We start from the raw sequence: 56,699 nt of genomic DNA on the forward strand, positions 1-56,699 counted from the left end.
GGGGGCCGCCCCCCCGGGGGGGCGGGGGCCCGGGGGCGGGGGGGGGGGCCCGGGGGGGCGCCGGGGGGCCGGCCGGGGGGGGCCGCGGGGCGCCCGGACGGGTTCCGTACGGCTCAGTCCTTGATCTCGCAGATGGGTGCGCCGGAGGTGAGGGAGGCGCCGACCTCGGCGGTCAGGCCCTTGACGGTGCCGGACTTGTGGGCGTTGAGGGGCTGTTCCATCTTCATGGCCTCCAGGACGACGACCAGGTCGCCTTCCTTGACCTCCTGGCCCTCCTCGACGGCGATCTTGACGATGGTGCCCTGCATGGGGGAGGTGAGGGTGTCGCCGGAGGCGGCGGGGCCGGATTTGCGGGCGGCGCGGCGCTTGGGCCGGGCGCCGGCGGCCAGGCCGGTGCGGGCCAGGGACATGCCCAGCGAGGCGGGCAGGGAGACCTCCAGGCGCTTGCCGCCGACCTCGACCACGACCGTCTCGCGGCTGGTGTCCTCCTCGGCCCGGGCGGCGTCGGCGGGGGCGGTGAAGGGCGGGATGTCGTTGGTGAACTCGGTCTCGATCCAGCGGGTGTGGACGGTGAAGGGCCCCTCGGATCCGTGCAGCTCGGGGGCGAAGGCGGGATCGGTGACCACCTTGCGGTGGAAGGGCAGGGCGGTGGCCATGCCCTCCACGCGGAACTCCGCCAGCGCGCGGGCGGCGCGCTGCAGGGCCTGCTCGCGGGTGGCGCCGGTGACGATCAGCTTGGCCAGCAGCGAGTCCCAGGCCGGACCGATCACGGACCCGGACTCCACGCCGGCGTCCAGGCGCACGCCGGGGCCGGAGGGCGGCTCGAAGACGGTGACGGTGCCCGGGGCGGGCAGGAAGTTGCGGCCGGGGTCCTCGCCGTTGATGCGGAACTCGAAGGAGTGCCCGCGCAGCACCGGGTCGTCGTAGCCGAGTTCCTCGCCGTCGGCGATGCGGAACATCTCGCGCACCAGGTCGATGCCGGCGACCTCCTCGGTGACCGGGTGCTCGACCTGCAGGCGGGTGTTGACCTCCAGGAAGGAGATGGTGCCGTCGTTGCCGACCAGGAACTCCACCGTGCCGGCGCCGACGTAGCCGGCCTCCTTCAGGATCGCCTTGGAGGCGCGGTACAGCTCCGCGCGCTGCTGCTCGGTCAGGAACGGGGCCGGAGCCTCCTCGACCAGCTTCTGGTGGCGGCGCTGCAGCGAGCAGTCCCGGGTGGAGACCACCACCACGTTGCCGTGGGTGTCGGCCAGGCACTGCGTCTCCACGTGCCGGGGCCGGTCCAGGTAGCGCTCGACGAAGCACTCCCCGCGGCCGAAGGCGGCCACCGCCTCGCGCACCGCCGAGTCGTACAGCTCGGGAACCTCCTCCAGCGTGCGCGCCACCTTCAGACCGCGGCCGCCGCCGCCGAACGCGGCCTTGATCGCGATGGGCAGCCCGTGCTCCTCGGCGAAGGCCACCACCTCCTCCGCGCCCGACACGGGGTCGGAGGTGCCGGCCACCAGCGGGGCGCCGGCCCGCTGGGCGATGTGCCGGGCGGCGACCTTGTCGCCCAGGTCCCGGATGGCCTGCGGGGGCGGACCGATCCAGATCAGCCCCGCGTCCAGCACCGCCTGCGCGAAATCGGCGTTCTCCGACAGAAAGCCGTAACCGGGATGGACCGCGTCCGCGCCCGACTCGCGCGCCGCCCGCAGCACCTTGTCGATGTCCAGGTAGCTGGCCGCCGGAGTGTCACCCCCCAGGGCGAACGCCTCGTCCGCGGCCCGCACATGCACCGCGTCCCGGTCCGGGTCGGCGTAGACGGCCACGCTCGCGATCCCGGCGTCCCGGCACGCCCGGGCCACGCGGACAGCGATTTCGCCACGGTTGGCGATCAGCACCTTGCGCACGATTGAGGCTCCCTCCTTGAAACAAGCCGAGTTTAGGGACTGCCGACACGCCGCTTCGACCCGTCCCCAGTGGTGAGCTTGCCCACACGGAGCGTGATACGAGGCTCGCTCGACCCGCGAAATCCCTTGTCGCACCGCGAAACGCAGAACTCCTCCGGGAAACCCTAGCCGCCTCCTGTGGTCAAGGTCTCTGTCATCACATGCTGCGGGCCACTCGGTTTCTTTGTGGAGTCCCTACGAACGGCCCCATGATTCTTTGCCCCCCGCAGGACTCTTGTCCCTCGGTTTACCCGTTAGTAGCGTCCACGATGACCCGAACGCACTAGGGGGAACAGCAGACTTTCGCGGAAACGGCCGGGAGGGGTGGGGCCCATGGTGCGCGGACCGGTGGCGTGGATCGCGGCGGTCGTCCTCTTCGGCGAGGCGTTCGGAATCGCGGCCCTGACCTGGTTCCCGGGGGACCTCGTCGACCGGCAGGACATGTCCCCGGCCGGCCTGGACCCGCATCCGACGGCGGTGGCGTCGAAGGCCGGCGGCGTGGTCTTCGGCCTCTGCCTCGCCCTGTGCGGCCCGGCGGCACTGCTGGTCGCCCCGCGGGACCGGCCCCCGGCCGGCCTGGCCGCGTCCCGCTGACCGGCGCGGCCCGTGGTGCACGGCCTGCTCGGCGCCCTCGCCTGGGGGCCGGTGGGCCGGTCGGCGTTCCTGCTGACGGTGCCGGTGCTCGCGCTGATCGTGTGGCTGCTGGTGGCCTGCGACCACCCGGCCGGCGCCGCGCCCGGCGGCGCCGGCTCCCCGGTCAGCTCTCCGCAGGCGCCCACAGCTGGGTGATGCCCACGCCCAGTTCGCCGAGCAGCCGCCGGAACAGCGGCAGGCTGAGGCCGATGACGTTGCCGTGGTCGCCGTCGATGCCGTCGATGAACGGGGCCGAGCGGCCGTCGAGGGTGAAGGCGCCGGCGACGTGGAGGGGCTCGCCCGAGGCGACGTAGGCGGCGATCTCCTCGTCGGTGGGCTCGCCGAAGCGGACGACGGTGGAGGCGGTCGCGGAGGCGTACCGGCCGGTCGCGGTGTCGTACACGCAGTGGCCCGTCTGGAGGGTTCCGGCGCGTCCGCGCATGGCCTTCCAGCGGGCCGTCGCCTCCTCGGCGTCGGCGGGCTTGCCGAGGGCCTGGCCGTCCAGGTCGAGCACGGAGTCGCAGCCGATCACGATCGCACCCTTGACCTCGGGTTTCGCGGCCACGACGGAGGCCTTGGCCTCGGCGAGGGCGAGTGCCAGCTCGGCGGGGGTGGGGGCGGTGACGGCGTCCTCGTCGACGCCGCTCACGATCACCTCGGGATCCAGTCCGGCCTGGCGCAGCAGGCCGAGCCGGGCGGGGGACCGGGAGGCGAGGACGAGTCGGCGGCGCGGCTGATCTGTCATGCGATCAGCGTATCGGCGTCCCCCGTCCGCCTCACCTCACACCGATCACGATCATCGCCAGCACCATGGCCGTCGCCAGGAGAACGCTCAGCCGCCGCAACATGTCCTGCGTCTGGCGCAGTTCCTCGGGCGGTTCGTTCTCGGGGTCGGACCACAGCATGCCTTCCATCGTCCGGCGGCGCGCCGGTGCGGCGCCTGAGTACGCGTACTCAACTTCGGTCCGCCCCCGCCGCGCCGGGGAGGACGACGCGGTCGCCGGCCCGCACTCCGGCGACGCGGGGTACGCGGTGCGGGCCGAAGCCGTGGCGGCGGGGCTCCGGGCCTCCTTACGCGCCCGGCCAGTACGTGCGCGCCCACGCCGCCGGCCCCGGCCGGGGCAGCCGGTGCGCGGCGATGCGGGACGGGTCGGACCAGGAGGCGCGGGGGCCGGGCGCGCCGGGCGGCGCGGCGGCCGCCGCCGCGGCGCGGGCCCGGACCACCGCCAGTGCGGCGGCCAGCTCCTCCGGGGTCGGGTTGCCTCGTACGACCTTGATCGTCACAGCCACTCCTGCGGTCGGCGGTCAGAGGGGGATGTTGCCGTGCTTCTTCGGAGGCAGTGATTCCCGTTTGGTGCGCAGCTGACGCAGGCCGCGTACGACGTGGCGGCGGGTGTCCGACGGCATGATCACGGCGTCGACGTAGCCGCGCTCGGCCGCGATGTAGGGGTTGAGCAGGGTGTCCTCGTACTCCTGCAGCAGCCGGGCCCGGGTCTCCTCGGCCTCGCCGGCCTCCTCCGCCTCGGCGAGGGTGCGGCGGTGCAGGATGTTGACCGCGCCCTGGGCGCCCATGACGGCGATCTGGGCGGTGGGCCAGGCCAGGTTGAGGTCGGCGCCCAGGTGCTTGGAGCCCATGACGTCGTACGCCCCGCCGAAGGCCTTGCGGGTGATCACCGTGATCAGCGGGACCGTCGCCTCGGCGTAGGCGTAGATCAGCTTGGCGCCGCGGCGGATGATGCCGTCGTGCTCCTGGTCGACACCGGGCAGGAAGCCGGGGACGTCGACGAAGGTCAGCACCGGGATGTTGAAGGCGTCGCAGGTGCGCACGAAGCGGGCCGCCTTCTCGCTCGCCTTGATGTCCAGGCAGCCGGCGAACTGCATCGGCTGGTTGGCGACGACGCCCACCGGGTGGCCCTCGACCCGGCCGAAGCCGGTGAGGACGTTCGGCGCGTACAGCGGCTGCGTCTCGAGGAACTCGGCGTCGTCCAGGACGTGCTCGATCACCGTGTGCATGTCGTACGGCTGGTTCGCGCTGTCCGGGACGACCGTGTCCAGCTCGCGGTCCTCGTCGGTGACGGCGAGGTCCGCCTCCTCCGGGAACACCGGGGGCTCGGAGAGGTTGTTGGACGGCAGGTAGCTCAGCAGCTGCTTGACGTACTCGATGGCGTCCTTCTCGTCCCCGGCCATGTGGTGGGCCACGCCGGAGGCGGTGTTGTGGGTGCGGGCGCCGCCCAGCTCCTCGAAGCCGACGTCCTCGCCGGTGACCGTCTTGATGACGTCCGGGCCGGTGATGAACATGTGCGAGGTCTGATCGACCATCACGGTGAAGTCGGTGATCGCCGGGGAGTAGACCGCGCCGCCCGCGCAGGGTCCCACGATCAGGCTGATCTGCGGGATCACCCCGGAGGCGTGGGTGTTGCGGCGGAAGATCTCCCCGTACGCCCCGAGCGAGGCCACGCCCTCCTGGATGCGGGCGCCGCCGGAGTCGTTGATGCCGATGACCGGGCAGCCGGTCTTCAGCGCGAAGTCCATCACCTTGACGATCTTCTGGCCGTAGACCTCGCCCAGCGCCCCGCCGAAGACGGTGAAGTCCTGCGAGAAGACGGCCACCGGACGTCCGTCGACGGTGCCGTAGCCGGTGACGACGCCGTCCCCGTACGGGCGGTTGTTCTCCAGCCCGAAGTTGGTGGAGCGGTGCCGGGCGAACTCGTCCAGCTCGACGAAGGACCCCTCGTCCAGCAGCAGATCGACGCGTTCACGGGCCGTCAGCTTGCCCTTGGCATGCTGTTTCTCGACCGCGCGGGCCGAGCCGGCGTGCGTCGCCTCGTGGACGCGGCGCTTCAGGTCCGCGAGCTTCCCCGCGGTGGTGTGGATGTCAACCTCTTGACGCTCTTCCGGCTCGGACATCGGGATGCGGCTCCCTGCCTGCTCAAAAGGGGGGACGGTTACTCATCCGCAGCGTAGTGCGGTGCCCACCGGTCGGCAGTGCGGCGTTTACCACACCTAGGGTGGCTTGCATGACGCCGCGAGACGCATCAGACGACAGCCGCTGGTCCGACCTGGACCGTCCGCCGCTGAACGCCGCCGCCCTGCGCCGGGGACTGGTCCGGGCGGGCGGGCTCTGGTCGGACGTCGAGGTGGTGCAGCGCACCGGTTCCACCAACTCCGACCTCGTCGCCCGCGCCGAGCAGGGCAAGGCGGCCGAGGGCGCGGTCCTGGTCGCCGAGGAGCAGTTCGCGGGCCGCGGGCGGCTGGACCGGCGGTGGACGGCCCCGGCCCGCTCCGGCCTGTTCTTCTCCGTGCTGCTCACCCCGGCCGAGGTGCCGGTGGCCCGCTGGGGCTGGCTGCCGCTGCTCACCGGGGTCGCGGTGGCGACCGGGCTGTCCCGGGCGGCGGGCGTCGACACGGCGCTCAAATGGCCGAACGACCTGCTCGTCACCGTCGGCGGCGAGGAGCGCAAAGCCGGCGGGATCCTGGCCGAGCGGGCCGGGGAGCACGGGGTCGTCGTCGGTGTGGGCATCAACGTCACCCTCCGCGCGGACGAGCTGCCGGTCCCGCAGGCCGGGTCGCTGGCCCTGGCCGGCGCGGTGAGCACGGACCGCGATCCGCTGCTGCGGGCGGTGCTGCGCTCCCTGGCGGACTGGTACGGACGGTGGCGGGCCGCCGGCGGCGACCCCGCGGCCTGCGGGCTCCAGGAGACGTACGCGGCCGGGTGCGCGACCCTCGGGCGGCCGGTCCGGGCTCAGCTGCCGGGGAACCGGTCGATCAGCGGGGAGGCGGTCGCGGTGGACGGGGACGGGCGGCTGGTGCTGGCCACGGAGGACGGCGTGCAGGAGCCGGTGGGGGCGGGGGACATAGTTCACCTGCGCCCGGCGTGAGCCGCCCGGCCCCGGTGTGCGCCGCCCTGCCCCGGCGCACGCCGGGGCGGAGGCCGTACGGGGCGGTCACCGCCCCGGGGACGGGCGGCCGCCGCTCGCGGGAGTGAGCTACCGCACACCTGCCGTAAAGTTGAGGCCGGTCGATACCTGACCGTGGCAGATCGGAAGGGCAGCAGGCGTGACCGTCGACGACACGGGCCCCGGCGCGGACGCGGACCGGGTGGACCCGCAGCCCGCCGACTCCGGCGAGGACCCCCTCGCACTGCGCCTGGAACAGCTCATCCTGGGCGCGGAGCGCCGCTACACCCCCTTCCAGGCGGCCCGCAGTGCGGGCGTCTCCATGGAGCTGGCCTCCCGTTTCTGGCGGGCGATGGGCTTCGCCGACATCGGGCAGGCCAGGGCGCTCACGGAGGCCGACGTGCTCGCGCTGCGCCGGCTCGCCGGCCTGGTGGAGGCGGGACTGCTGAGCGAGGCCATGGCCGTGCAGGTGGCACGGTCCACCGGGCAGACCACGGCCAGGCTCGCCGAGTGGCAGATCGACTCCTTCCTGGAGGGGCTGACCGAGCCGCCCGAGCCGGGCATGACCCGTACCGAGGTCACGTATCCCATCGTCGAACTGCTGCTGCCCGAGCTGGAGGAGTTCCTCGTCTACGTCTGGCGGCGGCAGCTCGCGGCCTCGGCCGGGCGGGTGGTGCAGGCCGCCGACGACGAGGAGATGGTCGACCGGCGCCTCGCCGTCGGCTTCGCCGACCTGGTGGGTTTCACCCGGTTGACCCGCCGGATGGAGGAGGAGGAACTCGGCGAGCTCGTCGAGGCCTTCGAGACCACCGCCGCCGACCTGATCGCCGCGCACGGCGGGCGCCTGGTCAAGACCCTCGGCGACGAGGTCCTGTACGTCGCCGACGACGCGGGCACGGCCGCGGAGATCGCGCTCCGGCTCATCGAGACCATGGCGAACGACGAGACCATGCCGAAGCTGCGGGTCGGCATGGCCTTCGGCACGGTGACCACCCGCATGGGCGATGTCTTCGGCACGACCGTCAACCTGGCCTCCCGGCTCACCTCGATAGCGCCCCGGGACGCCGTCCTGGTCGACAGCGCCTTCGCGGAGGAGCTGATCCGCACCCGGGACGCCCCCGCCTCGGAGGCGGAGGCGGCCGAGGAGGCGGCCGCCGCGGAGAAGGAGGGCGAGGAGCCCCCGGCGTACCGCTTCGGGCTGCAGCCGATGTGGCAGCGCCCGGTGCGCGGCCTGGGCGTCGTCGAACCGTGGCTGCTCACGCGGCGGGGCGGCACGGCGTAGCGGCGCACGCCGCGGCGGCCGGCGTGCCGTGGCCGTCAGCCGCGCCCCAGCGGGGAGTCCACGCACAGGCCGATGATCGGTACGCACAGGGCCGGCCAGTCGGACCGGTCCGGCGGGCCGGGCGGGACCGGCTGCTCGGGCTCCGCGGACGGGGCGGCCGGCGCGTCCCGGCTCGGCGCCGCGGTGGGCGTCGGGCGCGGCGCGGGGCTCGACGGCCCCGGCGGACGGGACGCGGAGGGGGCCGGGACGGCTGCCGCCGCCGGGGCCGACGGGGTGACGGACGCCGCGGACCGGGCGGGCGCGCGGCCCGGGGCCGCGGTCGGCGGCGCGTGCGTACGGCCCAGGAGAGCGGTGGCCGACGGGCTCGCCGCGGGCGTGGCGGCGCCCGCGGTGGCGGCGCCGGACGCCCGGTCCGCCTCCTCCACGAGCGCTTCCGGGCGCGGCTCCGCCCCGGCGGCGTCCACCCTCCCCGCGTCTCCGCCGGACATCAGCCGTACGAGGCCCAGGGCCCCCGCGGCCAGTACGAGGCCCCCCGCGGCGAGCAGCGCCCTGCGGGGGCGCGGCTTGCGGTGGCGGCCCCGGACGCGGGGGCGGCGGGGACCGGTCCCGGTGGCGCCGGCCGGGGGACCGGCCCCCTGCCGCGGCTCGGCCGTCGTGTCCGTCGTCGTCATCCCGATCCCCTCCCCGAGGCGCGAGCGCCCCCGATGCGCCCGGCGGAGCGCACGCTATGCGCTCCCCGGGCGGCGGGGGCCGCAGTCGGCGGGATGTCACTCGAACGGGTAAGCGGGGGGTGAAACGGGAACCGGCCGGGTGCGCCCTTTCCCCGTCCGGAGCCCGCCTGCGATGATCGGGGCGGCGACGGTCGTTAACCCACGTTAACCGGGAGGGTGTCATGAGCGAGGAGCGGTACGGGGAGTTCGTGCTGGTGCGGCGGCACGAGGACGGACACGTCGCGGAGCTCGCCCTCGACCGGCCCGAGGCCATGAACGCCGTCTCGTCCGGGATGGCCCGCTCCATCGCGGCGGCGTGCGCGGCGCTCGGCGAGGACCGGAGCGTGCGGGCGGTGGTGGTGACCTCCACGCACGAGCGGGCCTTCTGCGTCGGAGCCGACCTGAAGGAGCGCAACTCCCTCAGCGACGCCGAGCTGCTGCGGCAGCGGCCGGTGTCGCGCGGGGCCTACACCGGGGTGCTGGAGCTGCCGGTGCCGGCGATCGCGGCGGTGCACGGGTTCGCGCTGGGCGGCGGTTTCGAGCTGGCCCTGTCCTGCGACGTGATCGTGGCCGACCGCACGGCCGTGGTGGGGCTGCCGGAGGTGTCGGTCGGGGTGATCCCGGGCGGCGGCGGGACGCAGCTGCTGCCGCGCCGTGTCGGGGCCGCCCGCGCGGCCGAGCTCATCTTCACGGCGCGGCGGGTGGAGGCCGGGGAGGCGCGGGAGCTGGGCCTGGTGGACGTGCTGGTGGAGGAGGGGCGGGACCGGGAGGAGGCGCTGGCGATGGCGTCCCGGATCGCCGCGAACTCCCCCGTGGGCCTCCGCTCGGCCAAACGGGCCCTGCGCCTCGGCCACGGCCTGGACCTGCGCGCCGGCCTGGAGGTCGAGGACGCGGCCTGGCGGACGGTGGCGTTCTCGGGGGACCGGGCGGAAGGGGTGGCGGCCTTCAACGAGAAGCGCAGGCCCAAGTGGCCGGGGGAGTAGGGGCGGCCCGCCCGGGGACCGGCGGGCCCCGTGGTCCCGCTCCCCGTTCGCTCCGATAATCTCCCCGATTGCCCCGAATGTCCCTAGCCTGGAGTGATGGGTGAGGACCGTCGGCTCGCGGCCGTCGTCGCGCTGGCGCAGGGCATGGCCGCCGCGCACGGCTCCCGCGAGGCCTGGCGCGCCGCGGCGGCCGGCGCCCGCCGCGCGCTGGGCGGCAGCTTCGCCGCGCTGTCGCGGTGGGAGCGGGAGCTGGGGCGGCTGCGCGTCCTGGTGAACGTCGGCGAGCGGGTCGAGGGCGAGGAGGAGTTCCCGGACGACGAGTCCTACCCCGTCCACCGGTTCGCGGAGATCACCGAGTTCCTGCACGAGCGCTGGGCCGGGGGCGGTGAGCCCGGCGCCTGGGTCGAGACCGCCGAGGGGCCCGCGGCCGGCCGGCCCGGCTACTGCCACCAGCGCGTCGTCGCCCTCCGCCGCCGCGGCCGGGGCTGCTGCGTGGTCGCGCCGCTGGTGCTGCACGGCCGCGCCTGGGGCGAGCTGTACGTCGCCCGCCCGGTCGGCGCGCCGGTCTTCGAACGGGCCGATGCCGACTTCGCCACCGTCCTGGCCGCCGTGGTCGCCGCCGGCATCGCCCAGACCGAGCGGCTGGAGGAGGCGCGGCGGCTCGCGTACACCGACCCGCTCACCGGACTCGCCAACCGCCGTGCCGTCGACGCGCGCCTGGACGAGGCCATCGAGCGGCACCACCGGGACGGCGTCGCCGTCAGCCTCGTCGTCTGCGACCTGAACGGGCTCAAGCGGGTCAACGACACCCGCGGGCACGCCGCGGGCGACCGGCTCCTGGAGCGCTTCGGGAGCGTGCTGTCGGTGTGCGGGGCGATGGTGCCGGGCGCGCTCGCGGCCCGTCTCGGCGGGGACGAGTTCTGCCTGCTCGCGGTCGGTCCGCCCGCCGACGACGTGGTCAAGGCGGCCGACGAACTGTGCCGCAGGGCGGCCGAGCTGGAACTCGGCGACGGCGTCGCCTGCGGGGTCGCCTCCACCGAGGACCCCATCGGGCCGGTCGGCGACGCCCGCCGGCTGTTCCGGCTCGCCGACGCCGCCCAGTACCGCGCCAAGGCCGAGCGGGCGGCCCGGCCGGTCGTCGCCGGCCGCGAGGGGCCCGACGACCCCGTGGTACGGCTCGCGGACGAGCCGTCCCGGGAGACGGACGGGGAGCGCCGGCGCTTCCGGGGCCGCCACTCGCCGTGACGCCGACCCGGCCGGTGAGGGACGCCACCCCGGTAGGTAAGGGGTGAACCCGCCCCCCGGTGGTGACACAGTGGAATTCACTGCGTACGCTCCTGAATATGGATATGCATACTGTGGTGGTGGGGACGTCCGGGACGACCGCGTCCGACGTGCTCGCCGTGGCGCGCGGCGGCGCCCGGGTCGAACTCTCCCGGGAGGCGGTGACGGCCCTGGCCGCGGCCCGCGGGACCGTGGACGCGCTGGCGGCCGAGCCCGATCCCGTCTACGGGGTCTCCACCGGCTTCGGCGCCCTGGCCACCCGGCACATCGGCCGGGACCTGCGCACCCGGCTGCAGCGCAACATCGTCCGCTCGCACGCCGCGGGCATGGGACCGCGGGTCGAGCGGGAGGTCGTGCGGGCCCTGATGTTCCTGCGCCTGAAGACCGTCTGCTCGGGGTACACCGGCGTCCGGCCCGAGGTCGCGCAGACCATGGCCGACGTGCTGAACGCCGGGATCACCCCGGTCGTGCACGAGTACGGCTCGCTCGGCTGCTCCGGCGACCTCGCCCCGCTCTCCCACTGCGCCCTCACGCTCATGGGGGAGGGGGAGGCCGAGGGTCCCGACGGAACCGTGCGGCCCGCCGCCGAACTGCTCGCCGCGCACGGCGTCCGGCCGGTCGAGCTGCGCGAGAAGGAGGGCCTGGCCCTCCTCAACGGCACCGACGGCATGCTCGGCATGCTGCTCATGGCCCTCGCCGACCTGGACACGCTCTACAAGTCCGCCGACGTCACGGCCGCCCTCAGCCTCGAAGCCCTCCTGGGCACCGACAGGGTGCTCGCCCCCGAACTGCACGCCGTCCGGCCGCACCCGGGACAGGCCGCCAGCGCCGCCAACATGCTGGCCGTGCTGAAGGGCTCGGGCCTGACCGGGCACCACCAGGACGACGCCCCGCGGGTCCAGGACGCCTACTCGGTGCGCTGCGCCCCGCAGGTCGCCGGCGCCGGCCGGGACACCCTGGCCCACGCCCGCCTGGTCGCCGAGCGGGAACTGGCCTCCGCCGTGGACAATCCGGTGGTCCTGCCGGACGGCCGGGTGGAGTCCAACGGCAACTTCCACGGCGCCCCGGTCGCCTACGTCCTCGACTTCCTCGCCATCGCCGCCGCCGACCTCGGCTCCATCGCCGAACGCCGCACCGACCGGCTGCTCGACAAGAACCGCAGCCACGGCCTGCCGCCGTTCCTGGCGGACGACCCCGGCGTCGACTCGGGGCTGATGATCGCCCAGTACACGCAGGCCGCTCTGGTGAGCGAACTGAAGCGGCTCGCCGTGCCGGCCTCGGCGGACTCCATCCCGTCCTCCGCCATGCAGGAGGACCACGTCTCGATGGGCTGGTCGGCGGCGCGCAAGCTGCGCACGGCCGTGGACAACCTCACACGGGTGATCGCCGTCGAGCTGTACGCCGCCGCGCGCGCGGTCGAACTGCGCGAGGGGCTGACCCCGGCGCCCGCGACGCGGGCGGTCGTCGAGGCCCTGCGGGAGGCGGGCGTCGACGGTCCCGGACCGGACCGGTACCTGGCGCCGGACCTGGCCGCGGCGGAGGCGTTCGTGCGCGAGGGGCGGCTGGTCGCGGCCGTGGAGACGGTCACCGGCCCCCTGCGGTGAGACGGCCGGGGCCCTGCCGGTCCCGGATCCGGAGGTCCGGGAGGCGCCTTCGGGCAGGGCCCCGGTCGGTCACCCGAGCTTGGCGGCCTGGGCCTGCACCACCTCGGCGGGGATGGTGTACGTCGACTTCTCGCCGGCGAGCGCGGCCAGGTTGAGCGAGTAGTACGTGGCGACGGTGGTGCCGTGGCGCACGACCTCGGCGTGCACCGCGGTGGTCCCGCCGCCCTCCACCCGGCCGGTCACCGCGAAGGCCACCGACTCGTCACCGGTGCCGGAGGACTTCTCCTCGGCGACCTTCGTGAACTCCTGGGTGTCCTGGCCCTTCGCCGCGGCCGTGAACCCGCCCGCACAGCCGTCGACCGCGGTGGAGACGGACTTCATGGCCGCCTCGGCGCCGTCGCCCTCGTACGAGGAGAGGGAGACGATCGTCACCGTGGAGCTCAGCGAGTCCTCGACGGCCTCCAGCGCCTCCTCGAACTCCTCGTCGGAGGAGTTCTCGTCCGGGCCCGGGCCCGCCTGCGCGTCGGGCTTCTCGGTGACCGCCTGGTTGACGTAGGCGCTCTCGTCGTCGCCGGGCGCGAACCCGGTGAGCACGTACGCGATCGGCTCGCACGCGGCGTCGGTCACCGTCATGGCGCCCTTGGAGCCGGCGAACGGCTCGGCCGTGTCGGCGGACCGGACCTCGTAGCCCTTCACGTCGCCGTCGGCGATGATCAGTTTCTTCAACTCGGCCGCGCCGAGCGCCTTCGCGGCGGGCGCCGCCGACGCGGCACCGGAGTTCCCGGAATCCTTCGAGTCGTCCGGCCCGGAGCCGGAACAACCCGTGACGAGGGCGAGCGAGAGAACGCTCACGACAGTGGTGGCGCTCAGTCGCACGCCCGATGATCTCTTCATGCGCGGACTATGAAGGCTGCGTGAAGAGGGCGTCAAGTCGGTTTAAAAATGGAGACGTTCCCGGCGGACCGAATAGGCGACGAATCCGGCGCCGAGGGTGAGGAAGACGGTGCCGCCGACGACGTACGGGGTGCTGTCGAAGCTTCCGGTGTCGGCGAGCCGGGTCTCCTCCACGGCGGTCCCCGTGCTGGTGGACGCCGCTCTGGCCTCCACCGTGACCTGCACGGACGAGCCCGTCGAGGGCGCCGTTCGGGCCGGGGCGTCCGACGTCGCGTTCGCGGACGGGACGAACCACAGGGCGCCCAGCAGGGTGCCCGCGGCGGTGGCGGTCAGCAACGGACGGCGAGCGGATGACACGGAATATCGATCCCCTTGTGGCGCTGGCGAATTGGCCGTGTGGGGCGATGTTAGTGAAAGGCGCGGGTCACAGGAAAGTCACGGGAGGAAAGGGCCGTACGCTCCCGGCGTGACCGCTCCGCAGACATCACGCTTTGTGCGGCTTCGCGTGGAATCGGTTTTCGAGGTGACCGGCGAGGAGGCGGTGGCCGGGGCCGCGCTGCGGCGCATCGTCGAAGAGGCCGTCGACCGTGATGTGCCCCGCCGGGAGCGGGTACATGCACGAAGCGCTGTGACGGAGGACACCGCGGAGGCGCTCGCGTACCTCGTCGACCCGTTCGGGCTGGTCGGCGAGGTGCCGGGGGTGGAGCTCCAGCGGGCCTCCCGGAGCGGTGGACGGATCGACCACGACCCCGGCTCGCCCGGCCGGGACTTCGACGAGGATGATGGCGACGAGGACGACGCAGGAGCGGCGGCCGGCTGACGCGGCTCGGGGAAACATGATCCCGGGCGGCAACCGACGCACGGTGTTTCGTCGTCTCAAGGGGCGCACTGACCGACACCCGCGCCCTCGCCCGCTCCGGCGGACGTGGTGTGCCCCACACGTCGAAGGAATGTGGAACGGGACGAACCGGTCGTAGCGTTGGAAGTTCCTGACGGGGACTCTCGGGTTTTCCGGATTCGGCAACGATGGAGAAGCGTGTGATGACGAACAGTAAGCGGCGCAGGGGCCTCGTGGCCGCGTCCGCACTGCTCGGCGGTGTGCTGGTGCTCTCGGCCTGTTCCGGCGGCGGCGACGGCGCCTCCGGCGGCGGGAACAGCGACACGCCCCAGGCCAAGGTCGACGAGGCGGCAGCCGAGAAGACGTCCGAGGCCCAGATCGAGATCACGCCCAAGGACGGCTCGACCAACGCCTCCATCAACAACTCCGCCACGGTGACCGTGAGCAAGGGCACGCTCACGGACGTGAAGATGACCACCTCCGACGGCACGGCGGTGAACGGCCAGATATCCGCCGACAAGAAGAGCTGGAAGCCCAGCGCCCAGCTGGAGCGCGCCACCACCTACCGGGTGACGGCCACGGCGACGGACTCCGAGGGCCGCGAGGCCCACGAGAACGCCTCCTTCACCACGGTCTCCCCGGCCAACAGCTTCATCGGCACCTTCACGCCGGACGACGGCACCACCGTCGGCGTCGGCATGCCCGTGTCGATCAACTTCGACAAGGCGATCACCAACAAGGCCGCCGTCCAGAAGGGCATCACGGTCAGCACCACCAGTGGTCAGGAGATCGCCTGCCACTGGTTCAACGCCAACCGCATGGACTGCCGGCCCGAGGAGTACTGGAAGGAGGGCGCCACCGTCACGCTGAAGCTGGCGCTCGACGGGGTCGAGGGCGCCGAGGGCGTCTACGGCGTCCAGCAGAAGACGGTCACCTTCAAGATCGGCCGCAACCAGGTCTCCTACGTCGACGCGCAGACCAAGCAGATGAAGGTCACGCAGGACGGCAAGGTGATCAGGACCATCCCGATCTCCGCCGGCTCGCCCGAGAACAAGACGTACGAGGGCCAGATGGTGATCTCCGAGAAGTTCAAGGAGACCCGGATGAACGGCGCGACGGTCGGCTTCACCGACGACGACGGCGAGGGCGAGTACGACATCAAGGACGTGCCGCACGCCATGCGCCTGACCACCTCGGGCACCTTCATCCACGGCAACTACTGGGGCGCGAAGTCCATCTTCGGCAGCGTCAACACCAGCCACGGCTGCGTCGGCCTGTCGGACACCAAGGGCGCCGACGACCCGAACACGCCGGGCGCCTGGTTCTACGACAACTCGATGATCGGTGACGTGGTCGTCGTCCAGAACACCGGCGACAAGACGGTCGCGCCGGACAACGGCCTCAACGGCTGGAACATGAACTGGAGCGACTGGAAGGCGGGCTCGGCGATCTGACGCCCGGTCGGCCACCGTCCGGATGCCGCCCTTCGGGGCGGCATTCGTGTTCCACCGGCCCGAGCTCCTCCTCGGCCTTCGAAGCTCCCCGGTTCCGGGGCCTCCGCGCCGGCTTCGCGGCCTTCTTCCCCGGACCCGGGGCCTTTTCCCCGCCTTCGGCGCTTCCTCTCCGGCCCCAGGACTTCTTGCCCGACTCCGCGTCTCCTCACCGGTCCTGATGACCCCTCACCGGTTTCCGGCTTTTCGGCGGCTCCCGGGACCGGCGGCGCCGGCGGTTTCCGTGACCGGCCGCAGGCTTCTCATTCTTCTCTTATCCCGGCCTTATTTCCTCATCACGGTCGGTCCCTAGCTTGCCGCCATGTTCTTCACCTACCTGAGGCGCGAACTGCGCCGCCGCAGAAAGGCGGCCCTCGTCGTCGCCTCCGGCCTCGCGCTGGGCATCGCCCTGGTCATCGTGGTCAGCTCCGTGTCCTCCGGCATGGGCAAGGCCCAGGAGAAGGTCCTGCAGTCGCTGTACGGGCTGGGCACGGACATGACCGTCACCAAGGCCGCGTCGCCGACCGCGAGCAGCTCGGAGCGGCCCCGCTTCCGTTTCGACGCGCAGGACGACTCCTCCGACGAGGAGCAGAGCAGCGACCGCGTCATGGTGCAGGGCTTCCAGACGCTGGCGAGCTCGACCGTCACCGAGGTCGGGAAGCAGAGCGGCGTCGCGGACGCGGTGGGCGGACTGAGCCTGCAGGTCGTCAAGGTCAGCGGCCAGTTCACGCGCGGTCAGTTCCAGCAGGGCGGCGGCCAGACCGGCGGCGGCCCGGGCGCCGCCCAGCCGTCCCCGCAGGGCCGGGTCCAGGGCGGCGGGGCCGACTTCGACGTCAACAACTACTCGGTCTACGGCACCGACGTCACCGAGCCCGCCCTCGGCCCGCTGACCTCCTCCAAGATCACCAGCGGTCGCACGTTCAAGTCGACGGAGACGAACGCCGAGGTGGCCGTCGCCGACTCCGCGTACGCCGAGGAGAAGAAGCTGAAGGTCGGCTCCACCGTCACCGTCAAGGGCACCGAGTTCGAGGTGATCGGCATCGCCACCGCCGACAGCGGGGACGCGGCCGCCAACCTGTACATCCCGCTGAAGCAGGCGCAGACGCTCGCCGACGCCGAGGACAAGGTCACCACGATCTACGTCAAGGCGACCGACTCGCAGCGGATCGACAGCGTCAAGGCGGAGATCCAGAAGAACATCTCCGGCACGACCGTCACCACCTCCGCCGACCTCGCGGACACCGTCTCCGGCTCCCTGTCCACCGCCTCCTCCCTCGCCACCCGTGTCGGCACGTGGCTGTCGATCGTGGTGCTGGCGGCCGCCTTCCTGGTCGCCGGCCTGCTCACCTCCTCGGCGGTCTCCCGCCGGGTGCGCGAGTTCGGCACCCTCAAGGCGCTGGGCTGGCGGTCGGGCCGGGTGACCCGGCAGGTGGTCGGCGAGGCCGTGGTCAACGGCCTGGTCGGCGGCGCCCTCGGCATCGCCCTCGGCCTGGCGGGCGCGTACGTCGTCACCGCGATCAGCCCGACCCTGGAGGCCTCGCTCGGCGGTGGCGCCGCCGGCGGCACGGGCGGGCCCGGCGGCTTCGGCGGCGGTGGCGGGGGCATGGCCGGCCCCGGCCGGCAGGCCGCCAAGACCCTGGAGGTCGCGCTGACCGCGCCCGTCAGCCTCACCACCATCGCCCTCGCCGTGGGCCTCGCCGTGGCCGGCGGCCTGATCGCCGGCGCCTTCGGCGGCTGGCGCGCCTCCCGGCTGCGCCCCGCGGACGCGCTGCGCCGCGTCGAGTAGCCGGCCGCCGCCCCTGCCGGCGCCGGGCCGGCGCCGGCCCCCTCACCCATCCCAGGAGTCGGACCATGTACGAACTCAGAGGCGTCACCAAGCGCTACACGCGGGGCAAGGAGACCGTCCACGCCCTGGACGGCGTCGACCTGACCATCCCGGACGGCGACCGGCTCGTCATCCAGGGCCCCACCGGCGGCGGCAAGTCCACGCTGCTGCAGATGCTCGGCGGGCTCGACCGGCCGACCTCCGGCGAGGTCGTCCTGGACGGCACCGACCTGGCGAAGCTGTCCGAGGCCAAGCTGACCACGGTGCGCAGCCAGAACATCGGCTTCGTCTTCCAGTCGTTCAACCTCATCCCGACGCTCACCGCGCAGGAGAACGTCGAGACCGCCCTCGTCCCGCTCGGCGTGAAGCCGAGGGAGCGGCGCGAACGGGCCGCCGAGGCGCTGAAGTCGGTGGGGCTCGGGGAGCGGCTCGGCCATCTGCCGAGCGAGATGTCCGGCGGGCAGCAGCAGCGCGTCGCCATCGCCCGGGCGCTGGTGAAGGAGCCGAAGGTGCTGCTCGCCGACGAACCCACCGGCAACCTCGACGAGTCGACGCGGGACGAGATCATGGAGGTGCTCGAGCGCATGTGGAAGGAGCTCGGCCTCACCTTCGTGATGGTCACCCACGACTCGGCGATCGCGAGGAAGGCCCCGCGCCTGGCGACGATCCGCAAGGGCCGGATCACCGTGGAGGAGAACACGGCCGCGTAATCCGGCGATCGCGTAACGGAGTTCGCGCGGCGGCGTAACAGTGGGCCGACGAATTCCTTACCGTTCTCTCATCCATTGAGCGGTTGATCACCCCCCGGCATACTGAGCGATCCGGGGGGTGCACGTATGTGCGAGGCCACCCCCGGCCGGGTGAACGGGGAATTCACCCGGTCCTTCCTCTAGGGGGAATGTTGCGCAGACAAGTGAAAAGAGCGTGCGCGGCCACGGCCGCCACGGCGGCCGCCGTGGCGCTCGCGGCGGGCACGACCAGCCCCGCGGCGGCCGAGGGGGACCGGGCCGCCGCTGCCGCGAGGCCCGCGCAGGCGGCCAAGCACCGCGTCACCCTGATCACCGGCGACCGGGTCGTCCTCGACGCCGAGGGCCGGGTGACCGGCCTGGAGCGGGCCGAGGGACGCGAGGACATACCCGTCCAGATCCGCCGGGCCGGCGGACACACCCTGGTGATACCGGCCGACGCCGCCCGCCTGGTCGCCACCGGCAAGCTCGACCAGCGCCTCTTCGACGTCACCGAACTGAGCAGGTCCACGACCCGCAAGGCCCAGAAGAAGGGCCTGAAGGTCATCGTCGGCTACCGGGGCGCGGCCACGGCCGCCAAGGAGGACGTCCGCGACGCGGGCACGCTCCGCCGCACCCTGAAGTCCCTGAACGCCGACGCCGTGCAGACCCCGCACGACGACGCGCCCGAGCTGTGGGACGCGGTCACCGACGGGGACGAGGCCGCCTCCGGCGTCGCGCACGTCTGGCTCGACGGCGTCCGCAAGGCCAGCCTCGACACGTCCGTGCCGCGGATCGGCGCCCCCAAGGCGTGGGCGGCCGGCTACGACGGCAAGGGCGTGAAGATCGCCGTACTGGACACCGGCGTCGACGCCACGCACCCGGACCTGAAGGGCCAGGTGATCGCGGCCAAGAACTTCTCCGCCTCCCCGGACGCCACCGACAAGTACGGCCACGGCACGCACGTCGCGTCCATCGCTGCCGGCACGGGCGCCAGGTCCGGCGTCCACAAGGGCGTCGCGCCCGGCGCGAAGCTGCTCAACGGCAAGGTGCTGAGCGACGACGGCTACGGCGACGACTCCGGCATCCTGGCCGGCATGGAGTGGGCGGCCGCCCAGGGCGCCGACGTCGTCAACCTCAGCCTGGGCGGCGGCGACACCCCGGCGGTCGACCCGCTGGAGGCCCAGGTGAACAAGCTCTCCGCGGAGCAGGGCATCCTGTTCGCCATCGCCGCCGGCAACGAGGGCGACTCCGGCGAGCAGACCGTCGGCTCCCCGGGCAGCGCCGCCGCGGCCCTCACCGTCGGCGCGGTCGACGACCAGGACGGACTCGCCGACTTCTCCAGCCGCGGCCCCGGTCTCGACGGCGCGATCAAGCCCGACGTGACCGCGCCGGGCGTGGACATCACCGCCGCCTCCGCCAAGGGCGGCGTCCTCGCCCAGGAGGTCGGCGAGAAGCCCGCCGGCTACCTGACCATCTCGGGGACGTCGATGGCGACCCCGCACGTGGCGGGCGCGGCGGCGATCCTGAAGCAGCAGCACCCCGAGTGGACGTACACCGAGCTGAAGGGCGCCCTCACCGGCTCCGCCAAGGGCGGCGCGTACACGCCGTTCCAGCAGGGCTCGGGCCGCATCCAGCTCGACAGGGCGGTCAAGCAGTCGGTGGTCGCCGAACCGGTGTCGGTGGGCTTCGGCGTCCAGCAGTGGCCGCACACCGACGACAAGCCGGTCACCAAGCAGCTGACGTACCGCAACCTCGGGACGAAGGACGTCACGCTGACCCTGTCCGCGACGGCCACCGATCCCAAGGGCCAGGCGGCTCCGGCCGGCTTCTTCGAGCTCGGCGCGACCGAGGTGACCGTCCCGGCGGGCGGCAGGGCCTCCGTCGACGTCACCGTGAACACCAGGCTCGGCGGCACCCTCAACGGCGCCTACTCGGCGTACGTGACGGCCACCGGCGGCGGCCAGACCGTCCGCACGGCCGCGGCGGTGCAGCGCGAGGCGGAGTCGTACGACGTCACCGTGGAGCACATCGGCCGGGACGGCCGGCCGGCGGACGCCTACGAGACCGTGCTGTTCGGCTACGCGGGCCTGGGCGAGGACCGCAGCTTCGGGGTCCCGGTCGTCTCCTCCGGCAGCACCACCGTGCGCGTCCCCAAGGGCACGTACGTGCTGGACGCGTGGATCGCCGAGGACTTCGAGAAGTTCGAGGGCGGCGTCGACTGGCTCGTCCAGCCGAAGCTGAGCGTCACCAAGGACACGACGGTGACCGTCGACGCCCGCAGGACCGAGGCGGCCGACATCACGGTGCCGGACAAGCGGGCCGAGCAACTGTCCGCGACGGCGAACTACTTCTACGACGCCGCGGGTCTCGGCATCGGGCTGAGCCTGGACTCGTTCGCGAACCTGCGCATGGCCCACCTGGGCCCGCAGATCCCCAGCGGCCTCCAGCAGACCTGGAGCGGCCAGTGGGCCAAGGGCGGCTCCGCCGAGTACGACGTGGCCACCACCGCGCGGGTGAAGAAGATCCAGGGCGACAAGGTCCGCCGCTTCAAGGCGAGCGAGCTCGCCACGGTGCGGAACAACCTCGGCGCCGCGGCGTCCGGCAAGACCGGCGGCCTCACCGCCATCGGCGTGTTCCCCGAGGACGTCGTCCTCGGCAGCGCCGTGGAGCAGAAGCTCCCGAGCACGCGCACGCTGTACCTGTCCACGTCCGACAAGATCCAGTGGACGTTCGACTTCGAGCAGTACAAGGGCAGGAACGAGCAGGGCCTTCCGCTCACGGAGGCCTTCTACACGCTCGGCGCGCCGCAGGCCTTCAAGGCGGGCCGGACGTACACGAAGACCTTCAACAGGGCGGTCTTCGGCCCGCACCTGAGCGCGGACCACGGCCTGTTCCGCGAGGGCGACGAGATCTACGGCTCGCTGCCGCTGTTCGCTGACGCCGACCGGCACCCCGGTTCGTCGGACTTCACCTCCGTCACCACGACCCTCCACCGCAACGGCACCAAGGTCGGCTCCCACGACGACCCGCTGTTCGGGGAGAAGGCGTTCAAGGTCCCGGCCGCCGACGCCGAGTACAAGCTGACGACCTCGGTCAAGCGCAGCGTCAAGGTCGCGGCGGCCGCCACCCGCATCGACGCCAGCTGGACCTTCCGCTCCAAGAGGACGTCCGCAGGCTTCACCACGCTGCCCGCCTCCACGGTCCGCTTCAACGCGGCCACGGGCCAGGACAGCAGGGTTCCGGCCGGTAAGACGGTGAGCGTCCCGGTCGCCGTCGAGGGCGCCGCCAAGGGCGCCAACCTGAAGTCGCTGTCGGTGTACGCGTCCTACGACTACGGCCAGACCTGGAAGAAGCTCACCGTCAAGAACGGCAAGGTCACCGTCAAGAACCCGGCGAAGGGCAAGGCGATCTCCTTCCACGCCAAGATCACCGACAAGAAGGGCAACAAGTCGACGCTCTCGATCTACAACGCCTACTACGGCAAGTGAGCCGCTGAACGGCGGACGAGGCAGTCGAGCGGGGGGGGGGGCCCGGGGGCCCCCGCCCCCCCCCCCCCCCCCCCCCCCGGGGGGGGGGGCCCCCCCCCCCCCCCCCCCCCCCCCCCCCCCCGCCCCCCCCCCCCCCCCCCCCCCCGCGGGCGGGGGGGGGGGGGGGGGGGGGGGGGGGGGGGGGGGGGGGGGGGGGGGGGGGGGGGTCTTCGGGGGGGGGGGGGGGGGGGGGGGGGGGGGGGGGGCGCCCGGCCCCCCCCCCCCCCCGCCCGTCCTCGTGCGCGGTGATCACCCCGCCACTTCACACCGGACCGTCTTGCCGCTCGTCCCCGTCCTCACACCCCCTACCGGACGAAAGCGCCGAGGAGGGCGGGCCGCAGCCGTCCCCGCCCGGCGGCCCCGAGGCGCCCGGCGGCCCCGCCGCCGTCCCGACCGCCCGGGCGGGGGCCCCTTCGCCGCGGCGCTCGAAGGCGGGGCGGCGGTGCCGCCCGGGGCTCAGGGGGACGGCGCCGAGGCCTCCGCCGCCCCCGCCGCCGACCGGGTCGCGTCCGCCCCCCAGCTCGCCAGCAGCCGCAGCGCGTCGGCCGAGGACGAGCCCGGTTCCGCGTGGTAGGTGATCAGGGACTGCTCGGTGTCGTCGGCGAGCTGGAACGTCTCGAAGAACAGGGTCAGCTCACCGACCAGCGGGTGCCGCAGCCGCTTGACGCCGTGGCTCTTCTCCTTGACGTCGTGCGTGGCCCACAGCCGCCGGAACTCCTCGCTCTTCACCGAGAGTTCGCCCACCAGCGCGGACAGCCGCGGATCGTCGGGATGGCGGCCCGCGTCCATGCGCAGATAGCTGACCATGTCGGACGCCTTCCGGTCCCACTCCACGTACAGCTCGCGGTACTCGGGCCGCAGGAACACCAGCCGCGCCCAGTTCCGCTCCCGCGCCGGCAGCTCCGCCCAGTCGCCGAAGACGGCCGCGGCCATCCGGTTCCAGGCGAGGATGTCCGAGCGGCGGCCCGTGACGTACGCGGGGACGCCGTCGATCGAGTCCAGCAGGTGCCGCAGCGCCGGCCGCACCTGCTGGGCGCGCGCCGCCGGCTTCTTCCGGTGCTGCTTCGGCTTCGCCAGGTGGACCAGATGGGCGTGCTCGGCGTCGCTCAGCCGCAGGGCGCGGGCGATGGAGTCCAGGACCTCCGCCGACACGTTCCGCCCGTTGCCCTGCTCCAGGCGCGTGTAGTACGCCACGGACACCCCGGCGAGCCGCGCCAGCTCCTCCCGGCGCAGCCCCGGCACGCGGCGGTGCCGGCCGTAGTCCGGCAGCCCCACGTCCTCCGGCTTCAGCCGGGCCCGCCGGGTGCGCAGGAACTCGCTGAGCTCGGCCCGCCGGTCCAGGCCCGAGCCGGCCTGCGGTACGGAATCGGGCAGTTCGTCCATGCCTCCAGTATTCATGGTCGTACGCACACGAGCCTGACCCCGCCAGTGGTAGGCACAGCGAACGTAGGCAAAGCCGTGATCTGGGTGAACGCGCGGGCAACCGGCAGGCTGGACGCCGTGCCCGGTCGGAAGGCAGCCGGGCGCACCCTCTTCCGCTAGGAGAACCCTCGGCATGACCACTGTTGCCGCGTACGCCGCACCCGCCGCCAAGGCTCCGCTGGAGCGCACCACCATCGAGCGGCGGCCGGTCGGCGAGTTCGACGTCCTGATCGACATCAAGTTCGCCGGCATCTGCCACTCCGACATCCACCAGGCCCGGGAGGGCTGGGGCGAGGCGATCTTCCCGATGGTCCCCGGCCACGAGATAGCGGGCGTGGTGGCGGAGGTCGGCTCCGGTGTGACCCGGTTCGCCGTCGGCGACCGCGTGGGCGTCGGCTGCATGGTCGACTCCTGCCGCGAGTGCGACAACTGCAAGGCGGGCCTGGAGCAGTACTGCGTGAAGGGCAACGTCCCGACGTACAACGGCATCGGCAGGGACGGCGAGCCCACCTACGGCGGCTACTCGCAGAAGATCGTCGTCGACGAGAACTACGTCGTCCGCATCCCCGACGGGATCGAGCTCGACGTCGCCGCGCCGCTGCTGTGCGCGGGCATCACCACCTACTCCCCGCTCAAGCGCTTCGGCGCCGGCCCCGGCAAGAAGGTCGCGATCGTCGGCCTGGGCGGCCTCGGCCACATGGCCGTCAAGCTCGCGCACGCGCTCGGCGCCGAGGTGACCGTGCTGTCGCAGTCGCTGCGCAAGAAGGACGACGGCCTGAAGCTGGGCGCCGACCACTACTACGCCACCAGCGACCCGGCCACCTTCGAGCAGCTCGCGGGCACCTTCGACCTGATCGTCTCGACGGTGTCGGCCCCGCTGGACTTCGGCGCCTACCTGTCGCTGCTCAAGACGCAGGGCGCGCTGGTGAACGTGGGCGCCCCGGAGGAGCCGATCTCCCTCAACCTCTTCTCGGTGATCGGGGGCGGCAAGACGCTCGCCGGCTCGATGATCGGCGGCATCGCGGAGACCCAGGAGATGCTGGACTTCTGCGCCGAGCACGGCATCGGCGCGGAGATCGAGCTGATCGCCGCGTCCGAGATCAACGACGCGTACGAGCGGGTGCTCGCCAGCGACGTGCGCTACCGCTTCGTGATCGACACGGCGACGATCTGACCGCCGGCCGCCGACCGAAGGGCCCGGCACGCCGCCCGGGGCCCTTCGGCGTGCCGGGACCCCGGGCGGCGTGACCCTCGACTACCTGGACACCGACGGCGAGATCACGTCCCGGCACTGCGCGTTCCTGGTCTCGGAGGACGACTTCGACGCGATCTCCGCGCGGGTCCGGGAGGCCGGGCTGACGTACTGGGCGGACCCGTACCACCGCCGGGCCGGCGGGACCAACCACAACGACGGCGGCCGGGACGTCCGCTTCGAGGACCCGAACGGCCACAACCCGGAGATCCTGACGCGGCCGTACGGCAGCGGAGGCTGAGGCCGGCCCGCCGCACCGCCGGTCCTCCGCGGCCCTGCGCCCCGGAACGGCAGCGGGCCGCTCGGCGCGCCGGTCCGGTCAGGGACGCAGGTGGGCCAGCAGGCCGTCCTCGACGGGGTACGGCCGCTCCTCGGGCAGCAGCCGGGCCGCGGCGTCCGGGGCGCCGCCGGCGGCGAGCGCGTGGATCTCGCGGGCGAGCGGGGTCACGTCGCGGAGGGAGACCGTCCACTCGTCCGCGTACCGCCGTGCGGCCTCACCGGAGAGCCCGAGCTGCAGCGAGCGGCAGGGCAGGGGCCGCAGGTGCAGATCACGCTCGGGGTCCCACTGGACACGGGCCGGCGCACGCTTCAGCCGGCGCTGCCAGGCGCTGCGGTCGGGGTGCAGCCCGGGCACGTAGTGCGACAGGCAGGCGTGGCGCAGCGCCCACTCGAAGCCGTCGCGGGTGATCTCGACGGCGAGCACGGTCTCCTGCCCCGGCTTCGTGCCCCAGCCGGAGCGGTACATCATCCACAGGAACGACGGCTTGATCCAGGTCATCCGGTCCCGCTTCCACGCGGCGGGAAACCGCCCCTCCCGGACGGCGGGCAGGCCGAGCTCCGGGCAGTACGCCTGGTAGACGGTGATCGTGGACGCCGTGTGGAGCGCCCGGATCCCGTGTCGGGGTTCTTCCATGGCGTACAGGGTGGGCTCGGCCGATCCCCGCAGGCCATCGATTTTCGGTGCGCCGCGGACCGCGCGCCCGGGGCCCGCCGGGCGGGACGCGGGCGCACCTGCCCGCCACCCGCCTCTGCGGGACCTGGAAGGGCACGGCCCCGCCGACCGGAGCGGAACCGGCCGGCGGGGCCTCAGCGGTGCCGTCGCCCCGGGCGGGGCGGGCTCAGCCGGCTGCCTCGGCGACGCCGACCGGGCAGGACACCCCGGTCCCGCCCAGGCCGCAGTAGCCGGCCGGGTTCTTGTCCAGGTACTGCTGGTGGTACGCCTCCGCCGGATAGAACGGGCGGCCCTGTGCCGGGAGGATCTCCGTGGTGATCGTGCCGTAGCCGGAGGACGTGAGGACCTTCTGATAGGCCTCGCGGGAGGCTTCGGCGGCGGCGGCCTGCTCCGGGGTGTGGGTGTAGATCGCCGAGCGGTACTGCGTGCCCACGTCGTTGCCCTGGCGGAAGCCCTGGGTGGGGTCGTGGGACTCCCAGAAGGTCTTCAGGAGCCCGGCGTAGGAGACCGCCTTCGGGTCGAACACCACGCGGACCGCCTCCGTGTGGCCGGTCAGACCCGAGCAGACCTCCTCGTAGGTGGGATTCTCGGTGTAGCCGCCCTGGTAGCCGACCAGGGTCGTCCACACGCCGGCGGGGAGCTGCCAGAACCTGCGCTCGGCGCCCCAGAAGCAGCCCAGGCCGAAGTCGGCCACCTCCAGGCCCTCGGGGTAGGGGCCGAGCAGCGGGGTGCCGAGGACGGTGTGGCGGTCGGGGACCGTGAACGCCGGTTCCGGGCGGCCGCGCAGGGCCTGTTCGGGGGTCGGCAGCTGGGGTGTACGGCTGTACAGGAACATGCGGTCTCCAATCCGGGACGACGTCCGGGTCAACACGCCCGGACGTCCCGGAATTCCGTGCCCTGGCGCGGCGCCCGCGCCGGTCCGGCCGGCTCAGTGCGACAGCGTCGCCGGGCTGCCGCCGTTCGCCTCGTAGCCCGCCACCGCCAGCGCCCGGTAGACCGCGAACTCCGCGGCCGGGTCGGCGGACAGGGTCCAGGGCAGGGCGCCGACGTGGCCGTCGACGTGCACCAGCTGCTGCATGGCCTCCGCCCAGCGCTCGGAGCGGACCAGGAAGAAGACCAGCAGATGGCGGACGTGGGCCAGCATCGGGTCGTCGGGGCGGGCCGAGTGGACCGCGTGCAGCGCGCCGTGGATCGCCTTCGTCACCACCTCGCTCTGCCAGAAGCTGCTGACCAGCGTCACCTCGGGCAGGTGCTCGAAGACCGCGAAGAGGGGCATGGCCGCGAGCAGCGAGCCCCGGGGGGCGCGGGCCGCCGCGGCCTCCGCGAACGAGTACGCCAGCTCGCGCGAGCCGTGCCACTTCTCGCACCAGTAGTGCAGCGCGGCCAGGTGCGCGCCCATGTGGGCCGGCGCCCGGTCCAGGATCTTCAGCCAGAGCTGCTCGAACTCCTGCCGGGAGTAGGCCAGGCCGCGGGCCACCGACAGCTCGATGATGTACGGGATCGGATCGCCGGGGGCCAGCAGCGCCGCGTCGCCGCACGCCGCCTTCGCCTCCTCCATGATGATCCGGAACTCGTCCGTGCCGGGCGTCGACGTCCGCCACGCCTGCTGCACCAGGAACTCGGCGTGCACCGCCGCGCCGCCCGCGTCCTTGGGCGCCTCGGTCCGCCACACCCGCAGCCACTGCCCGCCCGGCGCCTCGCTCACCCCGCCGGGCCGCTGCCGCAGCTCCAGCGACGCGGCGCCCGCGAAGGCCTGCACGCGCTGCCAGCGCAGCTCGCCCTGCGTCTCCGTACCGGCGAGGAGCTGGGCCGCGGCCTTGTAGTCCTGGGTGCGCTGCACCAGGTCCAGGACGTCCAGCAGGTCCTGGTCGGGTCCCGGCATGCGGATGTCCAGCTGCTCCTCGCGGACGAAGCCGTAGTTCGCCGGGTCCGCGGCGTCCGGATGGTCGGGCGACACCAGCCCGACCGCGCCGCGCCCGCGCCGCAGGAAGGGCAGCAGCACGAAACCGAGCAGGACCAGCGCCATCAGGACCCAGAGAATCTCCATGCCTCCAGCGTTCCAGACGCCGCCGTCGATTGGCCAACCCGGTCGCCGCGCCGGTGGAGAACCCCGACGGCCCCGCCCGGGGCGCCGGCTCCCGCGGTGCCCGCGCCCCGTCGCCCGTCACCTCCGCCGCGGGCGCACTACCCTCGGTGCCCATGAGCGACAGGCACATCAGTCAGCACTTCGAGACCCTCGCGATCCACGCGGGCAACACCGCCGACCCCCTCACCGGCGCGGTCGTCCCACCGATCTACCAGGTGTCCACCTACAAGCAGGACGGCGTCGGCGGCCTGCGCGGCGGCTACGAGTACAGCCGCAGCGCCAACCCGACCCGGACGGCCCTGGAGGAGAACCTCGCCGCCCTGGAGGGCGGTCGCCGCGGCCTCGCGTTCGCGTCCGGACTGGCGGCCGAGGACTGCCTGTTGCGTACGCTGCTCAGCCCCGGTGACCACGTGGTCATCCCCAACGACGCGTACGGCGGCACGTTCCGCCTCTTCGCCAAGGTCGTCGCCCGGTGGGGCGTGGAGTGGTCGGTCGCCGACACCGGCGACCCCGCCGCGGTGCGGGCCGCGCTCACCCCGAAGACCAGGGCCGTGTGGGTGGAGACGCCCTCCAACCCGCTGCTCGGCATCACCGACATCGCCGCCGTCGCTCAGGTCGCCCGGGACGCGGGCGTCCGCCTCGTCGTCGACAACACCTTCGCCACGCCGTACCTCCAGCAGCCGCTGGCGCTCGGCGCGGACGTCGTCGTGCACTCCCTGACCAAGTACATGGGCGGCCACTCCGACGTCGTCGGCGGCGCGCTGATCACCGGCGACCCCGAGCTGGGCGAGGAGCTGGCCTTCCACCAGAACGCGATGGGCGCGGTCGCCGGGCCCTTCGACTCCTGGCTGGTGCTGCGCGGCACCAAGACGCTCGCCGTGCGCATGGACCGGCACAGCGAGAACGCCGGGCGGATCGCCGAGATGCTGAGCCGGCACCCGCGCGTGACGCGGGTCCTGTACCCGGGGCTGCCGGACCACCCCGGCCACGAGGTCGCCGCCAAGCAGATGAAGGCGTTCGGCGGCATGGTGTCGTTCCGGGTCGAGGGCGGCGAGGAGGCGGCCGTCGAGGTCTGCAACCGCGCCCGGGTGTTCACGCTCGGGGAGTCCCTGGGCGGCGTGGAGTCGCTGATCGAGCACCCCGGTCGCATGACGCACGCCTCCGCGGCCGGTTCGGCCCTGGAGGTGCCCTCCGACCTGGTGCGCCTGTCCGTGGGCATCGAGAACGTCGACGACCTGCTGGAGGACCTGAAGCAGGCGCTCGGCTAGTCCGGCCGGGTCTCACCAGCCCGTCAGGGGCGGGGACGTCCTCGACGGCGGCTCCGCCCAGGGGCGGGCCGTCACCGCCCACACCGCGAACGCCACGGCCGCCGCGCACAGCAGCAGCCACAGCAGGCGGCGCGCGAGCGTCCTGCGCCGCAGCAGGCGCCCGCCCCGCCGCACGGCGTCCGCGCACAGTCCGGGCGGCACCCGTGGCGCCCCCCGCGCCATGATCCGCCGCACGGCGGCCTCCTGCTCGGGCCGGTTCACGTACGCCTCCCGGTGCCGGGCCGGCCGTTCACGGCACCGCCGCCTTCGGCCCCGCCGCCGCGGGCCCCCGCGGTGGATGCAGCAGGGTCGCCGCCGCCCGGTCGCAGACCGCGCGGACCCGGTCCGCGGACAGGCCCAGCAGGGCCGCCGTCGGCTCCTCGGCGACGCCCTCGTACAGCCTGAGGACCAGGACCAGGCGCTCCTGCGGAGCGAGCCGGGCCAGGGCGCCCGCACCCCGCGGGCGGGCCCGGCCGAAGCCGCCGTACCGGTGCCAGGACGCGCGGGCGAACCGGTCGACCAGATGCCGGCGGGCACGGTCGTACGGGTCTTCCCCGCGCAGCCGGTCCCAGTGCGCGTACGTGTGGGCCAGGGCCAGGGTCAGCAGGTGCCGCGCGCGCGGGTTGTCGTCCGGCGCCTCGGCCGTGAGCAGGGTCGCGGCGTGCAGCAGCCGTCCTGCCGCGCCCGCGACGAACGCCTCGAACTCCCGGGCCCGCCGGGCGCTCCGGGACGCCTGCCGTTCGCGCACCGCGCCTCCCCTCCCCGGGGGTCCTCGCAGGAAGGCCCACCGCGTACGGGACGGGTCCGGTCCCGTACGGGCCGAGTCCCATGGGAGACCGGCGGCGGCCGGTCGGTCAAGAGCCGGGCGGCACGCGCGTGCGGGCACGGCGAGCGCCGGGCCCCCGCACGCTCAGGAGGAGGACGGCGGAGCCTCCGGCGCCGGCGCCCCATGGGCGGTCATGCGGGCGGAGAGGGCGCTGTTGAAGCGGGTGAGGAGCGCGCAGAACGCCTCGCGCTCCTCCGGCGCCCAGTCGTGGGTCAGCTCGGCCATCAGCCGGCGCCGGGAGGAGCGCACCTCCTCCAGCCGCGACAGGCCGCGCGGGGACAGCTGGAGCACCACCGCGCGCCCGTCCTCGGGGTGCGAGGTGCGCTTGACGAGCCCGGTGTCGACGAGCGGGGCCACCTGGCGGGTGACCGTGGAGGAGTCGATGCCCATGCTCGCGGCGAGCGCCTTGACGCCCATCGGGCCCTCCTTGTCGAGGCGGTTGAGCAGCAGATAGGCGGCGCGGTCCATGGAGTTGCGCACCTGCCCGACCCCGCCGAGCCGGGTCTGCTCGGCACGGCGGGCGAACACCGCCACCTCGTGCTGCAACGCGTCGAGAAGACCGGTGTCACCGACGGTCGTCATGTCCATCGACATGTCAGGTGTTGTGGGCATGGCCGGGGGCTCACTTCGTGGAGGTCTGCTAATTGGGGGACAGGGTACGCGGCCGGGCGGCGGGCCGTGCCGGCGCTGCGCGAAGCGGGTCTCGGAGGTTGGTCGCAACCGCCCGGGCCGCGGGCGAACTGCGATGCTTGGGGCATGAGCTACAGCACGGCCGACTCGCTGCGGTCCGTCACCCTCGACGACGTGCGGGGTGCCCAGAAGATGCTGTCGGGCGTGGCGCGGACGACCGCGCTGGAGGGCAGCAGGCACCTGTCCCGGCTGGTCGGCGCGCCGGTCCACCTCAAGTGCGAGAACCTCCAGCGGACGGGGTCGTTCAAGCTGCGCGGCGCGTATGTCCGCATCGCCGGGCTGCTGCCCGAGGAGCGGGCCGCCGGCGTCGTCGCCGCGAGCGCCGGCAACCACGCGCAGGGCGTCGCCCTGGCGTCCTCGCTGCTGGGCGTGCGCGCCACGGTGTTCATGCCGAGGGGCGCCCCGCTGCCCAAGATCAGCGCGACGCGGGAGTACGGCGCCGAGGTGCGCCTGCACGGCCAGGTCGTCGACGAGACGCTGGCCGCCGCCCAGGAGTACGCGGCCGAGACGGGGGCGGTGTTCATCCACCCCTTCGACCACCCCGACGTCATCGCCGGCCAGGGCACGGTCGGCCTGGAGATCCTGGAGCAGTGCCCCGAGGTGCGCACGATCGTCGTCGGCGTCGGCGGGGGCGGGCTGGCGGCCGGGATCGCGGTCGCGGTGAAGGAGCTGCGGCCCGAGGTGCGGATCGTGGGCGTGCAGGCTCGGGGCGCGGCGGCCTATCCGCCGTCCCTCGCGGCGGGGCGCCCGGTGACGGTCGGGCAGCCGGTGACGATGGCCGACGGCATCAGGGTCGGGCGGCCCGGTGACGTGCCGTTCGGCATCGTCCGCGATCTGGTGGACGAGGTCCGCACGGTGACCGAGGACGAGCTGTCCGCCGCGCTGCTGCTGTGCCTGGAGCGGGCCAAGCTGGTCGTCGAGCCGGCCGGGGCGAGTCCGGTCGCGGCGCTGCTGGGCGATCCGGGCGCCGTCGAGGGGCCGGTCGTCGCGGTGCTGTCCGGGGGCAACGTCGATCCCGTGCTGCTGCAGCGCGTCCTGCGGCACGGCATGGCCGCGCAGGGCCGCTACCTGGCCGTCCGGCTGCGGCTGACGGACCGGCCGGGCGCCCTGGCCACGCTTCTCGGGGTGCTGTCGGCGGCCGACGCCAACGTCCTCGACGTGAGCCATGTACGGACCGACCCGCGGCTAGGGCTCACGGAGGCGGAGGTCGAGCTGCACCTGGAGACGAAGGGCCCCGCGCACTGCGCCGAGGTCGGCCGGGCCCTGCGCGAGGCGGGCTACACGGTCATGGACTGACCGGGCCGTCTGCCGGCGGAGTCCGCGGAGCGCGCGGGCCGCGGCCCCTTCGTCACCCGTTCGGGTAAATCCGTTGAGGTACGCGATGTATCGCGTTATGGTGGCTCGCGCCGCCCGCTCAACGGGCGGGCGGCGCGAGAAGCGCGACCCTGGGCTTTCCGAAGATCCCCCGACGACGTGGAGACTCATATGCCAGGCGCCATCTACGCCGAAGGCCTGGTGAAGACCTTCGGCGACGTAAGGGCACTGGACGGCGTCGACCTCGATGTCCCCGAGGGCACCGTCCTGGGCCTGCTCGGGCCGAACGGCGCGGGCAAGACGACGACCGTCCGATGCCTGACGACGCTGCTGCGCCCCGACGGCGGAAAGGCGGTCGTCGCGGGCCTCGACGTGGTCAGGCACCCCGACGCCGTACGCCGCTCCATCGGCCTGTCCGGCCAGTTCGCGGCGGTCGACGAGTACCTGACCGGCCGGGAGAACCTCCAGATGGTCGGCCAGCTGTACCAGATGAGGGCGAAGGCGGCCAAGGAGCGCGCGGCCGAGCTGCTCGACCGGTTCCACCTCACCGACGCCGCCGACCGCCCCGCGAAGACCTACTCCGGAGGCATGCGCCGCCGGCTCGACCTCGCGGCGGCCCTGGTCGTCTCGCCGCCCGTGATGTTCATGGACGAGCCGACGACCGGCCTGGACCCGCGCAACCGCCAGCAACTGTGGGACGTCATCAAGCAACTGGTCTCCGGCGGCACGACGCTGCTGCTGACCACGCAGTACCTGGAGGAGGCCGACCACCTCGCGCACGAGATAGCGGTGGTCGATCACGGCCGTGTCATCGCCAAGGGGACCTCCGACCAGCTCAAGGCCCGCACCGGCGGCGAGCGCGTCGAGGTCGTGGTGCACCGGCCCGAGCACATCCGGGCCGCCGCCGAGGTGCTGCGCGGCTTCGGCAAGGGCGACACCGCGGTCGAGGAGCACATGCGCAAGCTCACCGTGCCCGTGACCGGCGGCGCCAAGCTGCTCGCCGAGATCATCCGCGAGCTGGACACCCGCGGCATCGAGATGGACGACATCGGCCTGCGCCGTCCGACCCTCGACGACGTCTTCCTCTCCCTGACGGGCCACGCGGCCGAGGCCGGGGACGAGGAGGGCGGGGGGCGGACGGGCGACAGGGGATCCCGACGCAGGAAGGAGACCGCCCAGTGAGCGCCGCCACCGACGCCGTGCGCGTCCCGCCACGGAGCAACCCGTTCGGCCAGTCGATCCGGGACTCGCTGATCGTGGCCAGGCGGAACCTGATCCGCATGGGCCGGATCCCCGAGATGCTCATCTTCGGACTGATCCAGCCGGTCATGTTCGTGGTGCTGTTCACCTATGTGTTCGGCGGCTCGATCCAGGTCGGCTCGTCCACCTCCACCCAGGCCTACCGCGAGTTCCTGATGGCCGGCATCTTCGCCCAGACCGTCACGTTCGCCACGGCGGGCGCCGGTGCGGGCATCGCCGACGACATGCACAAGGGCCTCATCGACCGCTTCCGTTCCCTGCCCATGGCACGTGGCGCGGTGCTGACCGGCCGCACCATCGCCGACCTGGTGCAGACGGCGCTCACCCTCGTCGTCCTGGCGGCCGTCGCCCTGATCGTCGGCTGGCGCACGCACGAGAACCTCGGCAAGGTGCTCGCCGGATTCGGCCTGCTCCTGCTGTTCGGGTACGCGTTCTCGTGGATCGGCGCGCTCATCGGCCTGTCCGTGCGCACTCCCGAGGCGGCGACCTCGGGCGGCCTGATCTGGCTGTTTCCGCTGACGTTCATCTCGAACGCGTTCGTGGACGCGAACCAGATGCCGTCCTTCCTGCGGCACATCGCGGAGTGGAACCCGTTCAGCGCGGCCGTGCAGGCCTGCCGCGAGCTGTTCGGCAACCTTCCCCCGGGCTTTCGGACACCCGACGCCTGGCCCATGCAGCACCCGGTGTGGGCCTCGCTGATCTGGTCGGTCGTGATCATCCTGATCTTCCGGACGCTGGCGGTCCGCAAGTACCGCTCGGCGGCGGCCTGACGGACCGGCCCACGCTCCGCGCCGGTACGACGAAGCCCCCGGCGTCCACGAGACGCCGGGGGCTTCGTCAAGGACGATGCCGGCCGGGGCGGCCGGTGCACGGCCCGGTCAGCCGGTGTACGGCTCGGCCTTGAGGATCCTCACCGACGCCTTCTTGCCGTTCGGCAGCTCGTACTCCGCGTCCTCGCCGACCTTGTGGCCGATGACGCCGGTGCCCAGCGGGGACTGGGGGGAGTAGGTCTCGATCTCGGCGCTCGCGTACTCGCGGGAGGCGAGCAGGAAGGTCAGGGTGTCGTCCTCGTCGCCGTCGAAGGCGATGGTCACGACCATGCCGGGGGCCACCGCGCCGTCCGCCGCCGGCGGCTCGCCGACCTTGGCGTTCTCGAGGAGCTGGGTCAGCTGGCGCACACGGAGCTCCTGCTTGCCCTGCTCCTCCTTCGCCGCGTGGTACCCGCCGTTCTCACGCAGATCGCCCTCCTCGCGCGCGGCGGCGATCTTCGCGGCGATCTCCGCGCGCGCGGGACCAGTAAGGTACTCAAGCTCGTCCTTGAGCTTGTTGTACGCCTCCTGGGTCAGCCAGGTGACGTTCTCGCTGGTCTGGGTCACAGGTGCTCCTCGTAGGTACTGGGAATACAAAGCATCGCCCTACCCAGAAGCATGTTCCTTCACGGATGGGCGAAACCACGAGCCTAACAATTCACCGGCCCAAGGGGGAGGACAAAAGCCACCTGATTCGCGTCAACGCAGGTCAGCGGCTAGGTATTCCGGGTGATGCCGGACAGTGTCACCCGGCGTGGCAGCCGAGCAGCTCGGCCGTCGTGCCCGGAGCCGTCGTGCGCAGCGTGACCACCTCGTCGATGCGCGTGGCGTCGCCGGCGAAGCGGAAGTCGGCCCGGCCGACCTCGGCGCCGTCCTCCGCCTGGGACCGCACGGTGCAGTAGCCGCTGACACCGGCGTCCTTGCGGACCTCCAGGCGGACCCGCACCGAGTCCTCCGAGGTGTCGAAACTGATCACTTCGCCGCTGATCTTGTTCTGCCCGACGTAGTGGTAGGCGAAATAGCCGATCACCGCGAGCAGCACCGCCGCGAGGACGGCGCCGACGGCTTTGAGCGTGCGGTCGGCGCGCTCGTCCGAGGAGCGGCCGTAGCGGCCCTCCGGCGGTCGCGTGCTCGTCGTGCTCATGATCGGTCCTTTCGGCAGGGGCGGACAGATGTCCCGAAAGGGGCCCTGAAGTCCGGTCCCGGAATTATTCGCCGCCCGGTTCGGTCACTATAGAAGCCCCCGTCCGCACCCCGATCGCCACCCCTCGACGACGTTCCTCCGGGACGGCACCCGCGGGGGCGACACCTATTGGACCGCGCCGACGCACAGGGCGCCGACTGACTTGAGGATTGAGTCTTGACTGACCAGCTGCGACTGATGGCCGTGCACGCCCACCCCGACGACGAGTCGAGCAAGGGCGCGGCCACCATGGCGAAGTACGTGTCCGAAGGGGTGGACGTGCTGGTGGTGACCTGCACGGGCGGTGAGCGCGGCTCCATCCTGAACCCGAAGCTGCAGGGCGACGCGTACATCGAGGAGCACATCCACGAGGTGCGCAAGAAGGAGATGGACGAGGCCCGCCAGATCCTCGGCGTCAAGCAGGAGTGGCTCGGCTTCGTCGACTCCGGCCTGCCGGAGGGCGACCCGCTGCCGCCGCTGCCCGAGGGCTGCTTCGCCCTGGAGGACGTCGACAAGGCGGCCGGTGAGCTGGTGAGGAAGATCCGCTCCTTCCGCCCCCAGGTGATCACCACCTACGACGAGAACGGCGGGTACCCGCACCCCGACCACATCATGACCCACAAGATCTCGATGGTGGCGTTCGAGGGCGCGGCGGACACCGAGAAGTACCCGGAGACGGAGTTCGGCCCGGCGTGGCAGCCGCTGAAGCTGTACTACAACCAGGGCTTCAACCGTCCCCGCACCGAGGCGCTGCACCACGCGATGCTGGAGCGCGGCCTGGAGTCGCCGTACGGGGACTGGCTCAAGCGCTGGGACGAGTTCAACCGCAAGGAGCGCACGATCACCACGCACGTGCCGTGCGCCGACTTCTTCGAGATCCGCGACAAGGCGCTGATCGCGCACGCCACCCAGATCGACCCCGACGGCGGCTGGTTCCGGGTGCCGATGGAGATCCAGAAGGAGGTCTGGCCCACGGAGGAGTACGAGCTCGCGAAGTCCCTCGTGGACACCTCCCTCCCCGAGGACGACCTCTTCGCGGGCATCCGGGACAATGCCTGACATGAGCGCAAGCGCAAGCCTGGCACTGACGCACCTCGTCACCCTCGCCGAGGTCGACGAGGACAAGGTCACCCCCGGCGTCCTCGGTTTCATCGTCTTCGCGGTGATGGCCCTGGCGGTGTGGGGCCTGATGAAGTCCATGAACAGGCACATGGGCAAGGTCGACTTCGAGGAGGCCCCGGAGCCGCAGTCCGGCCCGGGCCAGGCTCCGGGCGAGCCCGGGGCCCAGCGGGGCTGACAGGACGGCGGGACCCGTCCGCCGCCCGTGCCCCGTCCCTCGCCCCGGAGGCGAGGGACGGCGCGGGCGGACCCGGCCGGGACGGCGCGGGCGGCGCCGGCGGGACCGTGCGGCGGCAGGCCGCGGGGTGGCGGAGGCGGCTCCCCGGGGCCGTCGCCGCGCAGTCGACGACGCGGGCGCCGCGGATCCGGCGGAACGGGCGGCGGGGAGCGGGGAACCGGTGTGCCCGGCACCGTTCGGGGCACACGGCTGAGCACGGGCCCCGGCGGCGGGGCTCGCTCCCCCCGGTCCTCAGCAACGGCACTGCGGCAGGATGGACACCATGCCGAACCGACTGGCGCACGAGACGTCCCCGTACCTCCTTCAGCACGCCGACAACCCCGTCGACTGGTGGCCCTGGTCGGACGAGGCCTTCGCGGAGGCGCGCCGGCGGAACGTGCCCGTCCTGCTGAGCGTCGGTTACAGCAGCTGCCACTGGTGCCACGTGATGGCCCACGAGTCCTTCGAGGACCGGGAGACCGCCGACTTCCTCAACGCGCACTTCGTCAGCGTCAAGGTCGACCGCGAGGAACGCCCCGACGTGGACGCCGTCTACATGGAGGCGGTGCAGGCGGCGACCGGGCACGGCGGCTGGCCCATGACGGTGTTCCTCACCCCGGACGCCGAGCCGTTCTACTTCGGCACCTACTTCCCGCCCGCGCCCCGGCACGGCATGCCCTCCTTCCGGCAGGTGCTGGAGGGCGTCCGCGCGGCCTGGACGGACCGGCACGAGGAGGTCACCGAGGTCGCCGGGAAGATCGTGCGGGACCTCGCCGGGCGGGAGATCTCCTTCGGCGGCACCGAGGTCCCCGGCGAGCAGGAGCTCGCGCAGGCCCTGCTCGGGCTGACCCGCGAGTACGACCCGCAGCGCGGCGGCTTCGGCGGGGCGCCGAAGTTCCCGCCGTCCATGGTGCTGGAGTTCCTGCTGCGCCACCACGCGCGCACCGGCTCCGAGGGCGCCCTGCAGATGGCGCAGGACACCTGCGAGCGGATGGCCCGCGGCGGCATCTACGACCAGCTCGGCGGCGGCTTCGCGCGCTACTCCGTGGACCGCGACTGGATCGTGCCGCACTTCGAGAAGATGCTGTACGACAACGCCCTGCTGTGCCGCGTCTACGCCCACCTGTGGCGGGCCACCGGGTCCGCGCTCGCCCGCCGGGTCGCCCTGGAGACCGCCGACTTCATGGTGCGCGAGCTGCGCACCGACCAGGGCGGGTTCGCCTCCGCGCTCGACGCCGACAGCGACGACGGGACGGGGAGGCACGTCGAGGGCGCCTACTACGTGTGGACGCCCGCGCAGCTGCGCGAGGTGCTCGGCGAGGAGGACGCCGACCTCGCCGCCCGGTACTTCGGCGTCACCGAGGAGGGCACCTTCGAACACGGCGCGTCCGTGCTCCAGCTGCCGCAGCAGGACGGGGTGTTCGACGCCGCCCGGATCGCCTCCGTGAAGCGGCTGCTGCTGGACGCGCGCTCCCGCCGTCCCGCCCCCGGCCGCGACGACAAGGTCGTCGCCGCCTGGAACGGCCTGGCGATCGCCGCGCTCGCCGAGACCGGCGCCTACTTCGACCGGCCCGACCTCGTCGAGGCCGCCGTCGCCGCCGCCGACCTGCTGGTCCGGGTGCACCTCGACGACCACGGCCGTCTCACCCGCACCAGCAGGAACGGCCACGCCGGCGCGAACGCGGGCGTGCTGGAGGACTACGCCGACGTGGCGGAGGGATTCCTCGCCCTCGCCTCCGTCACCGGCGAGGGCGTCTGGCTGGACTTCGCCGGTCTCCTCCTCGACCACGTCCTGACCCGCTTCACCGACGACTCCGGCGCCCTGTACGACACCGCCGCCGACGCCGAGCGGCTGATCCGCCGCCCCCAGGACCCCACCGACAACGCCGCCCCCTCCGGCTGGACCGCCGCCGCGGGCGCCCTGCTCGGCTACGCCGCGCACACCGGTTCCGAGCCCCACCGCACCGCCGCCGAACGGGCGCTGGGCGTGGTCAAGGCGCTCGGCCCGCGCGTGCCCCGCTTCATCGGCTGGGGGCTCGCCGTCGCCGAGGCCCTCCTGGACGGGCCCCGCGAGGTGGCGATCGTCGGCCCGGGGGCCGACGACGCCACGAGGACCCTGCACCGTGCGGCGCTCCTCGGCACCGCTCCCGGCGCGGTCGTCGCGGTCGGCGCACCGGAGAGCGACGAGTTCCCGCTGCTCGCCGACCGCGGCCTGGTCGACGGCCGCCCGGCCGCGTACGTGTGCCGCCGGTTCGTGTGCGACAGGCCGGTGACGGACCCGGCGGGGCTCAGGGCCGGGCTGGCCTCCTGAGCCCCGCCGGGTCCCGGCCGGCTCAGCCGAGGGGATCCGGTACCGGCTCCCGCGCGACCGGGACCGCTGCCGCCGCCGCGCGCCCGCGCAGCCGCCGGTACACCCACCGGTCGACGACCAGGAACCGTGCCGTGAAGACGACGGCCATGCTGAGCGCGGTCGCGGGCAGCACGGACATGCCCGCGGCGGCGATGAGCAGGGCGGCGAGCGGGATGCGGGCCACCAGGTCGACGTTGCCGACGGCCGCGAAGGTGAGCAGCCGGACCGAGCGCCGGTGGTGGCGCCGCTGGTTGCGGTAGACGAAGGAGTCGATCAGGGCGAAGTTCCACAGCAGGCCCGCCTGGTTGGCGATGATCTCGGCGGGGGCGTGGTGCAGTCCGTCCGCCGTGGAGGTCAGCAGCCACAGCAGGGCGAGGTTCGGGACGAAGCCGGAGAGCCCGATCAGCCCGAAGACGACCGCGCGGGCGCGGGCGTCGGCGGTGCGCAGGGTGATCAGGTGCCGCAGGAAGCGCAGGCCCTCGCGCGCCGTGGACTTGGACTCGCCCGCGTGCCGCTCGCCGAACGCGTACGGGACCTCCGCGACGGAGCGGGGACGGCACCGCACCGCCAGCTCCAGCAGGATCTTGTAGCCGAGCGGCTGCAGCCCCTCGTCCTCGGCGGCGGCCCGGTCGACGGCCGTGCGCCGGATGGCGAAGAAGCCGCTCATCGGATCGGTCAGGCCGCTCAGGGCGCGCGGGAAGAGGCCCTTGGTCACGAGCGTCGAGGCGCTGGAGACCAGCTTGCGGTAGCCGCCGTCGAGGCCGCCGCGGTCGCCGCCGGCCGCGTAGCGGCTGGCCACGACCAGTTCCGCGCCGCTCGTCTCGCCCCTCGCGATCAGCTCGGGTATCAGTTCGGGCGGATGCTGCAGGTCGGCGTCGATGACCACGATCCACGGCGCGGCGGCGCGGGCCATGCCCTCGACGACCGCGCCGCCGAGGCCGCCCTCGGGAACGGGGCGGTGGTGCAGCACCACGGGGACCGGGCAGGACGCGGCCGCCGCCTCGATCATCTCGCAGGTGTGGTCCGTGGAGTCGTCGGCGAACACCACCTCGGCGCGTGTCCCGGCGGGGACGGCGGCGGCGATCCTGGCGAGGAGCTCGCGGATGTTGCCGGCCTCGTTGAAGGTCGGGACGACGATGGACACGTCGGCGGGCGACGCCGTCACGGTGCCTCCTGGGGCTGCGGGACCTGGGCGGGCAGGTGGGCGCCCACGTGGGAGGTCAGCTCCCAGTCGCGGCGGCCGGTGTACTCGCGCCACACGGCGCGCAGGGCGGCGGCCGCGAGGACCACGGCGTACACCGGTCCTCCGGCGATCAGCTGGACGTAGTGCCGGAGGCCGATGCGGAAGCCGTACTCGCGGCCGAAGTCGTGCAGGGCGACGGCCTCGAAGACCACCATGGCGGCCATCGGGAGCATCGGCAGCCAGGCGAACAGGGAGAAGGGCAGCGGCACCCCGCCGATCAGGGCGAGCACCACCCCGAGCGGGATCATGACGCCGGTGGCGGCCTGCAGGAACGGGGTGCTGAGGGTGTAGCGGGCGAGCAGCCGCTGGCCGGCGCCGGGCAGCCGGCGCCACTCGCCCTTGCGGAGCACCTGCAGGAAGCCCTGGTTCCAGCGGGTGCGCTGCTTGTAGAGCGCCCGGATCGAGCCGGGCGTCTCCTCCCGGGTGACGAGGGCCGAGTGGTACGCGACCACCACCTTCGCGCCCCCGCTGGACAGCCGCACGCCCAGGTCGCAGTCCTCGGCGAGGCAGTTGCCGTCCCAGCCGCCGGTCTGCCGCAGCAGCCCGGCGCGGACGAAGACGGTGTTGCCGCCGAGCGGGATGAACCCCTTGCGGGCGTGCAGGTGCAGCCGGCTGCGGAACCAGAAGAAGTACTCCAGGCAGTTGCGCAGGCTGTACCAGCTGCTCTGGTAGTTGATCAGCTGCACGCCGCCCTGGACGACGTCGGCGTTCTCCCGCCGGAAGGCGAAGTCGACGTGGGCGAGCAGGTCCGGGTGGACGACGTCCTCGGCGTCGAAGACGCCGACGACGTCGCCCCGGGCGTGCGGCAGCGCGGTGTTGAGGGCGCGGGGCTTGTTCTTCGCCTCGTGGGTGTCGACGACCGTCCGCACCATGCCGGGATGCTCGGCGGCCAGTTCGCGGGCGATGGCGGCGGTGCCGGGGTCGTCGTGCCCGACGATCAGGATGATCTCGTAGTCCGGGTGGTCGATGCGCAGCATCTGCTCGACCGTGTGGCGCAGGACGGCCTCCTCGTGCCGGGCCGGGACGAGGAGCGAGAAGGACAGCCCGGGTGTGCCGTCGGGCTCGGCGAACGCCGTCGACTGAAGCGTCTCGGGAGTGCGCCAGGCATGGAGCATCCACCAGAGCGTGACGCCCGCGGCGGTCATGAGGACGACGGAATCGACTAACAGGATGGCGGAGACCACGAATTCCCCCCTCGGTCTTCCTTGGTCTTCCTCGGCTTCTCCGGACGCCGGGCTCCCCAACCCGTCGTGCTTCCGGATGCTTCACAGATCGGCCGAGCCCTCTCGCGATCGGCGGCGCTGCCGGTTCTTCCGCGGTGTTCCGGGACTTTTCGCGTGTGATGTGCCAGGGCTCCCGGGCGAAGCTAGCAGGTTCTCCATTTCCCCGGCAATGCGGCCCCCCGGGGACGATCTTCGGCACTTCCGGAATGGCAGATTCTTCTTATGCGGAGGTCCACGGTGTGCCATGATGCTGCGGCATGCCTGATTCCTGGGCTTTCGAGGGGGAGGTCCCGGGGCGGTCAGGGCCAAAAAGTGGGGGTGGGGGATTCCGCATGGGGACTGCCGTGCCGCACACGCGTGTGCGTGAAGGCTCCGACGGAGGAAGTTCAGATCGTTCCTCGTCCGTTTTCCGGCCGGCACCGGGCAATTCACAAGAGGGTGGGTCGCCCGCGCGTCGCATAATGTTTCGGCCGGATTATTTCTGGGTTACTCCCGTTCTTCTCGTCGCCCTCGCGGTGCGGGCCCGGGGAATCGGGAATTATCCCTTCCCCAATGACGACGAGGGCACTTATCTCGCGCAGGCCTGGGCCGTCCGGCACGGTGCGCTCGCGCACTACACCTACTGGTACGACCACCCGCCGTTCGGCTGGACGCAGCTCGCGGCGCTGTCGTGGCTGCCGTCCTGGCTCCTGCCGGACCTGCCCACGTTCGTCCAGGGACGCATGGCGATGCTCCCGGTGGCGGGGGCGACCTGCGTACTGGTCTACGTCGTCGGCCGCCGCCTCGGACTGGTCCGGCCCGCCGCGGCCGGAGCCGTGCTGCTGTACGCCCTGTCGCCGCTCGCGGTGGTGCTGCACCGGCAGATCTACCTGGACAACTTCGCCGTCCTGTGGGCGCTGGCCGCCTTCGCGTTCGCCCTCTCGCCGCGCCGCCACCTGTGGCATCACGTCTCGGCGGGCGTGGCCTTCGCGCTGGCGGTGCTGTCCAAGGAGACCATCGCCGTCCTGCTGCCCGTGCTGCTGGTGACCCTCTGGCAGGGCAGCCACCCCAGCACCCGCAAGTTCTCCTTCGCGGGGTTCGGCTCCGGGTTCGTGCTGACCGGCCTGTTCTACCCGCTGTACGCCCTGCTCAAGGGCGAGCTGTGGCCCGGCCCGGGGCACGTCTCGCTGCTCGGCACCCTCAAGTTCCAGCTCGGCGGACGCGAGGGCAGCGGCTCGCCCTTCACGGCGGGCACCGACGCCCACCGGCTTTTCGAGGACTGGCTGACCCGGGACCCCTACCTGCTGGTGGGCGGCGCCGCGGCGGCCGTGCTCGCGCTGGCGGTGCGCGGGCTGCGCCCGGCCGCCCTCGCCGTGCTGGTGCTGGCGCTGGTCGCGCTGCGGCCCGGCGGTTACCTGCCGCAGATGTACATCGTGCAGGTCCTGCCCTTCCTGGCGCTCACCCTGGCCGGGCTCGTCCAGGCCGGGACCGCCCGGCTGCCCGGCGGGCCGCGCCCCCGGCTCGCCGCCGGTGTCGCGGCCGCCGCCGCAGTGGCGGCGATCGCCGGCCCGCACTGGTACCAGCAGGACCGCTCCGCCGTCACCGCCGACGACAACGGCGTCTACCGCGACGCCTCCCGCTGGCTGCGCGAGACCCCCGTCGGCGACCGCGACCGGGTGCGCGTCGTCACCGACGGCGTGCTGTGGCTGGACGCGGTCGACGCCGGGTACCGCCCGGGCACCGGGGTCATCTGGCACTACAAGCTGGACCAGGACCCGGCGGTCACCAAGACGCTGCCGCACGGCTGGAAGGACATCGACTACGTGGTGTCCACCCCCGCCCTGCGCGGCGAACGCGAGAACCTGCCCACCCTGCGCGACCTGTTCGCGCACGGCCGCCCGGTCGCCACCTTCGGGGAGGGCGGCGGCCGGATCGACATTCTCCGGATCGACAGCGGCCGGTAGTCCGCAGGACCGTCGACGACAAGGGGATCCGGGGGGATCCTTGATCAAGGGGGGACACACCATGCTGTCCGGAACCGGAAGACCCGGCAGCGGACACCGGCTGCCGCGCCCGCACGGCAGACCCGTCCGGCTGCTGCTGACCGCCTTCGTGCTCTTCACCACCGCCCTCGGGCTCGGCCCGCTCGGCGCCCGGCCCGCCGCCGCCGCGGCCAACCTCGTCCAGAACCCGGGCCTGGAGATCCTCGACGGCCCCTCGCGGTTCCCGCAGTGCTTCGAGAAGTCGGGCTGGGGCGACAACGACTACACCTTCACCGTCACCGACGACGCCCACAGCGGCAGCCGCGCGGTACGGGTCGAGCTGACCCGGCGCGCCGACGGCGACCGCAAGACGATGATGCTGGAGAACTCCTGCGCGCCGCGGGTCACTCCGGGCCGCCAGTACGACCTGTCGTTCTGGTACCGGTCGACGACGCCGGACGTGGCGCTCACCGTCTTCCGGCACGACGCCGAGCTGGGCTGGGTCTACTGGACCGACCTCAAGACCCTCGCCCCGTCCGCGGGCTGGAGCCGCACCGAGGTCCGCACCCCGGCGATCCCGCCGGGCACCGACCAGATCACCTGGGGCGGCGCGCTCTACGGCGTGGGGACCCTGACCACGGACGACTACGCCATGGTCGACGCCACCGTCCCCGCCGAGCCCGATCCCTGCCGCGCCGGCGGCACCGGCCCGGAGTGCAAGGGCCGGTGGACCGTGCAGACGCTCCAGGCCCCGGTGCGGGCCATCCACTCGGTGCTGCTGCACACCGGCAAGGTGCTGCTGATCGCGGGGTCCGGCAACGACCTCGACATGTTCGAGGCCGGCACCTTCAAGACCGCGCTGTACGACCCGGCCACGGGCGACTACACCGACATCCCGACCCCGGAGGACTTCTTCTGCGCCGGGCACGTCCAGCTCCCGGACGGCCGGGTGCTGGTGGTCGGCGGCAACAAGGACTACGCCGAGCCCGACGGCAGCGTCGGCTACAAGGGCCTGCGGTCCAGCTACGTCTTCGACCCCGGCCAGAACAAGTACATCAAGGTCAACGACATGCTGGCCGGCCACTGGTACCCGTCGGCGACCGCGATGGGCAACGGCGACGTCGTCTCCCTCGGCGGCCTCGGCGAGGACTCCTCGGGCACCGTCGTCAACGAGCACTTCTCCTACGCCCGCAACGAGTGGCTGCCGATGGGCGAGGCCAAGCAGGCCTGGGCCTTCTGGGGCCTGTACCCGTCGATGATCCTGCTGCAGGACGGCCGCCTCTTCTACACCGGCAGCCATGTCTTCGGCAACGGCCTGCCGGGCACCGGCGCCTCCGTCTACGACTACGAGGCGGGCACCGTCGCCGAGGTCCCGGGCCTGCGGAAGAAGGACGAACGCGACCAGTCGATGTCCGTCCTGCTGCCGCCCGCCCAGGACCAGAAGGTCCTCACCATGGGCGGCGGCAACCACACGGTCGCGCCGGACGCGCACCGGCTCGTCGACCTGATCGACATGAAGGCCGACTCGCCGCGGTACGTGCCCGGTCCCGACCTGCCGCAGGGCCACTACGCGGACGGCAGCCCGCAGACCGGCGACGAGGGCAAGGTGTACGTCTCGGCCGTCATCCTCCCCGACGGCAAGGTCCTGGAGACCGGCGGCGCCCTGCACACCTACCGCGAGGACCCGGTCTTCGAGGCGTCGCTGTACGACCCGGCGACCAACGCCTTCGAACCGGGCCTGGCCACCGACCCGGTGCCGCGGACGTACCACTCCTCGTCCACGCTGCTGCCGGACGGCCGGGTGCTGAGCGTCGGCGACAACCCGGGCGACGGCTCCTTCGACCAGCGCGTGTCGGTCTACGAGCCGCCGTACCTCTTCAAGGGCGACCGCCCGCGGATCACCTCGGTGGCGGACACCACCTGGGCGTACGGCTCCTCGCAGCGCATCACGGTCGACAAGCCGGTGGTCAAGGCGTCCCTGATCCGCCCGGCCGCGGTCACCCACTCCTCCGACCCCAACCAGCGCTACGTCGACCTGCCGATGACGGTCGACGGCACCACCGTCGACCTCAGCCTGACCAGCAATCCGAACCTGGCCCCGCCCGGCTGGTACATGCTGTCGGTCGTGGACGCCGGCGGTGTGCCGTCCGTGTCCCGGTGGGTGCGGATCGGGCCGGAGGGCCAGGTCGCCGCAGCCCGCGTCCAGGCCTTCGCCGAGGAGCTGACCGGGAGCGCCGCGAGCACCGACGCCCACGAGCACCACCGGGGCGTCACGATGCCCGAGGGGTACGACGGCTGCGACCACTCCTACGGCACGATCAGCCAGTGCGTGCCGTGGACGTTCCCGGAGATGCCGCGGGCCGAGCGGTGCGACTGGCTGGCGGAGAAGGGCTACGGCCGCATGGAGGTGCACGGCCGCGACCGGCACCGCCTGGACCGGGACAAGGACGGGGTCGCCTGCGACAGCGGGGACTTCGCCGGGAAGCGCCCCCGCCCCCAGGCCGGGAAGCCCCACCACCACTAGGCGCCGGCGGGTCCGGCCGCGCCGCCGCCTCAGGGACCGAACTCCGCCAGGGCGCGCTCCACGATGGCCTCCAGCTGCTCGTGGTGCGCGCCCTTCCAGTAGGCCCGGCCGCACGCGGTGCACTGCGCGAACACGTCGTAGGTCCGCCGCGTCCCGTGCTCGAGCTGGTCCGCCACCTCCTCCTTGGCGGCCCGGCGCAGCAGGCCGTTGCAGGCGGTGCAGCGGGTCCAGGGCCGCAGCTCGGGCTGGAACCGCTCCAGCACGTCGCGGAGCTGGTCGTCGGGGCGGGTGCTGTAGACGAACGCGCCCGCCCACAGCTCGCGGCGGCGCAGCAGGCCCCGGTCCCGGCTGAGCATGACCCGCTGCTCCGCCGCCGAGCGGGCGGCCAGCGCCGGGTCCCCGATGTCCGTCGACTCGTACGCCGTGTCCACGCCGAGCAGCCGCAGGCGGCGGGCCAGGGTGCCGAGGTGCACGTCGAGGAGGAAGCGCAGCGGAGCGCCCGGCACCCGCTGCGGGCGCTCCACGGCCCGCACGGTCACCGACTCGCCGGCCGCGGGGACGTGCGCGGGCGGCACCGCGCGGTGGTCGACGAGGAGCGCGCCGACCTCGGTCAGCGGGACACCGAGGGACTCGACGACGTGGCCGAGGGTGGAGACGCCGTCGACGGTGACCCGGGTGGCGCCCGTCCGCCGTGCCTGCGGGACGAACAGGTGCAGTTCCGGGGGGAACTCGACGTGGATCGCGGAACCGTTCACCCGGTCAGAATGTCATGGCGGCGAGACGGGGGTTCGGCGCTTCGCGGCGGACGGACCGTGCCCGAGGACGGTCGGGGCGCGACCCGCCGGGTCCTGTCCCGGGCACGGGAGACGGCCACGGCTGGGAAGCCGTGGCCGTCCGGTGGGGGAGGAGGGCTGCGCGTGCTAGTACGCCACCAGCGAGATCGCCGCGTAGTGCGCGGCGAACGCCGCCAGGGTGAAGGAGTGGAACACCTCGTGGAAGCCGAACCAGCGCGGTGACGGGTTGGGGCGCTTGAGGCCGTAGATCACCCCGCCCACGCTGTAGAGCAGGCCGCCCACCACCACCAGGACGAGGACGGTGACGCCGCCGGTGCGCAGGAAGTCGGGGAGGTAGAAGACGGCCGCCCAGCCCATCGCGATGTAGCAGGGCGTGTAGAGCCAGCGCGGGGCGCCGACCCAGAACACGCGGAAGACGATGCCGGCCGCCGCCGCGGCCCAGACGCCCCACAGCAGCCACCGGCCCTTGGAGGCGGGCAGGAGCAGCAGGGTCAGCGGGGTGTAGGTGCCCGCGATGATCAGGAAGATGTTCGCGTGGTCGAGGCGGCGCAGGACGCCGTCCATGCGGGGGCTCCAGTTGCCCCGGTGGTACAGCGCGCTCACACCGAACAGCAGGCAGGCCGTCAGGGCGTACACGCTGCATGCGATACGGCCCCTGACCGAGTCGGCGAGGGCGGTGAGCACCAGGCCCGCGACGAGTGCGGCCGGGAACATGCCCAGGTGCAGCCAGCCGCGCAGCTTGGGCTTCACCGGATGCGGCAGGGAGAGCGCCACGGGGCCGCGACCGTCGGCCTGGCTGTCCGTGGACGCGTCGAAGGCGGACGCAGTCATAGCTCGAATCGTACCTACGGAACCGTAAGTTACGTGTCAGTACAACCGTGGGACGGATGAGGGGATGGTCATCGTCTCACGGGGTACCCGGCCGCACACTTCTCATTCCCGCCGGGCGCATCCCGCTCGTGCGAGGTAAAAGAACATTCAGATGAACCCAACGTGTCGGTAAAGACACGCTGAGGAACGCGCAGGTACGTGGCGTTCCTCACTCCGCTCAAGTGTGAGGCCCTCTGGACAGATGGGCGCGCACATCGGATGATCAAATGAGTGCGGTCGGCACCGGATGAGCGCCGAGGTCCCACCGTGAAGCATCCGGGTCGCAGCCCCCACGGGGCCTCCAGACAAAAAAATCCCTCACCTAGGAGCAATCGTGGCGCGCGACATCGCGGCTCCCCCCGTCGTCCCCACCAAGCACCAGGAGCTGATCTCGTGGGTGAACGAGATCGCCGAACTGACGCAGCCGGACAACGTGGTCTGGTGCGACGGATCCGAGGCCGAGTACGAGCGACTGTGCGAGGAGCTCGTCCAGAGGGGCACCTTCCGGAAACTCGACCCCGTCAAGCGCCCCCACTCCTACTACGCGGCCTCCGACCCCACCGACGTCGCCCGCGTCGAGGACCGGACCTTCATCTGCTCCGAGAAGGAGGAGGACGCCGGCCCCACCAACCACTGGAAGGCGCCCGCCGAGATGCGGGAGATCTTCACCGGTGAGAACGGCCTGTTCCGCGGCTCCATGCGGGGCCGCACCATGTACGTCGTGCCCTTCTGCATGGGCCCGCTCGGCTCGCCGCTGTCCGCGATCGGCGTCGAGATCACCGACTCGGCCTACGTGGCCGTCTCCATGCGCACGATGACCCGCATGGGCCAGGCCGTCCTCGACGAGCTGGGCGACGAGGGCTTCTTCGTCAGGGCCGTGCACTCGCTGGGCGCCCCGCTGGAACCGGGCCAGGAGGACGTGCCCTGGCCCTGCAACCGGACCAAGTACATCTCCCACTTCCCGGAGACCCGCGAGATCTGGTCCTACGGCTCCGGCTACGGCGGCAACGCCCTGCTCGGCAAGAAGTGCTACGCCCTGCGCATCGCCTCCGTCATGGCCCGCGACGAGGGCTGGCTCGCCGAGCACATGCTGATCCTGAAGCTGACCCCGCCGCGCGGGGAGGCCAAGTACGTCGCCGCCGCCTTCCCCAGCGCCTGCGGCAAGACCAACCTGGCCATGCTGGAGCCGACCATCCCCGGCTGGACGGTGGAGACCGTCGGCGACGACATCGCCTGGATGCGGTTCGGCGAGGACGGCCGGCTGTACGCGATCAATCCCGAGGCCGGCTTCTTCGGCGTCGCGCCCGGCACGGGGGAGCACACCAACGCCAACGCGATGAAGACGCTGTGGGGCAACGCCGTCTTCACCAACGTCGCCCTCACCGACGACGGCGACGTGTGGTGGGAGGGCATGACCGAGGAGCCCCCGGCCCACCTCACCGACTGGAGGGGCGACGACTGGACCCCGGAGTCCGAAACCCCGGCGGCCCACCCCAACGCCCGCTTCACCGTGCCGGCCGCCCAGTGCCCGATCATCGCGCCGGAGTGGGAGGACCCCAAGGGCGTGCCGATCTCGGCGATCCTGTTCGGCGGCCGCCGCGCCACCGCCGTCCCGCTGGTGACGGAGTCCTTCGACTGGAACCACGGCGTCTTCCTCGGCGCCAACGTCGCCAGCGAGAAGACCGCCGCCGCCGAGGGCAAGGTCGGCGAGCTGCGCCGCGACCCCTTCGCGATGCTGCCGTTCTGCGGCTACAACATGGGCGACTACATGGCCCACTGGATCGACGTGGCCAAGGACAAGGACCAGTCCAAGCTGCCGAAGATCTACTACGTCAACTGGTTCCGCAAGGACGACGAGGGCCGGTTCGTCTGGCCCGGCTTCGGCGAGAACTCCCGCGTCCTGAAGTGGATCGTGGAACGCCTGGAGGGCCGGGCGGAGGGCGTCGAGACCCCCATCGGCATCCTGCCGGCCAAGGACGCCCTCGACACCGACGGCCTGGACCTGTCCGACGAGGAGCTGGAGTTCCTGCTCACCGTCGACAAGGAGGTGTGGCGCGAGGAGGCCGCGCTGGTCCCCGAGCACCTGAACACCTTCGGCGACCACACGCCCGAGGAGCTGTGGGACGAGTACCGCAAACTGGTGGAGCGCCTGGGCTGACACCACCCGAGGACTCCGCGGCCGGTCCAACCGACAGTGCCCTGACCAGCGACATCGTCACGGCCGGCCGCGGTGCGGACAGCGGGCCCCGCACAACGGCGTGCGGGGCCCTCGTCATGCCGTCCCGCACGCCCGTCGCGGGCTCCGCGCCGCCGCCTCCGGCGCCGCTCGCGGCGCCCCGGCCGCCGCCGGCGGGCTCCCCGCGCCGCTCGGCGCCCTGGGGCCGCCGCCGGGTCCGGTCGCGCCGGACCGCGCCGGGCCGGGCGGTCCGTCCGGCCCGGCCGGCAGGCCCGTGATCACTTGGCGCGTCCGGTGCCGCCGTGACCGCGCCCCGGCCTGCGGCCGGAGCCGTCCGGAGGCGGAGTGGCGGCCGGGACCGGCGCGGCCGTGGGGCCGGCGGCGGACGGCGCGGCGGCGGACTCCTCCGGGGCGGCCGCCGCCTCGGTGCGGTCCGGGGCGGCGCTCACCGCCCCGGACGGCGCCGCGCCGCCGGTGGCCTTGGCGCCGGGCGTCTTCCCGGCGGGTGGTACCGCGGAGGGCTCGGCGAGGGCGCCCGCCGCCGCGCCGCGCGACTCGGCCGGCGACGCCGGGGCCGGGGCCGGGGGAGTGGCACGCGCCTTCCCTCCCCCGGTACCGGTCCCGGCGTCGTCCGGCGACGAACCCGGCGAGGAGTCGGGGGAGGAGTCCGGCGACGAGATGGAGGACGACTCCGGTGACGCCCCCGAGAAGGCGAACCCGGCCACCAGGGCGGCCACCGACACGGCACCCGCCGCCCCCGCGGCGGCCACCGCGCGCCGCGCCCGCCGGGGCCCCGGCCCGCGCACGGCGTGCCGTCCCCGTGCCGGCCCGGACGGACCGCCCCGCCCCGCGCCGCCGCCGGCCGCGGGCCGTCCGGCCGCCGCGGGCAGCTCGGCCGTCTCGTCGTACGCGTTCTGCCAGCCGTGGGCCGCCGCCGGATCGGCGTACTCCTCGTACGACGGCGGAGGGACGGCCCGCGGGTGGTACACGTTCGGGGGACCCTGGGGCTCGCCGGCCTCCGCGGGCGTACCGGGAACGCCGTACGCCCCGGCGGCATGGTGCGCGGCACGTGCGCCGTACGCCCCGTTCTCGTACTCGGATGGCCTGGACATGGCGGCGCATTGTAGAGACCGGCGGGGCCGGTGGGACAGCGGAGGGCGAAATCCGCACAAATCCCGCGTCTCACGTGGTGGAAAACACGACCCGAGGAGCGTTACCCGGCCGTAAGCTCCCAGGCATGCAGGTGATCCAGTCGACCAAGCTCGCCAACGTCTGTTACGAGATCCGGGGCCCGGTGCTCGAGGAGGCGATGCGGCTGGAAGCCGCCGGTCACCGCATCCTCAAGCTGAACACCGGCAACCCGGCCGCGTTCGGCTTCGAGTGCCCGCCCGAGATCCTGGAGGACATCCTCCGCAACGTCTCGACGGCGCACGGCTACGGCGACGCCAAGGGACTGCTGGCCGCGCGCCGGGCGGTCGTCATGCACAACCAGACCCTCGGCATCGAGACGGACGTCGAGCACGTCTTCATCGGCAACGGCGTCTCCGAGCTGATCGTGATGGCGATGCAGGGGCTGCTGGACGACGGCGACGAGGTCCTCGTGCCGGCGCCGGACTACCCGCTGTGGACGGCCGCCGTCTCGCTGTCCGGCGGCACCGCCGTGCACTACCGCTGCGACGAGCAGTCCGACTGGATGCCGGACCTGGCGGACGTGGAGCGCAAGGTCACCGACCGCACCAAGGCGATCGTCATCATCAACCCCAACAACCCGACGGGCGCGGTGTACGACGAGGCGGTCCTCAAGGGGCTCACCGACATCGCCCGCCGCCACAACCTGCTGGTCTGCTCCGACGAGATCTACGACAAGATCCTGTACGACGGCGTCACCCACAAGCCCACCGCGGCGGTCGCCCCGGACCTGCTGACGCTGACCTTCAACGGGATGTCGAAGGCGTACCGGGTGGCGGGGTACCGGGTCGGCTGGATGTCGGTCTCCGGGCCGCGCGCGCACGCCGACTCCTACATCGAGGGCCTGACGATCCTGGCGAACATGCGGCTGTGCGCCAACATGCCGGGACAGCACGGCGTGGTCGCGGCCCTGAGCGGGCGGCAGTCCATCGACGACCTGGTGCTGCCGGGCGGGCGGCTGCGCGAGCAGCGGGACGTCGCCCACGAGCTGCTGACCCAGATCCCCGGGGTGACCTGCGTGAAGCCGAAGGGGGCGCTGTACCTCTTCCCGCGCCTCGACCCCAAGGTCTTCAAGGTCAGGGACGACCGGCGGCTCGTGCTGGACCTGCTGCGGCAGGAGAAGATCATGGTCGTGCAGGGCACCGGGTTCAACTGGCCGGAGCCGGACCACTTCCGGGTGGTGACCCTGCCCACGGTCACCGACCTGCGGGACGCGGTGGGCCGGATCGGACGGTTCCTGGACGGCTACGGCCAGCCGTGAGAGCCGGGCCGTTCACCGTGGGTGCGTACGGTGTCCGGATTTGTGAAGCGCTCAACTTTAGACGAAATCCAAGCTAGGATGTCTTCCTGTAAGCACTCGGGAGGCCATCCATGTACGAACCGATCCGCACCAAGTCGGTCCACAGCACGATGGCCGGCGCCACCTCCGACTTCCCCCACCGGTCGCGTGAGGAAGAGCTGGACATCCAGCTCGCGGGCCATCTGGCGGCACTGCTCGCCGTCACCGACGAGCTGCGCGCGCTGGCGCCGTCCGCCGACCTGGACGCCGCGGCCGAACGGCTCGCCGGGCAGGTGGCCCGGTTGCGGGGCGGACGGACGCCGGCCCGTGCGGCGGTGACGGCCAAGGGCGGTGAACCGTGCCCGGCCGCACTGCACCGGCGGGCGCACGCGCTGGCGGGCCGCGCGCTGGTCGTGGCGGCGTCCCGCGCCGACACGGCGGCGGCGATCCTGGCCGCGGAGCGCATGGACGCGCACGCCGCCGCGCTGGCCGGGGAGCGGGAGCTGAGCGCCGCCGGCTGACCCCCTCGGGGTCCCTCGAACGGCCCCGGTCCGCGTGCACCCGCAGCGACGCGCGGACCGGGCGCCCTGTACCACCCGTACCGCTCTCCCCCGGGCCGGGCCCGCGGTGCCGTCTCCCCCCACGGCGCCGCGGGCCCGGCCCTCTGCTGTCCCGGCGCGGCGGCCGGCCGCCGCGGGGAGGGGCGGGCGCGGAATCGGCCAGGCGCCGTCCGGAAACGCCTCCTTGTCCCCTCGTACCCCCGCATTCACAATGCGCATGACAAGACAGCGGGCGGCCGGAGGACCTCCGGCCGCCCACGTCTACCGAGGGGACCCCACATGAACAAGCCTCTCCTGACCGCGCTCGCGACCCTGGTGATCACCGGGGCGGGCGCGGCGCCCGCGGCGGCGACGGACCGGGCCGCGCCCGCGGGAGGGACGGCCGCCGCCCGGGCCGTCACCTTCGCCGGCGCCGTCTCGCTCAGCAACTGTTCCGGCTCGGTGATCCGCCTGCCCGCTTCCCGGGACGACGACCCGGCGCTGGTGATGTCCAACGGGCACTGCCTGGAGACCGGCTTCCCGGCGGCCGGCGAGGTCGTCGTCGACCGGGCCTCCAGCCGCACCTTCGGCCTGCTCGACTCCGCCGGCACCCGGGTCGGCACCCTGCGCGCGAACCGGATCGCGTACGCGACGATGACCGACACCGACGTCGCCCTGTACCGGCTGACCGCCACCTACGCGCAGATCAGGAACGCGTACGGGATCGACGCGCTGACCCTGAACGACACCCGCCCGGCCGCCGGGACCGCCGTCACCGTGGTCTCCGGCTACTGGAAGCGGACCTACTCCTGCGCCGTCGACGGCTTCGCCCACCGGCTCAAGGAGGGCGAGTGGACCTGGAAGGACTCGATCCGCTACACCCCCGCCTGCGACACCGTCGGCGGCACCTCCGGCTCGCCCGTCGTCGACGACGCCACCGGCCGGGTCGTCGCCGTCAACAACACCGGCAACGAGGACGGCGAGCGCTGCACGGTGAACAACCCCTGCGAGGTCGACGCGAACGGCGCCGTGACCGTCCGCCAGGGCGTCAACTACGCCCAGCAGACCTACCGGATCCCCGCCTGCTTCGGCCTCGGCAACAAGCTCGACCTCGGCCGCAGCGGCTGCGCCCTGCCCAAGCCGTAGGTCCGGCACGGGTCCGGAGCGGGGCCGGCGGTCACCGGGGGGCCCGGCGCACCGCCCGCCCCGCCAGCACGTCCGTCCGCCGCCCGTCCTCGATGACGAACCGCCCGTCGACGAGGACGTACGGGATGCCGGCGGGGAGCCGGCGCGGCTCGGCGAAGGTGGCGCCCGCCGCGACCGTCGCCGGGTCGAACAGCACCAGGTCGGCCCGGTACCCCTCCCGCACCAGCCCCCGGTCCGGCAGCCGCAGCCGGGCCGCCGGGCGGGAGGTGAGGTGGGCGACGCACTCCTCCAGCGACAGCACCCCCAGCTCCCGCACGTACCGGCCGAGGTAGTGCGGGAAGGTGCCGTACGCGCGCGGGTGCGGCTTGGCGCCCTGGAGGATGCCGTCCGAGCCGCCGGTGTGCACGCGGTGCCGCATGATGGCCCGCACGTTCTCCTCGTGCCCGACGTGCTGGAGGATGGTCGGGCCGAGCCGGTCCGCCAGCAGCAGCCGGCGGGCGGTCGCCCAGGGGGCCTCGCCCCGCAGCCGCGCCGACTCCGCGACGCTGCGGCCCACGTGGTCGGACAGGGCCGGGTCGGTCACCCCGGAGATCTCGATCGTGTCCCACTCGACCGGCACGCCGTGGCAGCCGTCGGAGCCGGCGACCTCCAGGTCGTGCCGGATCCGCTCGGCGGTCGCCTCGTCGGCGAGCCGCCGCAGGACCTGCTCCGGACCGCCCTCGCTCGCCCAACCGGGCAGCAGGGCCGCCAGGGTGGTGCAGCCCGGGGTGTAGGGGTAGGTGTCGAGGCTGATGTCGGCGCCCGCGGCGAGCGCCTCGTCGAGCAGCGCCAGCAGCTCGGGCGCCCGGCCCCGGTTCACGCCGAAGTTCATGGTGGCGTGGGCGAGGTGGAGCGGACAGCCCGCCTCCCGGGCCAGGGCGACCATCTCCGCGTACGCCTGGAGGGCCCCGGCGCCGTAGGAGCGGTGGTGCGGGCAGTAGTAGCCGCCGTACCCGGCCACCACCCGGCACAGCTCGGTGAGTTCGGCGTCCCCGGCGTACATGCCGGGGGTGTAGGTCAGCCCGGACGACATGCCGACCGCGCCCTGCTCCATCCCCTCCGCGACCAGCCGCCGCATGCGGTCCAGCTCCCGGGGCGTGGCCTTCCGGTCCTCCCAGCCGACGGCGAGGGCGCGGACCGTGCCCTGGGGGATCAGGTAGGCCGCGTTCACCGCGATGCCCCGGTCCAGCCGGTCGAGGTACTCGCCCACCGACCGCCAGTCGAAGTCGACGTCGTCGCCGGGGCCGTTCCACCCGGCGATCGCGCGGCGCACCTCGTCGAGGGTGCGGTCGTCGACCGGCGCGTAGCTCAGGCCGTCCTGGCCGATGACCTCCAGCGTCACGCCCTGCGCGGCCTTGGCGCTGTGGTCGGGGTCCCGCAGCAGCGCCAGGTCGCTGTGGGCGTGCATGTCGATGAAGCCGGGGGACAGGGCCAGCCCCTCCGCGTCCAGCTCGCGCGTCGCCGCGGGGCGCCGGCAGCCCGCTGCCGCCGCCTCCTTGACGACGGAGACGATCCGGCCGCCGTCGACCACCACGTCGGCGCGGTACGCGGGGGCGCCGGAGCCGTCCACGACGTCGGCGTCCCGGATGACGAGGTCTGCCACGGCGGCCCCCTAGAAGAACGTGCGGATGTAGTCGACGACCGTGCCGTCCGCCTCGGCGAGGGGGATCAGCGGCCACTTGTCGAAGGACGTGCACGGGTGGGACAGCCCCAGGCCGAGCCAGTCGCCGACCCTCAGGTCCGCCTCCGGGTCCGTGCGCAGCCAGGTGTGCTGGTCGGACAGGGCGGTGACCGTGATGCCGGCGGCCGGGCGCTCGGCGCCGTCCCGGCGGACCACCCGGGCGACGGGCAGGTCGAGGTCGTGGGCCGCGTCCCGCTTGCCGGCGTTGAGGAACGCCTGGTGCGGTGACGGCCGCGACACCACCTGCGCCCACAGCCGGAACGCGGACTCCAGCGCGCCCTGCCCGGGGACGCGGTTGAACGGGGTGAGCCTGCGGTAGTGGCCGTCGTCGTGCGAGACGTACGCGCCCGAGCGCAGCAGCTTCAGCACGGGGCGGGACAGCTCCGGGATCCCGGCGAACACCTCGGCCACCGCGTCGAACCAGGCGCTGCCGCCCGCGCTGACCACGATCTCGTCCAGGCCCGCGAACCGCCCCGCCGCGTCGAAGGCGGCGGCGAGGGACACCAGCCGCCCCAGCCAGGCCCGCACCCGCTCCGGGTCGGCCTGCGGCACCTCGCCCTCGTACCCGGCGACGCCGGCCAGCCGCAGCGCGGGCGCGGCCGCCACCGCGTCGGCGACGGCCGCGCACTCGGCCTCCGTGCGCACCCCGGTCCGGGCGTCCTCCCCGGCGGCCAGCTCCACCACCACGTCCACCGGGCGCCCGGCCCCGGCCAGCGCCGCGTCCATCAGCTCCACCCCGCGCACGGAGTCGACGTAGCAGACGAAGCGGAAGCCGGGGTCGGCCGCCAGTTCGGCGGAGATCCAGCGCAGGGCCGCCGGGTCCACCAGTTCGTTGGCGAGGAAGATCCGCCGCACGCCGAAGGCGCGGGCCACGCGCACCTGGTGCGGCACCGCCAGGGTGATCCCCCAGGCACCGTGCTCGATCTGCCGGGCGAAGAGCTGCGGGGCCATGGAGGTCTTGCCGTGCGGGGCGAAGGCGAGGCCGTGGCGGGCCGCGTACGTCTCCATCAGCCGCAGGTTGTGCGCCAGGCGCTCGGCGGACAGGGCCAGCACGGGGGTGGTGAAGCCGCCGGTGAACAGGTTGCGGCGCTGGGCGGCCAGCTCGCCGACGGTCAGCCCGTCGGCGTCCGGGGGGAGGCCCTTGAAGCGGGGGCCGACGCGTTCCTCGGCGAGGCCGGCGAGCGCTTCGGCGCTGGTGGCGAGAGCCATGGAGCCTCCTGATCCAATGCGTTGCGCTATGTGCAACGTCCATTGCGTATGTCGCTCAGTGCTGTCTAACATCTCGGCCACGCGGGGTCAACGGAGCCGCCGACGACCACCGCCCGACGCCGAGGAGCTACGAGCATCGTGACCGCCACCGGACCCTGCAACGCCCCCGGCGTCGTGGACGTCGTCGCGCTCGGCGAGTCCATGGTCACGTTCCTGCCCTCCCGGCCGGGGCGGCTGGCCGACGTGCCGTCCTTCGACCGCGCGATCGGGGGCGCGGAGTCCAACGTGGCCTGCGTGCTGGCGGCGGCCGGGCACACCGCGCGGTGGATCAGCAGGGTGGGGGCCGACGGGTTCGGCGACCACCTGGTGGAGGCGATCGGGGCGTACGGCGTCGACGTGTCGCACGTGCGGCGCGATC

The 56,699-nt window shown here is 73.2% G+C and carries 50 protein-coding genes and 1 pseudogene (1 of these 51 only partly in view); 27 read left to right on the forward strand and 24 right to left on the reverse strand.

Annotated elements, in window-relative coordinates; all coding sequences use genetic code 11:
• Positions 1–113 precede the first annotated feature (113 nt).
• On the reverse strand, positions 114–1,889 hold the full coding sequence (locus tag ACIBAI_RS05180; RefSeq protein ID WP_399031079.1) for an acetyl/propionyl/methylcrotonyl-CoA carboxylase subunit alpha: 1,776 nt from the start codon (positions 1,887–1,889) through the stop codon (positions 114–116).
• Positions 1,890–2,261: 372 nt separating this feature from the next.
• Between ACIBAI_RS05180 and ACIBAI_RS05185 the strand changes: the two are divergent.
• Positions 2,262–2,717: pseudogene (locus ACIBAI_RS05185) on the forward strand (hypothetical protein).
• Here ACIBAI_RS05185 and ACIBAI_RS05190 read toward each other — a convergent pair.
• The 4 genes from ACIBAI_RS05190 to ACIBAI_RS05205 form a co-directional block, all read right to left on the reverse strand.
• The gene (locus ACIBAI_RS05190) at positions 2,686–3,306 is read right to left on the reverse strand and encodes a nucleoside triphosphate pyrophosphatase (RefSeq protein ID WP_344602502.1); all 621 of its coding nucleotides are present in this window, start codon (positions 3,304–3,306) and stop codon (positions 2,686–2,688) included. The pseudogene ACIBAI_RS05185 and the gene ACIBAI_RS05190 sit on opposite strands and share 32 nt — an antisense overlap.
• 31 nt (positions 3,307–3,337) lie before the next feature.
• Positions 3,338–3,466, reverse strand: a complete 129-nt coding sequence (gene mmpB, locus ACIBAI_RS05195) for a morphogenic membrane protein MmpB (RefSeq protein ID WP_399031081.1) — start codon at positions 3,464–3,466, stop codon at positions 3,338–3,340.
• Between the two features lie 166 nt (positions 3,467–3,632).
• Entirely contained in the window at positions 3,633–3,845 is a 213-nt protein-coding gene (locus ACIBAI_RS05200; protein WP_399031082.1) for an acyl-CoA carboxylase epsilon subunit, read from the reverse strand.
• Between the two features lie 21 nt (positions 3,846–3,866).
• A complete protein-coding gene (locus tag ACIBAI_RS05205) occupies positions 3,867–5,468 on the reverse strand; it encodes an acyl-CoA carboxylase subunit beta (protein WP_399031083.1) in 1,602 nt (533 codons plus the stop codon).
• A 110-nt stretch (positions 5,469–5,578) separates the two neighbouring features.
• Between ACIBAI_RS05205 and ACIBAI_RS05210 the strand changes: the two genes are divergently transcribed.
• Positions 5,579–6,439, forward strand: coding sequence for a biotin--[acetyl-CoA-carboxylase] ligase (locus ACIBAI_RS05210; RefSeq protein WP_399031085.1), 861 nt, complete (start codon positions 5,579–5,581; stop codon positions 6,437–6,439).
• Positions 6,440–6,617: 178 nt separating this feature from the next.
• Positions 6,618–7,739 (forward strand): adenylate/guanylate cyclase domain-containing protein, encoded by a 1,122-nt coding sequence (locus tag ACIBAI_RS05215; protein WP_399031087.1) that lies wholly within the window; start codon positions 6,618–6,620, stop codon positions 7,737–7,739.
• Between the two features lie 35 nt (positions 7,740–7,774).
• On the opposite strand, the gene ACIBAI_RS05220 is transcribed toward ACIBAI_RS05215, so the two are convergent.
• The gene (locus ACIBAI_RS05220; protein ID WP_399031089.1) at positions 7,775–8,410 is read right to left on the reverse strand and encodes a hypothetical protein; all 636 of its coding nucleotides are present in this window, start codon (positions 8,408–8,410) and stop codon (positions 7,775–7,777) included.
• Between the two features lie 221 nt (positions 8,411–8,631).
• Between ACIBAI_RS05220 and ACIBAI_RS05225 the strand changes: the two genes are divergently transcribed.
• The 3 genes from ACIBAI_RS05225 (at position 8,632) to hutH (ending at position 12,320) form a co-directional block, all read left to right on the forward strand.
• Positions 8,632–9,432: an enoyl-CoA hydratase/isomerase family protein gene (locus tag ACIBAI_RS05225; RefSeq protein ID WP_399031090.1), complete on the forward strand. Its 801-nt coding sequence runs from the start codon at positions 8,632–8,634 to the stop codon at positions 9,430–9,432.
• 96 nt (positions 9,433–9,528) lie between these two features.
• Complete coding sequence (locus tag ACIBAI_RS05230; protein ID WP_399031092.1) at positions 9,529–10,677, forward strand: diguanylate cyclase domain-containing protein; 1,149 nt, start codon at positions 9,529–9,531, stop codon at positions 10,675–10,677.
• Positions 10,678–10,781: 104 nt separating this feature from the next.
• Entirely contained in the window at positions 10,782–12,320 is a 1,539-nt protein-coding gene (gene hutH / locus ACIBAI_RS05235; RefSeq protein WP_399031384.1) for a histidine ammonia-lyase, read from the forward strand.
• 69 nt (positions 12,321–12,389) lie between these two features.
• On the opposite strand, the gene ACIBAI_RS05240 is transcribed toward hutH, so the two are convergent.
• A complete protein-coding gene (locus ACIBAI_RS05240) occupies positions 12,390–13,214 on the reverse strand; it encodes a hypothetical protein (protein ID WP_399031094.1) in 825 nt (274 codons plus the stop codon).
• 42 nt (positions 13,215–13,256) lie between these two features.
• A complete protein-coding gene (locus ACIBAI_RS05245) occupies positions 13,257–13,571 on the reverse strand; it encodes a hypothetical protein (protein ID WP_399031095.1) in 315 nt (104 codons plus the stop codon).
• A gap of 148 nt (positions 13,572–13,719) precedes the next feature.
• Here ACIBAI_RS05245 and ACIBAI_RS05250 point away from each other — a divergent pair, with 148 nt between their 5' ends.
• The 5 genes from ACIBAI_RS05250 (at position 13,720) to ACIBAI_RS05270 (ending at position 21,583) form a co-directional block, all read left to right on the forward strand.
• Positions 13,720–14,034 (forward strand): hypothetical protein, encoded by a 315-nt coding sequence (locus tag ACIBAI_RS05250; RefSeq protein ID WP_399031096.1) that lies wholly within the window; start codon positions 13,720–13,722, stop codon positions 14,032–14,034.
• Positions 14,035–14,255: 221 nt separating this feature from the next.
• Positions 14,256–15,506, forward strand: a complete 1,251-nt coding sequence (locus ACIBAI_RS05255; RefSeq protein WP_399031098.1) for an Ig-like domain-containing protein — start codon at positions 14,256–14,258, stop codon at positions 15,504–15,506.
• 358 nt (positions 15,507–15,864) lie between these two features.
• On the forward strand, positions 15,865–17,328 hold the full coding sequence (locus tag ACIBAI_RS05260) for an ABC transporter permease (protein WP_399031100.1): 1,464 nt from the start codon (positions 15,865–15,867) through the stop codon (positions 17,326–17,328).
• Positions 17,329–17,393: 65 nt separating this feature from the next.
• Complete coding sequence (locus tag ACIBAI_RS05265) at positions 17,394–18,077, forward strand: ABC transporter ATP-binding protein (RefSeq protein WP_399031102.1); 684 nt, start codon at positions 17,394–17,396, stop codon at positions 18,075–18,077.
• A 188-nt stretch (positions 18,078–18,265) separates the two neighbouring features.
• Positions 18,266–21,583 (forward strand): S8 family peptidase, encoded by a 3,318-nt coding sequence (locus ACIBAI_RS05270; RefSeq protein ID WP_399031103.1) that lies wholly within the window; start codon positions 18,266–18,268, stop codon positions 21,581–21,583.
• A 495-nt stretch (positions 21,584–22,078) separates the two neighbouring features.
• On the opposite strand, the gene ACIBAI_RS05275 is transcribed toward ACIBAI_RS05270, so the two are convergent.
• Positions 22,079–23,005, reverse strand: coding sequence for a helix-turn-helix domain-containing protein (locus ACIBAI_RS05275; protein ID WP_399031105.1), 927 nt, complete (start codon positions 23,003–23,005; stop codon positions 22,079–22,081).
• A 172-nt stretch (positions 23,006–23,177) separates the two neighbouring features.
• On the opposite strand from ACIBAI_RS05275, the gene ACIBAI_RS05280 reads away from it, so the two are divergent.
• Positions 23,178–24,218: an NAD(P)-dependent alcohol dehydrogenase gene (locus tag ACIBAI_RS05280; RefSeq protein WP_344605943.1), complete on the forward strand. Its 1,041-nt coding sequence runs from the start codon at positions 23,178–23,180 to the stop codon at positions 24,216–24,218.
• 70 nt (positions 24,219–24,288) lie between these two features.
• Positions 24,289–24,537, forward strand: coding sequence for a hypothetical protein (locus tag ACIBAI_RS05285; RefSeq protein ID WP_399031107.1), 249 nt, complete (start codon positions 24,289–24,291; stop codon positions 24,535–24,537).
• A gap of 78 nt (positions 24,538–24,615) precedes the next feature.
• Here ACIBAI_RS05285 and ACIBAI_RS05290 read toward each other — a convergent pair whose 3' ends face one another.
• The 3 genes from ACIBAI_RS05290 to ACIBAI_RS05300 form a co-directional block, all read right to left on the reverse strand.
• Entirely contained in the window at positions 24,616–25,209 is a 594-nt protein-coding gene (locus ACIBAI_RS05290) for a DUF4291 domain-containing protein (protein WP_399031109.1), read from the reverse strand.
• Positions 25,210–25,414: 205 nt separating this feature from the next.
• Entirely contained in the window at positions 25,415–26,083 is a 669-nt protein-coding gene (msrA, locus tag ACIBAI_RS05295) for a peptide-methionine (S)-S-oxide reductase MsrA (RefSeq protein ID WP_399031111.1), read from the reverse strand.
• A gap of 93 nt (positions 26,084–26,176) precedes the next feature.
• Entirely contained in the window at positions 26,177–27,295 is a 1,119-nt protein-coding gene (locus ACIBAI_RS05300) for a hypothetical protein (protein WP_399031112.1), read from the reverse strand.
• Positions 27,296–27,447: 152 nt separating this feature from the next.
• On the opposite strand from ACIBAI_RS05300, the gene ACIBAI_RS05305 reads away from it, so the two are divergent.
• Positions 27,448–28,602, forward strand: coding sequence for a cystathionine gamma-synthase (locus tag ACIBAI_RS05305; protein WP_399031113.1), 1,155 nt, complete (start codon positions 27,448–27,450; stop codon positions 28,600–28,602).
• A gap of 12 nt (positions 28,603–28,614) precedes the next feature.
• Here ACIBAI_RS05305 and ACIBAI_RS05310 read toward each other — a convergent pair whose 3' ends face one another.
• The 3 genes from ACIBAI_RS05310 to ACIBAI_RS05320 form a co-directional block, all read right to left on the reverse strand.
• Positions 28,615–28,863 (reverse strand): hypothetical protein, encoded by a 249-nt coding sequence (locus tag ACIBAI_RS05310; RefSeq protein WP_399031115.1) that lies wholly within the window; start codon positions 28,861–28,863, stop codon positions 28,615–28,617.
• A gap of 28 nt (positions 28,864–28,891) precedes the next feature.
• Complete coding sequence (locus ACIBAI_RS05315) at positions 28,892–29,389, reverse strand: sigma factor-like helix-turn-helix DNA-binding protein (RefSeq protein ID WP_399031116.1); 498 nt, start codon at positions 29,387–29,389, stop codon at positions 28,892–28,894.
• Positions 29,390–29,551: 162 nt separating this feature from the next.
• Positions 29,552–30,061: a MarR family winged helix-turn-helix transcriptional regulator gene (locus ACIBAI_RS05320; protein ID WP_399031385.1), complete on the reverse strand. Its 510-nt coding sequence runs from the start codon at positions 30,059–30,061 to the stop codon at positions 29,552–29,554.
• Between the two features lie 162 nt (positions 30,062–30,223).
• Between ACIBAI_RS05320 and ilvA the strand changes: the two genes are divergently transcribed.
• The 3 genes from ilvA to ACIBAI_RS05335 all read left to right on the forward strand — a co-directional run bounded on the left by ilvA (position 30,224) and on the right by ACIBAI_RS05335 (position 33,501).
• Positions 30,224–31,453, forward strand: a complete 1,230-nt coding sequence (gene ilvA, locus ACIBAI_RS05325) for a threonine ammonia-lyase (RefSeq protein ID WP_399031118.1) — start codon at positions 30,224–30,226, stop codon at positions 31,451–31,453.
• A 189-nt stretch (positions 31,454–31,642) separates the two neighbouring features.
• Positions 31,643–32,653 (forward strand): ATP-binding cassette domain-containing protein, encoded by a 1,011-nt coding sequence (locus ACIBAI_RS05330; protein WP_399031119.1) that lies wholly within the window; start codon positions 31,643–31,645, stop codon positions 32,651–32,653.
• Positions 32,650–33,501: an ABC transporter permease gene (locus ACIBAI_RS05335; protein ID WP_399031121.1), complete on the forward strand. Its 852-nt coding sequence runs from the start codon at positions 32,650–32,652 to the stop codon at positions 33,499–33,501. The genes ACIBAI_RS05330 and ACIBAI_RS05335 overlap by 4 nt, the downstream gene beginning before the upstream one ends.
• Positions 33,502–33,609: 108 nt before the next feature.
• Here the strand turns inward: ACIBAI_RS05335 and greA are convergent, their stop codons facing one another.
• Positions 33,610–34,107: a transcription elongation factor GreA gene (gene greA / locus ACIBAI_RS05340; protein WP_399031123.1), complete on the reverse strand. Its 498-nt coding sequence runs from the start codon at positions 34,105–34,107 to the stop codon at positions 33,610–33,612.
• A 178-nt stretch (positions 34,108–34,285) separates the two neighbouring features.
• Positions 34,286–34,684 (reverse strand): DUF4307 domain-containing protein, encoded by a 399-nt coding sequence (locus ACIBAI_RS05345; protein WP_344605891.1) that lies wholly within the window; start codon positions 34,682–34,684, stop codon positions 34,286–34,288.
• A 216-nt stretch (positions 34,685–34,900) separates the two neighbouring features.
• On the opposite strand from ACIBAI_RS05345, the gene mca reads away from it, so the two are divergent.
• The 3 genes from mca (at position 34,901) to ACIBAI_RS05360 (ending at position 38,370) form a co-directional block, all read left to right on the forward strand.
• Entirely contained in the window at positions 34,901–35,782 is an 882-nt protein-coding gene (gene mca, locus ACIBAI_RS05350) for a mycothiol conjugate amidase Mca (protein WP_399031124.1), read from the forward strand.
• Entirely contained in the window at positions 35,775–36,020 is a 246-nt protein-coding gene (locus ACIBAI_RS05355) for a hypothetical protein (RefSeq protein ID WP_399031126.1), read from the forward strand. Before mca ends, ACIBAI_RS05355 begins: the two co-directional genes overlap by 8 nt.
• Before the next feature lie 322 nt (positions 36,021–36,342).
• Positions 36,343–38,370, forward strand: coding sequence for a thioredoxin domain-containing protein (locus tag ACIBAI_RS05360; RefSeq protein ID WP_399031127.1), 2,028 nt, complete (start codon positions 36,343–36,345; stop codon positions 38,368–38,370).
• 22 nt (positions 38,371–38,392) lie between these two features.
• Here the strand turns inward: ACIBAI_RS05360 and ACIBAI_RS05365 are convergent, their stop codons facing one another.
• Complete coding sequence (locus tag ACIBAI_RS05365; RefSeq protein WP_399031129.1) at positions 38,393–39,574, reverse strand: glycosyltransferase; 1,182 nt, start codon at positions 39,572–39,574, stop codon at positions 38,393–38,395.
• A complete protein-coding gene (locus ACIBAI_RS05370) occupies positions 39,571–40,797 on the reverse strand; it encodes a glycosyltransferase (protein ID WP_399031386.1) in 1,227 nt (408 codons plus the stop codon). Before ACIBAI_RS05370 ends, ACIBAI_RS05365 begins: the two co-directional genes overlap by 4 nt.
• Positions 40,798–41,390: 593 nt before the next feature.
• Here ACIBAI_RS05370 and ACIBAI_RS05375 point away from each other — a divergent pair.
• Together ACIBAI_RS05375 and ACIBAI_RS05380 are read left to right on the forward strand one after the other, a co-directional pair.
• Entirely contained in the window at positions 41,391–42,818 is a 1,428-nt protein-coding gene (locus ACIBAI_RS05375; protein ID WP_399031131.1) for an ArnT family glycosyltransferase, read from the forward strand.
• Between the two features lie 61 nt (positions 42,819–42,879).
• Positions 42,880–45,360 carry a galactose oxidase-like domain-containing protein gene (locus ACIBAI_RS05380; protein WP_399031133.1) on the forward strand — a complete coding sequence of 827 codons (2,481 nt, stop codon included), beginning with the start codon at positions 42,880–42,882 and terminating at the stop codon, positions 45,358–45,360.
• Positions 45,361–45,389: 29 nt separating this feature from the next.
• Here ACIBAI_RS05380 and ACIBAI_RS05385 read toward each other — a convergent pair whose 3' ends face one another.
• Positions 45,390–46,115, reverse strand: a complete 726-nt coding sequence (locus ACIBAI_RS05385) for a Mut7-C RNAse domain-containing protein (protein WP_399031135.1) — start codon at positions 46,113–46,115, stop codon at positions 45,390–45,392.
• A gap of 165 nt (positions 46,116–46,280) precedes the next feature.
• Complete coding sequence (locus ACIBAI_RS05390; protein WP_399031137.1) at positions 46,281–46,985, reverse strand: hemolysin III family protein; 705 nt, start codon at positions 46,983–46,985, stop codon at positions 46,281–46,283.
• Between the two features lie 373 nt (positions 46,986–47,358).
• Between ACIBAI_RS05390 and ACIBAI_RS05395 the strand changes: the two genes are divergently transcribed.
• Positions 47,359–49,182 (forward strand): phosphoenolpyruvate carboxykinase (GTP), encoded by a 1,824-nt coding sequence (locus tag ACIBAI_RS05395; RefSeq protein ID WP_399031138.1) that lies wholly within the window; start codon positions 47,359–47,361, stop codon positions 49,180–49,182.
• 296 nt (positions 49,183–49,478) lie between these two features.
• Here the strand turns inward: ACIBAI_RS05395 and ACIBAI_RS05400 are convergent, their stop codons facing one another.
• On the reverse strand, positions 49,479–50,312 hold the full coding sequence (locus ACIBAI_RS05400; protein ID WP_399031140.1) for a hypothetical protein: 834 nt from the start codon (positions 50,310–50,312) through the stop codon (positions 49,479–49,481).
• A 125-nt stretch (positions 50,313–50,437) separates the two neighbouring features.
• Between ACIBAI_RS05400 and ACIBAI_RS05405 the strand changes: the two genes are divergently transcribed.
• From ACIBAI_RS05405 to ACIBAI_RS05415, 3 genes are all read left to right on the forward strand, one after another.
• Positions 50,438–51,649: a pyridoxal phosphate-dependent aminotransferase gene (locus ACIBAI_RS05405; RefSeq protein ID WP_399031141.1), complete on the forward strand. Its 1,212-nt coding sequence runs from the start codon at positions 50,438–50,440 to the stop codon at positions 51,647–51,649.
• Between the two features lie 110 nt (positions 51,650–51,759).
• The gene (locus ACIBAI_RS05410; protein ID WP_344605867.1) at positions 51,760–52,188 is read left to right on the forward strand and encodes a hypothetical protein; all 429 of its coding nucleotides are present in this window, start codon (positions 51,760–51,762) and stop codon (positions 52,186–52,188) included.
• A gap of 318 nt (positions 52,189–52,506) precedes the next feature.
• On the forward strand, positions 52,507–53,352 hold the full coding sequence (locus ACIBAI_RS05415; RefSeq protein ID WP_399031143.1) for a serine protease: 846 nt from the start codon (positions 52,507–52,509) through the stop codon (positions 53,350–53,352).
• A gap of 31 nt (positions 53,353–53,383) precedes the next feature.
• Here ACIBAI_RS05415 and ACIBAI_RS05420 read toward each other — a convergent pair whose 3' ends face one another.
• Both ACIBAI_RS05420 and ACIBAI_RS05425 read right to left on the reverse strand, forming a co-directional pair.
• A complete protein-coding gene (locus ACIBAI_RS05420) occupies positions 53,384–54,994 on the reverse strand; it encodes an amidohydrolase family protein (protein ID WP_399031145.1) in 1,611 nt (536 codons plus the stop codon).
• Between the two features lie 9 nt (positions 54,995–55,003).
• Positions 55,004–56,281, reverse strand: a complete 1,278-nt coding sequence (locus tag ACIBAI_RS05425) for an amino acid deaminase (protein ID WP_399031146.1) — start codon at positions 56,279–56,281, stop codon at positions 55,004–55,006.
• Positions 56,282–56,419: 138 nt separating this feature from the next.
• Here ACIBAI_RS05425 and ACIBAI_RS05430 point away from each other — a divergent pair, with 138 nt between their 5' ends.
• Positions 56,420–56,699 carry the 5' portion of a PfkB family carbohydrate kinase gene (locus ACIBAI_RS05430; protein WP_399031148.1) on the forward strand. It continues 875 nt past the right edge of the window, so the window shows 280 of its 1,155 coding nt (coding positions 1–280); it begins with the start codon at positions 56,420–56,422; its stop codon lies beyond the right edge, outside the window.

This window comes from Streptomyces sp. NPDC051041, from assembly GCF_044456065.1.
Lineage (GTDB): Bacteria > Actinomycetota > Actinomycetes > Streptomycetales > Streptomycetaceae > Streptomyces > Streptomyces glaucus.

Coding starts and splice junctions, on each gene's coding strand:
- ACIBAI_RS05190 (WP_344602502.1), bottom strand. CDS start 3,306: ATGACAGATCAGCCGCGCCGCCGACTCGTCCTCGCCTCCCGGTCCCCC.
- mmpB (WP_399031081.1), bottom strand. CDS start 3,466: ATGCTGTGGTCCGACCCCGAGAACGAACCGCCCGAGGAACTGCGCCAG.
- ACIBAI_RS05205 (WP_399031083.1), bottom strand. CDS start 5,468: ATGTCCGAGCCGGAAGAGCGTCAAGAGGTTGACATCCACACCACCGCG.
- ACIBAI_RS05210 (WP_399031085.1), top strand. CDS start 5,579: ATGACGCCGCGAGACGCATCAGACGACAGCCGCTGGTCCGACCTGGAC.
- ACIBAI_RS05220 (WP_399031089.1), bottom strand. CDS start 8,410: ATGACGACGACGGACACGACGGCCGAGCCGCGGCAGGGGGCCGGTCCC.
- ACIBAI_RS05225 (WP_399031090.1), top strand. CDS start 8,632: ATGAGCGAGGAGCGGTACGGGGAGTTCGTGCTGGTGCGGCGGCACGAG.
- ACIBAI_RS05230 (WP_399031092.1), top strand. CDS start 9,529: ATGGGTGAGGACCGTCGGCTCGCGGCCGTCGTCGCGCTGGCGCAGGGC.
- hutH (WP_399031384.1), top strand. CDS start 10,782: ATGCATACTGTGGTGGTGGGGACGTCCGGGACGACCGCGTCCGACGTG.
- ACIBAI_RS05240 (WP_399031094.1), bottom strand. CDS start 13,214: ATGAAGAGATCATCGGGCGTGCGACTGAGCGCCACCACTGTCGTGAGC.
- ACIBAI_RS05255 (WP_399031098.1), top strand. CDS start 14,256: ATGACGAACAGTAAGCGGCGCAGGGGCCTCGTGGCCGCGTCCGCACTG.
- ACIBAI_RS05260 (WP_399031100.1), top strand. CDS start 15,865: ATGTTCTTCACCTACCTGAGGCGCGAACTGCGCCGCCGCAGAAAGGCG.
- ACIBAI_RS05265 (WP_399031102.1), top strand. CDS start 17,394: ATGTACGAACTCAGAGGCGTCACCAAGCGCTACACGCGGGGCAAGGAG.
- ACIBAI_RS05270 (WP_399031103.1), top strand. CDS start 18,266: ATGTTGCGCAGACAAGTGAAAAGAGCGTGCGCGGCCACGGCCGCCACG.
- ACIBAI_RS05275 (WP_399031105.1), bottom strand. CDS start 23,005: ATGGACGAACTGCCCGATTCCGTACCGCAGGCCGGCTCGGGCCTGGAC.
- ACIBAI_RS05280 (WP_344605943.1), top strand. CDS start 23,178: ATGACCACTGTTGCCGCGTACGCCGCACCCGCCGCCAAGGCTCCGCTG.
- ACIBAI_RS05290 (WP_399031109.1), bottom strand. CDS start 25,209: ATGGAAGAACCCCGACACGGGATCCGGGCGCTCCACACGGCGTCCACG.
- msrA (WP_399031111.1), bottom strand. CDS start 26,083: ATGTTCCTGTACAGCCGTACACCCCAGCTGCCGACCCCCGAACAGGCC.
- ACIBAI_RS05300 (WP_399031112.1), bottom strand. CDS start 27,295: ATGGAGATTCTCTGGGTCCTGATGGCGCTGGTCCTGCTCGGTTTCGTG.
- ACIBAI_RS05305 (WP_399031113.1), top strand. CDS start 27,448: ATGAGCGACAGGCACATCAGTCAGCACTTCGAGACCCTCGCGATCCAC.
- ACIBAI_RS05320 (WP_399031385.1), bottom strand. CDS start 30,061: ATGTCGATGGACATGACGACCGTCGGTGACACCGGTCTTCTCGACGCG.
- ilvA (WP_399031118.1), top strand. CDS start 30,224: ATGAGCTACAGCACGGCCGACTCGCTGCGGTCCGTCACCCTCGACGAC.
- ACIBAI_RS05330 (WP_399031119.1), top strand. CDS start 31,643: ATGCCAGGCGCCATCTACGCCGAAGGCCTGGTGAAGACCTTCGGCGAC.
- ACIBAI_RS05345 (WP_344605891.1), bottom strand. CDS start 34,684: ATGAGCACGACGAGCACGCGACCGCCGGAGGGCCGCTACGGCCGCTCC.
- ACIBAI_RS05355 (WP_399031126.1), top strand. CDS start 35,775: ATGCCTGACATGAGCGCAAGCGCAAGCCTGGCACTGACGCACCTCGTC.
- ACIBAI_RS05360 (WP_399031127.1), top strand. CDS start 36,343: ATGCCGAACCGACTGGCGCACGAGACGTCCCCGTACCTCCTTCAGCAC.
- ACIBAI_RS05370 (WP_399031386.1), bottom strand. CDS start 40,797: ATGACCGCCGCGGGCGTCACGCTCTGGTGGATGCTCCATGCCTGGCGC.
- ACIBAI_RS05380 (WP_399031133.1), top strand. CDS start 42,880: ATGCTGTCCGGAACCGGAAGACCCGGCAGCGGACACCGGCTGCCGCGC.
- ACIBAI_RS05390 (WP_399031137.1), bottom strand. CDS start 46,985: ATGACTGCGTCCGCCTTCGACGCGTCCACGGACAGCCAGGCCGACGGT.
- ACIBAI_RS05400 (WP_399031140.1), bottom strand. CDS start 50,312: ATGTCCAGGCCATCCGAGTACGAGAACGGGGCGTACGGCGCACGTGCC.
- ACIBAI_RS05405 (WP_399031141.1), top strand. CDS start 50,438: ATGCAGGTGATCCAGTCGACCAAGCTCGCCAACGTCTGTTACGAGATC.
- ACIBAI_RS05410 (WP_344605867.1), top strand. CDS start 51,760: ATGTACGAACCGATCCGCACCAAGTCGGTCCACAGCACGATGGCCGGC.
- ACIBAI_RS05415 (WP_399031143.1), top strand. CDS start 52,507: ATGAACAAGCCTCTCCTGACCGCGCTCGCGACCCTGGTGATCACCGGG.
- ACIBAI_RS05425 (WP_399031146.1), bottom strand. CDS start 56,281: ATGGCTCTCGCCACCAGCGCCGAAGCGCTCGCCGGCCTCGCCGAGGAA.